The sequence below is a fragment of the Xylanimonas oleitrophica genome, assembly GCF_003244315.1.
Lineage (GTDB): Bacteria > Actinomycetota > Actinomycetes > Actinomycetales > Cellulomonadaceae > Xylanimonas_A > Xylanimonas_A oleitrophica.
In genome coordinates, this window is the sequence record NZ_QKWH01000018.1 from 1 (window position 1) to 46813 (window position 46813).

The window sequence follows — 46813 nt, forward strand, 5'->3', positions numbered from 1 at the left end:
CCCGTGCACCACGCCCAGGCGCAGCACCTCGACCGGCATGGTCGGCTGGCGCAGGAAGTCGACGGCGTTGAGGACGTCCTCGTCGGCCTCCTGGCAGATCACGATGAGGCGGGCGCCCTGGCCGGGCTGGGTGCGCTTGACCGGCACGGAGTCGTAGAACTCGGCCACGTCGCGCTGGAACGCGTGCGCGCCGCCGTGGTACCGGGCGGCGAGCTGCCCGCGCGTCATGCGCCCGGCAGCGCCGGCGTGGTCCAGCGCGCGCGACAGGGCGGCGTCGTCGAGCCGGGCGACGAGCTCCACCACCACCGGCGAGCCGGACGCGTCGAGCGCGAGCAGGTGCGGCTCGTCAGGCCCCTCGCCGGAGATGACCGGGAAGACCTGCTCGCCCAGGAGCCCGTCGATGTGGGACTCGACCACGCGGTGCGCGCTCGTACCCACGCCGGGGCGGGGCGGGCGCGGCCCCGGGACGATCTGAGGGCGGTCTCCCTCGACCTCGAACAGCGGCACCGGATCCACCTCCCGTCTCGTCGGGCGACGCTCGCGCGGTGGTGACCGCGCCGTGCGACCTTCTCCGCACGTCGCCCATACCTTACGCGGCTCAGCCGGAACTTCCGTGACACGTGCCACGTCCGACGAGGTGAAGGTTGTCAGGAGTGGCCGGACTCCTCGGCGTCGGCGGCCAGGCGCTCCTCGACGCGCGCGACCTTGGCGTCGAGCTGGCCGGTGAACCCCGGCCGGATGTCGGCCTTGAGCACCAGGGAGACGCGGTGCCCGCCCTGCCCGACGGCGTCGGTGGCCGCCTTGATGACGGGCATCACCTCGTCCCACTCGCCCTCGATCTCGGTGAACATGGCCGTGGTGCGGTTGGGCAGCCCCGACTCACGGACGATGCGGACGGCCTCGGCGACCTGGTCCGCGACGGACTCGCCCGCACCGAGCGGGGCGACGGAGAATGCGAAGACAGCCATAGGCCCATCATGCCGAGGAACCGCGCGTGCCAGAACCCGCACGCGGTGTCCCGTGCGCCGGTCCCGGCACCGGGGACGGGAGGCGGCAGGGCCTCGGCGTAGGCTCGGCGGCGCCTCGGCGTAGGCTCGGCGGCGTGAGCTCTCCCCGTGTCACGGTGCTCGCCGGAGGTGTCGGCGGCGCCCGCCTGGCCCACGGCTTCGCCCTCGCCCTGCCCCGGCCCTCGGACCTCGACGTCGTCGTCAACGTCGGTGACGACACCGAGCTGCACGGCCTGTGGATCTCCCCGGACCTGGACACGGTGCTGTACACCCTGGCAGGGCTGAACGACGAGGAGCGCGGCTGGGGGCTGCGCGGGGAGACGTACGCGACGCTCGAGCAGATGGCGCGCCTGGGCGAGGACACCTGGTTCACCCTCGGGGACAAGGACCTGGCCACCCACGTGGTGCGCACGGCCGCCCTGCGTTCCGGGCAGCCGCTCAGCACGGTCACCGCCCGCCTGGCCGCCTCGCTCGGCGTCGCCCCACGGCTGCTGCCCGTCACCGACGACCGGGTGGCCACGGTGCTCACCACGCCCTCGGGGCGCCTGGCGTTCCAGGAGTACTTCGTGCGCAGGCAGCACGCCGACGCCGTGCTCGACGTCGCCTACGAGGGCCTGGCCGACGCGCGCCCCGCCCCCGGCGTGCTCGACGCGGTCACGGGTGCCGACCTGCTCGTGGTGGCCCCCTCGAACCCGTTCCTGTCCGTGGAGCCGGTGCTCGGGGTGCCCGGCGTGCGGGACGCCGTGCGCGCCCGTGGCGAGGCGGGCGCCGGCCGCCGGGTGGCCGTCAGCCCGATCGTGGGCGGCCAGGCCGTCAAGGGGCCGGCCGCGCAGATCCTGGAGACGCTGGGCCACGAGGTCTCGGCCCTGGGCGTCGCGCGCCTGTACGCGGGTCTCGTGGACGTCATGGTGATCGACTCCGCCGACGCCCACCTCGAGACCGCCATCGGCGACCTCGGGCTCGACGTGCTGGCGACCGACACGATCATGGGCGGCCCCGCCGGCCGCGAGCGCCTGGCCCGCGAGCTGCTGTCCGCCGTCGGGCACGCGCTGCCGTGAGCGGCGGCTCCGGCCGGCCGGAGGTGGTCGCCGTCGTGCCGCTGCGCGACGGCGTCTCGGGCAAGTCGCGGCTCGCGGCCGCGCTGACGCCGGACGAGCGCCGCCGTCTGGTGGCGGCGCTGGCGCGGCACGTGGTGGGCACGCTCCGGGAGTCGGACGGCGTGGGGTGGGTGCTGGTGGTGACGGCGGACGTGGCCTTCGTGGAAGAGGTGCTGGCGGGGCTCGGCGGCCCCGGCCCCGCGGGCGGCGCGCACGAGGGGCACGGCGAGCACGGCGTGCGCCCGGCTTCCCTGGAGGTGCTGGCGCAGCCCGCGGACCGGCCCGGCCTCAACGCGGCGCTCGACGTCGCCCGGGAGCACGTGCGCGCCACCTCCCCCGACGCCGTGCTGCTGGTGGCCCACGCGGACCTGCCCGCGATCACGCCCGGCGACGTCACCGCCCTGCTCGGCGCCGCGCGGGAGGCCGACGTCGTCGTCGCCACCGACCGGCACGGCACCGGCACCAACCTGCTCGCCCTGCCCGCAGGCGCGGCCTACGACTTCCGCTTCGGCGCCGGCTCCCGCGGCGCGCACGAGGCCGAGGCGGCACGCCGGGGGCTGCGCGCCGTCGTCGTGCAGCATCCCGGGACGGCCGCCGACCTGGACACGATCGACGACTGGGACCAGCTGCCGGCTGCCGCGCGGGCCCGCCTCGCGGGCTGACACCCTCTCAGGCGCCGAACCGGCCCCGGTGCACCACCTCGTCCAGGGGTCGGCGCCGGCGCCGCGAGGGAGAGCCTGCCGCGCCCTCGCCCGGGTCGGCCCGGTGCCCGACGGCGATCGCCCCCGTGGGCTCCCACGCGGCGGGCACGCCGAACGCCTCGTGGAACGCCGGACGCTCGGCGGCGCCGATGCCGAAGAAGCACGCACCGAGCCCCAGGTCCACGGCGGTCTGCAGGATCAGCAGGGACGCCATCCCGGCGTCCACGTGCCAGTACGGCACCGGCCAGCGCGCCTCGTCCTCCGGGGTCCACGCGCCCGGGCTCGCCAGCCCGGCCCCGGCCTTGTCCGGCTCGGCGTACCGGCCCAGGTAGGCGGCCTTCGAGGCCATCGGCACCACGATCAGGGGCGCCCGGCCCATACCGGCCCGCCAGGCCGACATGTCACGTGACGACGACGCCGGCGAGGCCGCGGCCCAGAACCGCTCCCGGTCCTGCGGCGCTTCCAGCACGAGGAACGACCAGCCCTGGGTGAACCCGGCGCTCGGTGCCCGCACCGCGTTGCTCAGCAACCGGTCCACGTGCTCGGGCGCCACGGGCTCGTCGGTGAACGACCGCACCATGCGGCGGCGGCGGACGACGTCCTGGAACTCCATGGCGACATGGTGGCACTCACCACACGCCCCGGGGCGTGCAAGAGCCCTGGTGGTGGGGACATAGTGAGGGCATGAGCAAGTCTGGCCGCCTGCAGCGCGGCGACGTCACCGCGGGAGCGATCGCGGCCGCGGTGGTGGCCGTCCTCATCGCCGCGGCAGGGTTCCTCGCCGTGTGGACCGCCGGAGGCCAGGCGGGGGACGTGCGGGGCGTGGGCTCCGTCAGCGTCGAGAGCACGAGCAGCGCCGCGCGCTGACCACGCCGGCTGTCGCGCCCGAGGCCCTCGCGCGGACCGCGGCGGACCGCCCGCTCAGCGAGGCCCGGTGACCGGCGGCGCGGGCGGCAGCGGCAGGCGCATCTCCTCCACCACCACGCGGTAGCCCAGCGAGTCGTACAGCGACCGGGCCACCGTGTTGTGACCGAACACGTTCAGCCCCAGCACGTCGAGCCCGGCCTCGCGGCACCACGCCGCGGCGGCACGCATGGTGGCCCGCCCCAGGCCGCGGCCCCGGTGCTCGGGCCGCAGGTGCACGTCGTACACGAACGCGGCCGACGGCGGTCGCAGCCCCAGCCACAGCACGCCCGCCACCTCGCCGGTGGTGGCGTCCTGGACGTCGAACAGCAGCTGACCGTCCGACTCGAGACCCCGGGGCAGCAGCTCCTCGTACTCCTGGTGGGCGCGCGCCAGCGCGTCCTCGAACGTGCCGCCCGCCGAGTCGTGCAGCTCGTGGGCGTACTCCTCGACCGCCCCTGCGAGATAGGACTCGAAGGACTCCGGGGTCATGGGCACGAGCCGCACCACCGCCTGCCCCGGCTCGGCCTCGGGGTCGGTGTCCGGCTCGGCCTCGGCACCCGCCAGCCCGGCGAACCGGGTGACAGGCTGCCGCGCCGCGGGCCCGGCGTCCGGCGTGGCCCCGGCCCCGGTCAGCACGCCGACCGCCCCGGCCACAGCGGCCCCGTCCGCCCCGTCGACCGCAGCAGCCTCGTCGACCCCGTCGACCCCAGCGGTGCCCGCCGCACCGTCGCCGACCTCGCTCCGGGCAGCCTCAGGCCCGCCCGCTCCGGGGCCCGCCGCCGGGGCGGTCACGGTTCCCAGCTCGAGCACCATGTTGCTGGCCGTGGGCACGAACGCGCCCGCCGCCACGAGCGCCGTCGGGGTGGGAGCCCCGGCCATCCGGTCCACCAGCAGGAGCGTCGCGTCGCCGGCACGGGCGTGGGACTCCAGCAGGGCGAGCAGCTCGTCGGCCGGGGCGTCCACGTCGGCGTCCAGCACGAGGAGGTCGCCGGGGTGGCGGGCCAGCCACACCCAGCCCACCTCACGGTCGTCGTCGAGCACCCGGTGGAGCTGCGTGCCCGACAGGCCCTCAGCGGGCGCCAGGTGGTCCACGGCGGCGCGCGCCTTCGCGGCAGCGGTCTCGCCGTCGGCCCACAGCGGTGCGAACTGCCACCGGCGGCGGCGCTCGACCTGCTGGTCGCGCCAGGCGGCGTAGTCGGCCGCGGGGAACGGCAGGAGCTGGAGGGTCACGCCCGGCAGACTACGTGCCCGGAGCCACAGCCCGAAGTCGGCGGCCGCACCCTGGCGGTCACCCGGTCTCGACCTGACGAAGCCTGGGGGTACGCCTGGTCCGGCGAGGGCCGCATCCCTCGTCGAGACCAAGAGGACGCCTCAGAGCCGCTCGGCGATGAGCTCCACGAGCGCCTTGCCCTCCACGCCGGCGAGCTGCACGGCCTGGGTACGGCACGAGAACCCGTCGGCGAGGAACCCGGTGCCCTCCTCGGCGTCGCGCAGGGCGGGCAGGAGCGCGTTCTCGGCCACCTTGACCGAGACGTCGTAGTGGCCCTTCTGCATCCCGAAGTTGCCGGCCAGGCCGCAGCAGCCGGCCAGCACCTCGATCTGGGCGCCGGCGTCGCGCAGCAGCCTCTCGTCCGCCTGGTAGCCCATGACGGAGTGGTGGTGGCAGTGCGGCTGCACCACGGCCCTCACGTCCGAGAGGTCGGGCACCTGCCAGCCCGTCTCCTCGGCCGGTGCGGTGCCCGGCTCGGTGAGCAGCTCGGCCAGCGTGCGGGTGGCGGCCGCGACGGCGGCGGCGCGCGGGTCGTCCGGGAACAGGTCCAGCAGGTCGGAGCGCAGCACGGCGGTGCACGAGGGCTCCAGGCCGAGGATCGGGATGCCGTTGACCGCGTACGGGCCCAGCACGCCGAGCAGCTTCTCCAGCCGTCGGCGGGCGCCGTCGAGCTGGCCGGTGGAGATCCACGTCAGGCCGCAGCAGGCCTCCTGGTCGGGCACGACGACGTCGTAGCCGGCGGCCCGCAGCACCTTGACCGCCGCCTGGGGCACCGAGGGCGAGAGCGCGTCGCTGAACGAGTCCGTCCACAGCACCACGCGCGGGCGTCCGCCGCCGGGACGGCCCGGCGTCGCACCCCCGGACACCTCCGGCGGCACACCGCCGGTCGCGTACCCGCGCCGCCACCACGTGCGGAACGGCATCTCGGCGAAGCGCGGCACCTGGCGGCGGGTGTCCATGCCGCCCGCCCACAGCACGGCGCGGGCCAGCGGCCGCACGGACAGCACCTTGTTGACCGCCCCGGCGAACGGCCCCACGAGCCGGGCCCAGCGCGGCAGCCAGCCCAGCGCGTAGTGGTCCACCGGGCGCAGCCGCCCCTTGTACGTCCGGTGCAGCACCTCGGACTTGTACTGCGCCATGTCCACACCGGCCGGGCAGTCCGACGAGCACGCCTTGCAGCTCAGGCACAGGTCCAGCGACTCGTGCACCTCCGGCGCCGACAGGCCGCCCACGAGCGTGCCGTTCACGGCCTCCTGCAGCACGCGCGCCCGCCCGCGGGTCACGTCCTTCTCGTCCCCCGTGGCCTGGAAGCTGGGGCACATGAACCCGCCGGAGGCGTGGTTGTCGGCCCGGCACTTGCCCACGCCCACGCAGCGGTGCACGGCCGTGGCCATGTCGTGGTGGTCGTGCGCGAACGAGAAGCCGGCGTACCCGGTCTTGCGGGCCACCCCGCGCAGCGCCCCGTCACGGGCCCCGCCGCCGCGCGGGTCCACGGGCCGGCGCGAGAGCACCGGCAGCGCCTGGGGGCGCCGCAGGTCCGCGTCCAGCGCCGCCGGCCGCACCACCACCCCGGGGTTGAGGAGGTCCTGCGGGTCGAACAGCGCCTTGAACCGCTCCAGCAGCGCGATCGCCTCGGGGCTGTACATGACGGGCAGCAGCTCCGAGCGGGCGCGGCCGTCACCGTGCTCGCCGCTGAGCGACCCCCCGTGCCGGGCCACCAGGTCGGCCGCCTCCGTCATGAAGGTGCGCAGCACGGACCCGGACGCCTCGAGCGGGATGTCGATCCGCAGGTGCACGCAGCCGTCACCGAAGTGGCCGTACGGCAGACCGTCCACCCCGTAGCGGGCCATGAGGGCGTCGAGGTCGCGCAGGTAGGCACCCAGCCGCTCCGGCGGGACGGCGGAGTCCTCCCACCCGGGCCAGGCCTGCTCTCCCCCCGCGCTCCCCGCGCCGCCGGGCGTCCCCTCCGCCGCCGGTCGCGGCGGGGTCCGGCCGGCGAGGCCGGCGCCGTCGGCGCGGATCTGCCACATCGCGGTGGCGTCCGGGCCGGCGGGCAGCACCTGCGAGTCCAGCGCGGAGGACGCCGCGACGATCCGCCGCGCGTTCGCCAGCGCCTCCTCCTGCGTCTCGCCGGCCACCTCGATCATCAGCCAGCCCGCACCCTCCGGCAGGGGCGGCACACGCGTCTCCCCCTGCGCCCTGCGCACCACGTCCACCAGGCGGGCGTCGAGACCTTCGACGGCCAGGGGGGTGGCTCCGTCCCCGACGGCCAGGAGCGCCGGGACGTCGTCGGCCGCCGAGGGCATGTCCGGGTACCCGAGCACCACGAGGGTCGGCTTCTGCGGCACCGGCACCAGCCGCAGGGTCGCACCCAGCACCGTCACGCACGTGCCCTCGGTGCCCACCAGCGCCTTGGCGAGGTCCGAGCCGTTCTCCGGCAGCAGGTGCTCCAGCGAGTAGCCCGAGACCTGCCGGCCGAACCGCCCGAACTGGGTGCGGATCAGCGCCAGGTTCTCCCGCACGAGCTCCTTGAGCCCCGGCACCGCGGCGAACTCCGGGTCGCCCGCCCCGGCGGTGAACCGGCGGCCGCGCCCGTCGACGACGTCGAGCTCCAGCACGTTGTCGGCCGTGCGCCCGTAGGCGACGGCGTGCGGCCCGCACGCGTTGTTGCCGATCATGCCGCCGAGCGTGGCCCGGTTCTGGGTGGACGGGTCGGGCCCGAACCGCAGCCCGTGCCGGGCCGCGGCCTTCTGCAGGGTGGACATGACCGTGCCGGGCTGCACGACGGCGGTGCGGGCCTCGGCGTCGATGCTCACCACGTGCTTGAGGTGGGCGGAGAAGTCGAGCACCACGCCGGGGCCGACGGCGTTGCCCGCCACCGACGTGCCCGCCCCGCGGGCCGTGACCGGCACCTCCAGCTCGCGCAGCACGTCCAGCGCCGCCACGACGTCCTCGGTGCTGCGCGGGTAGACCACGGCGTCGGGCAGCACGCGGTAGTTGGACGCGTCGGTCGAGTACTCGGCGCGGCGGCGGGAGCTGGTGTCGACGTCGCCGGAGACGACGGCGCGCAACGCGTCGGCCACGGCCTCGCGCGCCACCGCCGCGGCACGCTCGGCCTCCCGCAGCTCGTCGGCCGTGCGGGACGGCGCCGCGGAGCGGCCCTGGGCCGTGGTCGCCGGGGAGGTCGCCGATGTCGTCGATGTCGTCGCAGCCGCCACGGGCCGATTGTCGCACTGCGTGCCCGGCGGTGACCCGGCCGACCACGCCGACCCCGCCGGCCCCCGGCCGGATGCCGCCCGGTGCCGGGGTCGCTAGGTTCGGCTGCAGGATCCGGCAGCAGGGTCCAGCAGCGAGATCCACCGGCACGAGGGAGCGGGCATGCGGGTCGTCGTCGTGGGGGCCACCGGGAACATCGGCACCGCGGTGCTGCGCGCCCTCGCGGCGGAGCCCGTCGTCAGCGAGCTCGTCGGGGTCGCCCGGCGGGTGCCCGCCCCGGGGGCCGGGCACCCCTACGACCGCGCGTCGTGGGTCCCGGTGGACCTGACCGGCCCGCCCGGACGGGTACGCGCCGGTCTGGACGAGGCCCTCGGCGGGGCGCACGCCGTCGTCCACCTCGCCTGGGCGGTGCAGCCCAGCCACGACAGGCACCGGCTCGAGCAGGTCAACGTGGGCGGGGCGCGCGCCGTCGTCGACGCCGTGCTGCGCAACCACGTGCCGCACCTGGTGGTGCTCTCCTCGTCCGGCGTCTACTCCCCCGGCCCCGCCGACGACCACGCCGTCGACGAGGACTGGGACCGCGACGGGATCGCGTCGTCGTCGTACTCCGTGGACAAGGTGGCCACCGAACGCCTCCTCGACGACGTCGAGGAGCACCACCCGCACCTGGCGGTGACCCGGTTCCGGCCCGCGCTGATGTTCCAGGCGGACGCCGGGCCCGAGGTGGGCCGCCTGTTCCTCGGCGCTGCCGGCGCCCGCGCCGTGCGCCTCCTCGGCCGGCCGGGTGCCGGGCCGCACGGCGGCCGCCCCCGGTTCCCCCTCCTGCCCTTCCCCGCCGGGTTCCGCCTGCAGGCCCTGCACGCCGACGACGCCGCGGCCGCCGTGCGCACCGCCGTCGTCGGGCGTCACCCCGGACCGTTCAACCTGACCACCGACGAGGTGCTCACCGGCCAGGACCTGGCCGACCTCCTCGCGGGCGGCCGGCTCGCACCGGTGCCGCCCCGCCTCGTACGGACCGGCCTCGCCCTCGCGTGGCGAGCCCGGGCCGTGCCCGTGGGCGAGGGCTGGTTCGACATGGCGGCCCGGGCCCCGCTGCTCGACGCCGCCCGCGCCCGCCGGGTGCTGCGCTGGACACCGCAGCACACCGCCCGCGCCGTCCTCGTCGAGGTGGTCGACGCCCTCCTGCGCGACCGACCCGCCGCCACCCCCGCGCTGTCGTCCCGGGAGCGGGGCTGAACCGGCGACGAGACGGCACCACGCCCAGACGCCCCAGACGGCACCGCCCCGGCCCGGAGGTGCTCCCTCCCAGGCCGGGGCGGTGCCGTCTCGCCGCCGCAGCGGCGACCTCGCGGATCAGCCCTCGAAGGTCACGTCCAGCGTGATCTCGCCGACGCCCGCGAGCGCCTTCGACACCGGGCAGCCCGCCTTGGCGCGCTCGGCGGCGGCCTTGAAGCCGTCCGCGTCGATGCCCGAGGCGTAACCGGTCACGGTGATCGCGATGGTGGGGATGCGGAACCCGCCGGCCGGGTCGGGCCCGAGCGAGACGTCGGCCGAGACCTCGATCTGCTCCGGGGTGGCGCCGGCGCCGCCCAGCTCGCCCGAGAACGCCATGGCGAAGCACGAGGCGTGCGCGGCGGCGATGAGCTCCTCCGGGCTGGTGACGCCCTCGGCGTCGTCGGCCGCGCGGCGGGGGAACGAGACGTCGAACGTCGCGGCACCGGAGCTCGTCAGCTCCACCTGGCCGGAGCCCTGCTCGAGGGTGCCGTTCCAGGCGGTGCGTGCGGTACGGGTGGGCATGGCCTCTCCTTCGGTACGGGGGCGTGCTGCCGTCGTGGGACGGCGTCGCCTCTGACGCTAGTCCTGCGCGCGGGTGCCTGCCGACCGTTCCGCCGGACGCGAAGCGGCGGGGCCGTGCCCCCGGTGGGTCAGCGCGGGGAGAAGTCCAGCCCGGCGTCGGCCACGGCCGTGACCGTCCAGGTGCTTCCCTCGGCGTCGCTGAGCTCGTAGGCGGGCAGGAACACCACCGAACCGTCGGGGAGCCACTGCTGGGACAGGCCCAGCCGCGCTCCGGTGATGGTCACGTCGGTGACGGGCCATGCCAGCGGTGCGCCCGGTGCGGGCGGGGTGGGCACCCCGGTGGGCCCCTGCTCCTCCCCGACGCGCAGCTCGGCGATGCCGGGCAGGGTGGTGGGCGTGCTCGCCCCGAACCTGGGGTCGCCCAGGCGGCGGACCGCCTCGGCCGGGCTCACCACGGGGTACTCGCCCAGCGGCACGGCGTCGGCCAGGCTGCCGTCCACCGCCACCACGCCGGCGTCGGTCACCGTGGCGCTCCAGGCGTCCTCCGTGGCGGTGCCGCCCACCACGCGCCGGGCGCTGACCCACCGCGAGGGGTCGTCCTCGCCCGCCGGGCGCACCTGCACCTCGTACCCTGCCGGGTCGACGCCGAGCCGGCGCATGACGTCCGCGAGCGCCGCGGCGGCCTCGTCGTCGGTGACGCCGGTGGGCTGCGGGGTGGGGCAGGAGCCGTCCGCCGCGGGAGCGGCGCACGTCCACGGGTCACGCCCCGGGTCGGTGTAGCCGAAGCTGCCGCGGCCGTCGCCGGCCACCCACACCTGGGCGCCGCTGCCGTCCTGCGACCCGACCGCCCAGGAGGGGGTGCCGCCCTCCTGCGTGCGCACCTCGCCCGGCACGCCCAGGGCGGCTGCGACGCGGGCGGCGGTGGCGGCGTCGGCCACGGGTCGCGGGTCGAGCGCGAACGCCTCGGCCGAGCCGGCGTCCTCCGACAGCCCCTGGGCGTGGAACACGGTGCGGCCCAGGCCCCACGGTCCGCCGGCCATGACGCGGGCACCGCTCACGTCGCCCGGTCCGACGGCGACCTCCGCCTCCGGCAGCGTGGTGACCTCGCCGCGACTCCCACCGGGTGCGGCGAGGGACACGGGGGGTGCGGCGTCGCCCGCCTCGGCGAAGCCGTCGGCCGCCATGTCGAACGAGGCGACGGCGAGGCCGGCGGTGGGGCCGCTCCTGGACTCCGTCCCCGCCAGGTAGCTCGCCCCGCCCACCGCGACCACGGTGGCGGCGGCAGCGGCGACCAGCCACGACGTGCGGGGCCGGCGGGCGCGCCGGGCCGCCAGCTCGTCGCCCGGCGCGGGGGCGGTGGGCGACGTGGTCGGGGCGGTGTCCTCCCCGTCGGCCGCGCTCTCGGCCGCCATCCCGGTGCCGGTGCCGGCGGCGGTCTCGGCGGCAGGGCCGGCCTGCCCGCCCGGGCCGGTGGCACCGAGGAGGTCGTCCACCTTGGCGCGCAGCACTCCCTCGCGCACGTCGAGGTCGGCGGCCGGGTCGGCGGCCGCGACGCGGTCGAGGACGCCGTCGTCCCAGTCGTCGGTGCCGGGGCTCCGCTGCTCGTCGTTCATGGTGGTCCTCCTCCTGCTGGCGGCCAGCGGTGTCGCGGCCGCACCCCCTCTGTGTCCCTGGTGCCGCCCGGCTTGCGCGGCGGCTCGTGCCCGCGCCGGCCCGGCGCGGCGGCGCGCCTCAGCGCGCCGAGCTGCCCTGCGTGCGCGCGTCGTCGCCGTCCGACGCCGACTCCTCCGTGTCCCAGGCGACGCGCAGGCGCGCCCGGGCACGGGACAGGGCGGCGTCGGCCCCGCCGCGGGAGATGCCCAGCACGGCGGCGAGGTCGTCGCCGCCGAGGCCGTCCCACGCCACGAGGAGCAGCAGCCTCCGGTCGCGCGGCGACAGGCGGCCCAGCACGCGCCGCACCCGGTCGTCGTCGATCGCCAGCGTCGCGGGGCCGACGTCGTCGGGCTCGTCGGGCACGACGGCGAGCGGCAGCGCCTGCGTCTTGCGCCGGTGGTTGGCCAGCACGAACCCCGCGGTGCGGTAGAGCCACGGCAGCTCGGCTCCCTCCGGGACGTCCTCCCGCCGGCGCCAGGCGGTGGCCAGCACCTCGGCCGCGAGATCCTCGGCGGCCTCGGCGCGCGACCCGGAGCCGGGCAGACGGCGCACGAAGTAGCGGTGCAGGCGGCCGGAGTGCTCGGTGAACAGCGCGTCGAACCACGCGTGGTCGCGCGCGCTCACCGGGCGCCTGCCGGGCTGGGAGCGCACGGCACGCGGCGGCGCGCGGTCGCACGGGACTGGTCCATGCCCCGAATCTGTCGCACGGGCAGGCAACCTTGCACGAGTCACCGAAGTTCTTCCGGACGACTCCCAGCCGCCGTCCGCGCTTTTCACCCGCCGGTGGGCGAAGACCGTTCCGCCCCGGCCTGCCTAGCGTGGACCTGTGCCGACCGAGCGCCGCGCGCCGCTGGTCCCCCGGTCCGAGGACGGGCCGGCAGGCGGTGCGCCCGCCGCGGCCGCCCCCGCCGCGTCTCCGGAGCACCCTCCCGGGCGTTCTCCTGCGTCTCCTCCTCCTCGCGCGCCACGACGGCGCCACCTGGGCCGCTGGGTGGCCGCCTGCATCGTGGCCGTGCTGCTCGTCCTGGCCGTGTGCGCGCTGCTCCTGGCCCGCGACGCCCGCGCCGCGAGCAGGGCGCTGACCTCGGCCGGGGACCGCATGCCCGCCCTCGAGGCCGCGGCGAGCGGTGACGGAGACCCGGCCGCCCTGTCCGCGCAGCTCGCCGCGCTCCAGCGCGACACCGGGGAGGCGCGGGCCGCGACAGGCGGCCCGCTGTGGGCGGCGGCGGCGCACCTGCCCGCCGTCGGGCCCACGCTCCACGCCGTGGCCGTCATCGCGGCCGCGCTCGACGACGTCGCGCACGACGTCGCCCCCGTGCTGGTGGACGCCCGCGAGACGGTGGCGCTCACCGCCCGCACACCCGACGGCGGCCTGGACCTGGACGCCCTGCGCGCCGTGGCCCCCCGCGTCCAGCAGGCCGACGCGACGCTCACCGACGTGCGCTCCCGGCTCGGTCAGATCGACGCCGACGAGGTCATGGACCCGCTCGCCCAGCCCATGGAGACCCTGCGCGGGCGCGTCGACGACCTCGCCTCCACCGTGGCCACGGCCGACCGTGCGGCGACGCTGCTGCCCGCCATGCTCGGCGCGGACGGGCCGCGCACCTACCTGCTGCTCGCGATGAACAACGCCGAGCTGCGCACCGCGGGAGGCATCCCGGGCGCCCTGGCCCTGCTGCGTGCCGACGGCGGGCGCATCGAGGTGGTCCGCCAGGTCTCCACCGGCGAGGTCGGCCCGTTCCCCACCCCGGTGCTGCCGCTCGACCCGCAGGCCGCCGCCGTCTTCACCGAGCGGCTCGGCACGCACGTGCAGGACCTCACGCTCACCCCCGAGTTCCCCACCACCGCCACCCTCGCCGCCGGCATGTGGGCCGCGTCGCAGGGCGAGGACGTCGACGGCGTGCTGGCCACCGACCCGGTCGCCCTGGCGCACCTGCTGCGCGTCACCGGCCCCGTCGAGGTGGCCGTCCCCCCTGACGCCGCCGCACGGTTCGGCAGCCCCACCGTCACCGTGGGGCCCGACGACGCGGTCGCGCTGCTGGAGAACCAGATCTACACCGTGCTCGAGCCGGAGCAGGCCGACGCCTTCTACGCGCAGGTCACCGCCGCCGTCCTCGGCCGGCTCGGGTCGCCCGACATCGCCCCGGCCGACGTGCTGCCCGCCCTGCGGCAGGCCGCGGCCGAGCGCCGCCTGCTCGTCTGGTCCGCCCGGCCGGACGAGCGGCAGCGCCTCGACGGCACGCTCCTGGCCGGCGCCTTCCTGTCCTCCCCGAGCGCCGCCGGAGCCCTGGGGGTGTTCCTCGACGACACGGTCGTGGGGAAGATGACCTGGTACCTGGACTCCTCCGTGCACCTGGTCTCCTCCCGCTGCACGGCGCAAGGGCGGCTCGACACGGTCGACGTCACCCTGGCCTCCACAGCCCCCGCCGACGCCGGCACCGTGCTGCCCCGGTACGTGGCGGGCCCGCCCGGCGGCGACGTCCCGCCCGGCACCGTGCGAGCCGTGCTGCGCGTGGCCGCGCCACGGGACGCGGACGCACCCCGGCTCCAGCGCGACCCGGGCGGTGCCGCCATCCCGCTCGGGGCGCAGACCGCCCGGCTCGACGGCCGCCACCTCGCCTCCACCACCGTGACGCTCGCGCCCGGGGACTCGACCACGGTGCGGGTCGAGAGCCTGCTGCCGCACGCCGCGACCGCAGCGCCGGGCGGGCACCCCACCACCCTCGACGTGTGGTCGACGCCGACCGCTCACGCCGGGGGGCTCCTGAGCGCACCGGTGCCCGCCTGCGGCTGAGGGGACGCCCCGGGTGAAAGGCGCCGACCGGGCCACCTTTCACCCGCCCCCGGGTGATTCGCTCCGGACGAGCACGTGCCTAGCGTGGAAGGCACAGGGGGCCGCCACCGACGAGGGACACGGCCATGAGCGCACACCGCCTTGCACGACCTCGCACCGCCCCGCCTCACCTCCTCGCCAGCGCCGCCGCCCGTGCGGCAGCGCTGGCGATCCTCCTCTCCGGAGCGATCCTGCTGGCCCCGCCCGCCTCGGCCGACGTCGGCCCCGCACCCGAGCCGCCGGGGTACGCCCCGCCGCCTCCCCCGACGCTCGACCTGACCGTGCTGGAACCGATCTGCGACGGCGACGTGCCCTACCTGCGCTACGCCGTGGACGTCACCGGCACCGAGGCCAGCAGCGTCACGATCACGTGGATCGACCCGGGCGGCGACGACGTCGTCCAGGCCGGCCTGCCGATGTCCGGTCGCGTGCTGTGGCCCGGCGCCGTCGTCGGCCCCGCGGGCGAGCCGCTCGACTGGCCCGGCTGGCGCCTCGAGGGCGACACCTGGGTGGAGGGCGACGAGTTCGACTGGGTACGCCCCTCGGTGGACGTGCTGTTCCAGGTCAACCCCGAGGCCACGGTGACGGTGGCCTATCCGCCGTCGTCGCCCGACTGCGCGACCAACCCGCCCGGGGCTCCGGCCGGGAACCCGCCGAGCGGTGCGACGTCCACGCCCGCGGCCGGAGCACCCGGTGGCGCAGGGGCCGGTCTACCGGGTGCTCGTGCGGCGCAGCCCGGGTCGGCCCCCGTGGTCCCGGGATCCTCGTGGCTGCCCACCACCGGCGCCCAGGTGGCCGGGACCGTCATCGGGGCGGCCGTGCTCCTCGCACTCGGCACGGCGGTCGTCGTGCTGGCCAGGCGTCGTCGCGCGTGAGGGACGGGCGCTGACGGCGACGGCGGCCCCGGTGGTGCGATCCGCCGGGGCCGCCGGTCCGCAGGCCCGCTCCGCGGTGCCGCCGTCTGTCCGTGCACGGCACCGGCCGCTGAGCGAGCCGCAGGTTCCGTCAGGCCTCGAGCAGGAGGGTCACGGGGCCGTCGTTGACCAGATCGACGGCCATGTCGGCACCGAACCGACCCGTGGCGACCTCGAGCCCTCGGGCGCGCAGCGACTCGACCACGGCGTCCACCAGGGGCTCGGCCACCGGTCCCGGCGCCGCAGCGCCCCAGCTCGGCCGACGGCCCTTGCGCGCGTCCCCGTAGAGGGTGAACTGGCTGACGACCAGCACGGGCGCACCCTCGTCGGTCACCGAACGCTCGTCACGCAGGATCCGCAGCTCCGCGACCTTGCGGGCCACGGTCTCCGCCTGCGCAGGCCCGTCGTCGTGCGTCACACCGACCAGCACCAGCAGGCCGGGCCGGTCGATCGCGCCGACCACCTCGCCGTCGACGGTGACGCTGGCACGGGTGACGCGCTGCACCACGGCTCTCATGCGCGCACCTCGGCGGCCCGGCCCGGCGCGACGGCGGCCGCGAAAGGCACGCGCACCTCGCCGACCGGCTCGCCGTGCCCCAGCACGGGCACGGTGCCGAGCGCGTCGAGCGCGCCGGCGTCCGCACCCGGCACGTCCAGCGCCCCGGCCGCGCGCAGCACCGCCGCGAGCAGCGCCGGACGCGGTCGGCCCGCGCCGTCGAGCACCTTGAACGCGAACGCGGCCCCGGACGGCAGGGCGCCGGCGTAGACGCCCTCGGCCCCGTCCTTGCAGAACAGGCCCGGCACGGCCCGCATCGCGTCCGTGACGTCCCGGCCGGTGCCGCCCACCATCTCCGGGTGCGCGGACATCGCAGCCGCCACCTGGGCCTCCGCCGACCCCTCGGGGGCCGTGGCCATGCGGGCGAACGCCCGGGCCAGACCCTCGAGCGTGGTCGACAGCAGCGGTGCGCCGCAGCCGTCCACCGTCACGTGCGGCGGGGCCTCGTCACCGGTCAGCTCGCGCACGACGTCGGCCACCGCCCGCTGGAGCGGGTGCCCCGGGTCGCGGTAGGTGGCCGTGTCCCAGCCGGCGGCCACGCAGGTGGCCAGCATCGCCGCGTGCTTGCCGGAGCAGTTCTGCGCCACCGGTTCCGGACCATGGCCCGCCTGCTGCCACGCCAGGGCCGACGGCGCGTGCAGCGGCAGGTCGGGGGTGTTCTGCAGCGCGTCCAGCCCCAGGCCGGCGGCATCGAGGATCTCGCGCGCGCCGTCGAGGTGCACCGGCTCGCCGTTGTGGCTCGCCGCGGCCAGCGCCAGCAGCCGGCCGGGCAGGTCCAGCCCTGAGCGCAGCATCGCCACGGCCTGCAACGGCTTGAGGGACGAGCGGGGGTAGACCACCGCGCCCGGGTCGCCCACCGTCAGCACCGGCTCGCCCGACGGTGCCAGCACCACCAGGTGACCCAGGTGCACCGACTCCACCAGCTCGCCGCGCACCACCTCGGCGAGCAGCCCCGCACCATCGGCCACGGACGCCGTGCCGGGCTGCGGGGCGGCGGCGCTCACCACTGCGGACCCCGGGGCCGCCGCGGACCGTTGCCGGTGCCGTACGGCTTGATCGCAGGGCGCACGTCCACCCAGTAGATGACTGCCGGGGCGAGCGAGATCAGGTTGAGGATCGGCGCCGTGACGTAGCTCGGCGGCAGGCCCAGCACACCGATGACCAGGGCGATGCCCAGGAACAGCAGCCACCGCTGCTTGGTCTGCTTGCCCTCGGCCGCGAACGCCCGCTGCGGGCGCCGCACGGCGTCCACGAGGGCCACGACCTGGAAGGCGACGATCCCGACCGCCAGCACGGCGATCAGCAACAGCTGGAAGCTCCCGATGATGGACACGGAGGGAGCCTACGGGAGCACGCCGCTCAGGGGAGCACCGTGAGGGCCCGTGCCCGGGCGGCACCCGCCACGTGCTCGTCCCACGCCGCCACCACCGTCTCCGGGTGCGCCACGGTCAGCGCGGAGGCCACGTGCATCGCGTCCCCCGCCCGCAACGGCACCGGGCTGGAGGCCACGAGGTCGGCCGCGGCACGCACCACCTGGTCGCCCATCTCCACCACGTGCATCGCCGGCCACAGGCGCTCCCACGCCGCGACGGCGTCCGCGTGCCCGGCGGCGTCGAGCAGCCCCGCCCGCTCCCCCGCCGCGAGCGCCGCCCGCACCTCGACGTCGGCGATGCGGCTGGTCACCGCGAGGTCGGCCCGGTTGAACAGCGCGGACGCCAGCGCCGACCCCGGCTCGGGGAGGCACAGCTTCACGAGCGCTGACGCGTCGAAGTACACGATCGCCATCTGTCTCCCTCTCCTCGGCCGCCGTCAGCGGCGGATGCGGCGCACCAGGCCGGACACGGCAGCCGCCCCGCGCGAGGCGCGCCCGGCGGCCACGGGGACCTCGCCCGACGGCGCCTGCGGGGCCGTGTGCGCCGGGCGCTCGACCTGCGCGGGGGTGAGCAGGCCGTCCCGCACCAGCCCCTGCACGAGGTCGGCGGCGTCGATGCCCGAGAGCCGGGCGACGGGCAGCCCGCGGTCGGTGATGACGACCTCCTCGCCGGCACGAGCCCTCTCGATCCACGACTTGAGCTCGGCGCGCAGCGCGCTCACGGCGACCTCCATGGGCGACGACGGTACCGGCGCGCCGTCGTCACGACCAGACCCCGTCCGCCGTGGGTGGCTCAGAGCTCGGTCAGCGCGGCCCGTGCCTCGTCGGGGTCCACGCCCGCGGCCTCCAGGGCGTCGACCACGGGCGAGCGCAGCAGCAGCACCAGCGCCTGCACGTTCCAGTCGTCGGCGGCGGCCCGCGGGTCGGCGTCGTGCGCGAGCTCGAGCAGGGTCTCGCGGGCGGTGGCCGGGTCCTGGCCGGTGGCGACGGCGGAGGTCAGCAGGCGCAGCCCCGCGGCGTAGCGGTCCAGCAGGTCGGCGAGCCGCGCGCGGTCCTGGGGGTCGGCGCGGCGCAGGCCCGACGGCGCCCTGCGGGCCAGCACGCGCACGCTGCGCATCGCCCGCTCCACCAGCACGGCCTGCTCCTCCAGCCGCACCAGCTCCTCGCGGTGCACCCGGTTGACGTTGACCCGGGCCTGGTCGGCGGCCGCGTGCGCGCGGTCGAGCCACTCCGTGAGCGCCGGGTCCGCCGCGCGCCCGCGGACCAGCGCGGCGTGCATGCCCTTCTCGTCGCCGTCGCGCACCGCCGTCGCGAGCATCTCCACGGTCGCGGCCAGCGCGTTGGTGGCGTTCGTCCCCAGGGTGCGCAGGCCGCGGCGCGGGTCGCCCGGGGTCAGGAGCGCCACGAGGAGGGCGACCAGACCGCCCACCAGGGCGTCGGTCCAGCGGCCGATCGCACCGTCCATGAGCGACGGCAGCCCCACGACCACGACGGCCTGGGTGCCCGCCTGGGTGGCCAGCACGGCCCCGCGGTCGATGAACCGGGCCAGGAGCGCGGAGACCAGCACCACGCTCACCAGCTGCCACCACCCGGACCCGATGAGGTGCACCACCAGGTCGCCCATGCCCACGCCGACGGCGACGCCGAGCGCCACCTCGGCGATCTTGCGCAGGTCACGCTCGAACGAGAACCCCAGGCAGACCCACGCGGCGATCGCGGCGAAGAACGGCTGCGCGTGCCCGAGCACGTAGTGGCCGATGCCGTAGGCCACGCCCGCGGCCAGGGACGCCTGCACGATCGGCCAGAACGAGGCCCGCACGCGCGCCCAGCCCTGCCGCGCCCGGGCCCGCAGCACGAGCGAGCGCACCACGGTGCCCGCCAGGCGGGCCGCCGGCCCGGCGCCGTCGTCGACGCTCACCGCCGCGCCCCCGAGAGGCTCCCGCGACCGGCCACCCGGCTCAGACCAGGCTCTGGTGGCCAGGCGCCGACAGACCTCGCGTCACGGGGCCGCGCGCCTCCGGCCGGTCGGCCGAGACCCCCTCGCCGGGCACCACCGTCTCCTGCGCCGCCGCGACCTCGACCCGCTCGCCGCCCGTACCGTCCGGCGACGCCCCGATGACGCCCACCACCAGCAGCTCGGCGTCCTCGGGCACGTTCCGCTTCACCACGGCCAGGCCCACGGGGCCGAGCTCGTGGTGCCGGGCCACCGACGTCAGCGTGCCCACCGCACGCCCGCCGTCCCCCAGCAGCACCTCGGCACCAGGATCGGGCAGCACGTGGCCCGACCCGTCCAGGTGGAGGAACACCATGCGGCGCGGCGGGCGGCCCAGGTTGTGCACGCGTGCCACCGTCTCCTGGCCGCGGTAGCAGCCCTTGTGCAGGTGGACGGCCGTGCGCAGCCAGTCGAGCTCGTGCGGGATCGAGCGGTGGTCCACCTCGCGCGCCAGGCGGGGGCGGAACGCCTCCACGCGCAGCGCCTCGGTGGCCCACGTGCCCGCCAGGCGCCAGCCGGCCGCCTCGCGCACCGCGACCTCGGCTGCCAGCCGCTCGCGCGGCACCAGCACCAGCCGCCACGGCCGCTGCATGCCCGGGTGCTCGCCCTCGGGCGGGCCGTAGCGGGTGCCACCGGCGGCCACGCGCGGCCACGAGTCCCACCAGGTCAGCGGCTCGTCCTCGGCCCCCTCGGCGGCGACCGGCTCCCCGAGGGCCGCCCACTCGCCGGTCACGTCCGCGACCTCGACCCGCAGCATGAACCGCATCCGGTCGAGCCAGGCCGCCAGCGGGGCCGCGTGGTCCGCCTCGGTGATCAGCCAGGTGGCCTCGCCGTCGTCCACCACGCTCGCCGCGTGCTCCACGTGGCCGTGCGGGCTGAGCACGAGCGTCTCGGTGGACGTGCGCGGCGCCAGCGCCGCCAGCTCCTGCGAGGTGATGTCGTTGAGCCACCGCAACCGGTCCGGGCCGGCCACCCGCACCACGCCCAGGTGCGACTGGTCGACGACGGCGCCCCCGCGCGCCAGGGCACGCTGCTCGGCCACGGGGTCGCCGTAGTGCCAGGCGACGCCGGCGTCCGGGCCGGTGGCCGCCACGGCACCGTGGCGGCCCAGCAGCGGGCTGGCATAGGCGGGCGCGGCGACGTCGTCGCCACGGGTGGTCTGGGGCGCCTCGGTCACGGCACACCTCCTGCGCCGGCAGGGCCGGCGGACGGGCTCAGACCCGGTCGAGCCGGGCCGACGCGTACGAACGGAGCGGGTGGCCGAACGCGGCGAGGTCCTCCACCCACATGAGCTGGCCCTCGACCAGCCCGTAGAGCCGCTTGGCGGCGGTGACCTCGGACGCCGTGGACGTGCGCGCCACGAAGTCCGTGGCCAGGTCCACGCGACCGTTGCCGACCATGCCGAGGAACAGGCTCATGCGGCCCGACGCGTCCGCGACCAGCACCTCGAGGGCGTGGCGGTCCTCCTCCATGCCGTCGGGGCGGTCGCTCGAGACGCGCCAGTAGCCCGTCTCCGTCGACCACACGGTGCCGGCCGTCTCCTCGGGGGCGGGCACGCCGGCCTCCGCGCTCTCCGGCACGGCGACGGGCTCGGGCCACTCACCCTCGGACGGCGGGAAGTCGGGGACCTCGTCGGCGGCGGCGCCCGCGGTCCCCGGCACCGCCGGGGGCGGCGTGTCGAGCACGCGGATCGTCGACTCGAAACGCAGGTACGGGCCGCCGTCGTGGTCGAACACGACGTCGTTGACGAACGCCCGCGACTCGATGCCCGGGTACTCCACCACGCCCTCGCCGCGCCAGCGGCCCACCAGCCAGGCCAGCGGGTACACCTCGGGCGCCAGGCCCTCGGGGAAGGCGAAGGGCATCAGCGCTGACCCTGGAACAGCTTGTAGACGACGTACCCCGCGAACCACGCGATGGCGACCGTGGTGATGCACAGGAGGACGATGAAGAAGACCTCGAGACCGTGGTACATGAGCCCGATCCTAACCGTCGGGACGGCCCGGCGCGGGCGCTCGCCCGACCCGGCCCCGCGAGGCGGGCCGCACGGGGTGCGACGAGCGGCACGGACCCGGGGCGTGGGTGATGACGTACGTCACGTGCGACGGCTGCGGGTGAAAAGCACCCCGCGACGGCTGCGATAGTTGAAGCACGAAACACGGGCGCTCCCGCCCCGCCGCACGCCCCGGGCCCGCCACAGCCCGAGCCGCCCCGCGGCCGGCCTCACGGCACGGCCGCCACGGTGCGGGCGCGGCGTCGCCGAGCACCGCGCCGACGTACGCAGCGCCGACGAGCACGACCGACGTGCCGCGCCGACGCCCCCCGCGCACACCGGTGCGGCGCACGAGGCACGGACCGCGCGGCCACGCCGCCCTCCGGACCGGGACGGGACCCCGTGGTGCACACGAACCCGACCCGAGGAGCTCCCGTGAACGACCTGCCCCTGCGGACGTGGAACGGCCTCGTCATCCCCGCCCGCGGCGCCTACCACCTCGACGCCGAGCACATGCGCGTAGGCTTCAGCGTCACCCACATGATGGTCGCGTCGGTGCGCGGCGAGTTCACCCAGGCGTCCGCCCACGCGTGGATCGCAGAGGACCCCCTCCAGTCCCAGGTGGCCGCCCAGATCCAGGTCGCCTCGCTCGACACCGACAACGCCGAGCGCGACGGGCACCTGCGCAGCGCCGACTTCTTCGACGCCGACAGCTACCCGGTCGTGTCGTTCCGCTCGACCGGCATCACGTGGCAGCCGCAGGCCGACCCGATCTTCTCGTGGGCGCGTCTCAAGGGGCACCACCCCGACCGGGCCACCGCCGTGCCCGCGAGCGCCACCGCGCCGTCCACCCGGCTCCAGCTCCACGGCGACCTGACGATCCGTGGCACCACCCGCCCCGTGACCCTCGACGCCGAGTTCGGCGGGGCCCGCCGCGACCCCTACGGCCGCGACATCTGGGGGTTCAGCGCGAGCGCCCAGGTGGACCGTGAGGAGTTCGGCCTGGTGTGGAACATGGCGCTGGAGACGGGCGGCGTGCTGGTGGGGCGCTCCGTGCGGCTCGAGCTGGCCGGCGAGTTCATCCGCTCGGACGGCGTCACGGGCCGCGGCTGAGGCCGCCGCTCAGCCCAGGAGCACGCGCCCGACGGCGAAGACGAGGATCCCGCCCAGGGTGACGGGCACCGCGGCGGCGGCCAGGCCGGCCCGGGGCCCGGAGAGGCTGCGCAGGCGCTCGAACAGCAGCCGCAGCGCGGCCACGCCGAGACCTCCGGCAAGGCCGGCCACCAGCCCCGTCAGCGGCTCGACCTCGGGCACCACGGCACCGGCGGCGGCGCCGGCCACGGCCGCGACGGCGACCGCGCCCAGCGCGCCGACCCAGCCGGCGGCCACGGGCAGCGCCGACAGGGCCGCCGCGACGGCGACGGCGAGCGCCGCCGTCACCACGAGCGCCGCGCCACCCGTCGAGCGGCCGGTCGCGATCCAGCCGGACGCGGCCACGGCGAGCACCGCCCCGGCCACCGTGCCGCTCACCGACTCCACCAGCCGGGGCCGCCCGTCGCGCCGCAGCATCTCGGCGAAGAACGCGAGCACCAGGGCCATGGCGACGACGATCGGCAGGTGCCGCAGCACCGGCTCGCCCTGCGTCGCCCACGCCACGCCCACGGCCGCCACGCCCGCCGCCGCGACCACGAACGTGGTGCCGCCCGGAGCCGGCACCCGCAGCAGCGGCGCCCAGCCGAGGGCCAGCAGCACCACCAGCACGGTCACCACGCCGGTCAGCCACAGGGTCCCGGCATAAGCCCCGGCCGCGACGGCAGCGGCGAGGACGGCGGTCGTCACGGCACGGGTGCTCAGGCTCACGGGGACGAGTATCCCGGACACCCGCCGCGCGCCGCGCCCGCGTCGCGTGTGACGGCCGTGCGACGAGCAGGCGACAGGCGTGCGACGGACCGGCGTCGGGCAGGGCCTGGACGGGGCAGCGAGGTGTCCGGGAAACGAGGACGTAATGTGGTCGTCACGTGACCCAGGGCATACTGCCCAGGATCACAGAGGTGTGTCGGAAGGGTGTGGGGCACCGTCGCAGGGCGGTACCTTGTCGGGCAGCACGGCCCCGAGGACGGGCTGCCGGGCCACGGCGACCGCTGTGGGCACCCGCCCCCGACGACACCGGGAGGAGGTGCGCCGATGGCCGAGCTGTTGATCCTGACGCCCGCGACAGGCGGGTCCGTCGAGGTGCTGCCCGCCCTGGGGCTGCTCTCCCACCGGGTGCGCGTGCTGCCCATGGAGCCGTCCGCCCTCGTGGACGCCCCGGACTCCGACGTCGTGCTGCTCGACGCCCGGCGCGACCTGGTCGCCGCCCGCACCACGTGCCGCCTCCTGCACGCCACCGGTCTGACGGTGCCGCTCGTGCTGATCCTCACCGAGGGCGGTCTCACCGTCGTCACCCACGAGTGGGGTGCCGACGACCTCCTGCTCGAGACGGCGTCTCCTGCCGAGGTCGAGGCACGCCTGCGCCTCGTCGCCGAGCGCACCTCGCGCGGCCCCGTCGAGGACTCCCCGCAGGAGATCTCCGCGGGCGACCTGGCCATCGACGCCGGCGGCTACACGGCCCGCCTGCGCGGCCGCCCCATCGACCTCACCTACAAGGAGTTCGAGCTGCTCAAGTACCTGGTGCAGCACCCCGGTCGCGTGTTCACCCGCGCCCAGCTGCTGCAGGAGGTGTGGGGCTACGACTACTACGGCGGCACTCGCACCGTCGACGTCCACGTGCGGCGCCTGCGCGCCAAGCTCGGCCCCGAGCACGAGCAGCTCATCGGCACCGTCCGCAACGTCGGCTACCGGTTCGACCCGCCCAAGGACCGCACGCCCGGCGATGCCGACGGCAGCCGGACCACGAGCACCGCGGCGGCCCCCGGCACCCGCCCCACCGACGGCAACGGCGGCACCCGGGCCGCCACCCCCGCGCGCCGCTGATGGGCGAGATCCCCCCGGCCTCGGACTACTCGTCCGCCCTCGTCGAGGGTCCCTGGCGCCACGAGCTCGTGCCCGCCAACGGCGCCCGCTTCCACGTCGCCCTCGCCGGCCCCGAGCGTGCCCGGGAACGCCCGTCCGGCCCGCCCCTGGTGGTGCTGCTGCACGGCTTCCCGCAGTTCTGGTGGGCGTGGCGGCACCAGGTCGAGGCCCTCGCCACCGCCGGCTACCGCGTCGCCGCGATGGACCTGCGCGGCACCGGGGCCTCCGACAAGCCCCCCACCGGGTACGACACCCCCACCCGCACCCGGGACGTGGCGGGCGTGGTGCGCTCCCTCGGGCACGACCGCGCCGTCGTGGTCGGCCACGGCACCGGTGGGGCCGTCGCCTGGGCCATGTCCACCCTCCAGCCCGCCGTGACCTGCGCCGTCGCCGCGCTGTCCAGCCCGCACCCCGCGCACGTGCACGCCACCGTGCGCCAGCTCCTGACGCCCCGCGCACTCCAGCTCCTCGCCTTCGCCCAGGTACCCACGTTCCCCGAGCGGGGCCTGCGCGACGGCGACCTCCTGGAGCGCGTGCTGGCCCTCGGGGCCGCCACCCCGTTCGCCTCCGACGACGTCGACCTCTACCGCACCGTCATGCGCATCCCGTTCGCCGCGCACACCGCCATGGAGTCGCTGCGCTGGACGGTGCGCTCCACCCCGCGGCCCGACGGGCGCCGCTACCTGGCGGCCGTGCGCCGGGCCGTGCCCGTCCCCGCCCTGCAGCTGCACGGCAGCGCCGACGGGCTCCTCCGCCGGGAGCGGGCCGACGTCGACGCGGCCGCGTTCGCGCGCGACCTCCGCTACGAGGTGGTCGACGGTGCCGGGCACTTCCTCCCCGAGGAGGCGCCGGACGACGTGAACCGGGTGCTGCTCGACTGGCTCGCGCGCGTCGCCCCGCTCTGACCCGGTGCCCTGCGCCCTCCGGCGGCGTGCCGCTGTCAGGCGGCCGGCGGCTGCGGCGTGCTCGGCGACGGCGTCGGGCCCGGCTTCACCAGCTTCTCCGCCGCGTCCGGGTCCGTCTCCCCGATGCCGAACGACGGGCACCACCGCGCCACCGGGCAGGCCCCGCACGCCGGGCGGCGCGAGTGGCACACCCGCCGCCCGTGCCACACCAGGTGGTGGCTGAGCATCGTCCAGTCCCTCTTCGGGATCAGCTCGCCCACCTCGTGCTCGACCTTGACCGGGTCCTCCGACGTCGTCCACCCGAACCGGCGGGCCAGCCGCCCGAAGTGCGTGTCCACCGTGATGCCCGGGACGCCGAACGCGTTGCCCAGCACCACGTTCGCCGTCTTGCGACCCACCCCCGGCAGCGTCACCAGGTCCTCCAGCCGCGCCGGCACCTCGCCGTCGTACCGCTCCACCAACGCCTGCCCCAGGCCGATCAGCGCCCGCGCCTTCGCACGGAAGAACCCCAGCGGCTTGAGGATCGGCTCCAGCTCCTCCGGGTCCGCCCCCGCGTACGCCGCCGCGTCCGGGTAGCGCGCGAACAGCGCAGGCGTCGTCGCGTTCACCCGCACGTCCGTGGTCTGTGCGCTCAGCACCGTCGCCACCAACAGCTCCAGCGGCGTCGTGAAGTCCAGCTCCGCGCGCGCGTCCGGGTACGTCCGCGCCAGCTCACGGTCGATCCGCCGGGCCCGGCGTACCAGCGCCAGGCGGGACTCGCCCGTCGGGGTCGCAGCGGGCTGCTCGGCGCCCGCGGCCGTCGTCGTCGGCACGAGAGCAGGGTAACCAGCGCCACCCACGCGCAGCGCGACCAGGCCTCCTGCGCCCACCTGACCCGCGAACGGGGCGATGTGAGGCAGACTTGAGAACCGGAACACACATCTGCAACCCGGACCGGGACGCCCGCGAGGCCGGCCTCCGGTCCCGAGAACGTGAGGAACCCCCGTGGACGACACCGTCGTGCTCTCCGCCCCGCTCTTCGCCGACATGGAGGAGGAGGAGACCCGCGCGCTCCTCGAGACCATGATCCCGGTCGAGCTGTCCCGTGGGGACGTGCTCTTCCGGGAGGGCGAGCCCGGCGACCGCCTGTACGTCATCGCGCAGGGCAAGATCAAGCTCGGCCGCCGCTCCAGCGACGGCCGCGAGAACCTCCTGTCCATCCTCGGCCCGGGCGAGATGTTCGGCGAGCTCTCCCTGTTCGACCCGGGCCCCCGCACCGCCACCGCGTCCTCGGTGTCCGACTCCCTCGTCTACGAGCTGCGCCACCAGGCCCTCGTCGCCTGGGTCAACGCCCACCCCAAGGTCGCCACCCAGCTCCTCGGCGCCCTGGCCCGCCGCCTGCGTCGCACCAACGAGACCCTCGCCGACCTCGTCTTCTCCGACGTGCCCGGCCGCGTCGCCAAGGCCCTGCTCGACCTCTCGACCCGCTTCGGCGAGCCGTCCGACGAGGGTGTCCGTGTGGCCCACGACCTCACCCAGGAGGAGCTGGCCCAGCTCGTCGGTGCCTCCCGCGAGACGGTCAACAAGGCCCTCGCGGACTTCGCCGGCCGCGGCTGGGTGCGGCGCGAGGGGCGCGCCGTCGTCCTGCTCGACATGGACCGCCTGGAGCGCCGCGCGCGCTGACAGGCGCTGCGGCAGCCCGTGGCGAAGGCCCGGTCCGGACGGACCGGGCCTTCGCCACGTCGGCGGCTCAGAGGCGTCCGGCGCCGCCGCCTCACCGGCTCACGAGCGGAGCTCGACCACCAGCTCGACCTCGACCGGGGAGTCCAGGGGCAGGACGGCGACGCCGACGGCGGAGCGGGCGTGCACGCCCGCGTCGCCGAAGACCTCACCCAGCACCGTCGAGGCGCCGTTGATGACGCCCGGCTGCCCCGTGAAGGACGGGTCGCTCGCGACGAAGCCGACCACCTTGACGATGCGGACGACGTCGTCGAGCGAGCCGGTCAGGGACTTCACCGCGGCCAGCGCGTTCAGGGCGCACGTGCGCGCGTAGTCGGCCGCGGTCTGCGGGTCCACCAGGCCCTCGCCCACACCCACCTTGCCCGTCTCCGGCAGCGCGCCGTCGACGAACGGCAGCTGCCCCGAGGTGTACACGTACGAGCCCGTGCGCACGGCCGGCACGTAGGTGGCCACCGGCGCCGCGACCTCGGGCAGCGTGATGCCCAGCTCCGCCAGACGAGCCTCCACGCCCGCCATCACTGGCCGCCCGTCGGGCGCTTGAGGTACGCCACCAGCCCGGTGCCGTCGGGGCCGGGCACCACCTGGACGAGCTCCCAGCCGTCAGCACCCCACTGGTCGAGGATCGCCTTGGTGTTGTGGATGAGGAGGGGGATCGTCGCGTACTCCCACGTCGTAGCCATGCGCACAGGCTAACCGTGCCGGGCCGCACGCAGCACGGGGCCGGGACCGGCGGACGACGTGGTGAGCAGCGCTTTGCACAGGACCTGCACACACACGTCCCACCCCGCCCGGCGCGCTGCCAGGGCGACCCCGTACCCTGGGAAACATGGCGAGTCGACGCACCGCGAGCCCCCACGAGCCCCGGCGGATCACCCGCACCATGCCCGCGACCCAGCTGGTCGCGCTGCTGCTCGCGTTCGTGCTCGCCGCAGGCACCGGCGGCATCCTCGCCGCCGGGCTCGTCATCCCCGTCGCGCTCGGCGCCAACGCCGCCACCGACAGCACCATCGAGCTGTTCGAGGAGGTGCCCGACGAGCTGCAGCCCGGGCCTCTCTCGCAGGCCTCGTTCGTGTACGCGGCGGACGGCACCCAGCTCGCCACGTTCTACGCGCAGAACCGCATCGTGGTGCCCCTCGACCAGGTCTCCGACGCGATGAAGCACGCGGTCATCGCCATCGAGGACGAGCGCTTCTACGAGCACGGGGGCATCGACCCCCGCGGCATCACGCGAGCGTTCGCGAACAACCTGGCCGGCCAGTCGACGCAGGGCGCCTCGACGCTCACCCAGCAGTACGTCAAGAACGTGCTCATCGACCAGGCGGAGCAGGAGGGCGACCCCTTCGGCATCCTCGAGGCCCGCGAGGACTCCGTGGAGCGCAAGCTGCGCGAGGCCAAGCTCGCCATCGCGCTCGAGAAGGAGATGAGCAAGGACGAGATCCTGCAGGGCTACCTCAACGTGGCCCAGTTCGGGATCACCACCTACGGCGTCGAGACCGCGTCCCGGTACTACTTCAACAAGTCCGCCGCCGACCTCACCCCCGTCGAGGCCGCCACGATCGCCGGCGTCACCAAGGCGCCCAGCCTCTTCGACCCCACGGCCAACCCCGAGCAGGCCGAGGCGCGCCGCAACATCGTGCTCAACAAGATGTACGGCCTCGGCTACATCACCGCCGACGAGTACAACGAGGCACGCACCACGCCGCTGGCCGACACGCTGCACATCACGCCCGTGCCGGTGGGCTGCCAGGCCGCCGGCGGGTCGGCGTTCTTCTGCGACTACGTCATCAAGGAGATCATGGGCAGCCCCGAGTTCGGGGAGACGACTGCGGAGCGCCGTGCGCTGCTCTACCGCGGCGGCCTGCAGATCACCACCACCCTCGACCTCGGCAAGCAGATCGCCGCCGAGGAGGAGATCACCGGCCGTGTGCCCGCCGAGAACAGCGCCGACCTCGAGGCCGCCATCGTCTCCGTGGAGCCCGGCACCGGCAAGATCCTCGCGATGGCCCAGAACGAGCCGTACGACCCCACGAGCAACCCGGCACCGGGCACCACGTCGGTGAACTACTCCGCCGACTTCGCCCGCGGCGGTTCCCGCGGCTTCCAGCCCGGGTCCACGTTCAAGCCGTTCGTGCTCGCCGAGTGGCTCAAGGCCGGCCACACCCTCAACGAGACGGTCAACGCGACCAAGGTGACCCGTACCAACCGGGACTTCACCAACTCGTGCGGCGGCGTGAACATCGCCCCGTGGAGCCCCGCCAACACCGAGGGCTCCATCGGTGGTCGCATGCCCGTGCTGCGCGCCACGTACCTGTCGATCAACACCGCCTACGTGGACATGGCCAGCAAGCTCGACCTGTGCAACATCGGTCGCACCGCGTGGGACATGGGCTTCCGCCCGACCCAGACCAACACCGGCCGCCCGGTGCACGACGCCACGTTCGAGGACATGTACATCACGCCCTCGATGGTCATCGGCACCCTCGAGACATCGCCCCTCCAGCTCGCCGCCGCCAGCGCCACGCTCGCGAGCAACGGCACCTACTGCGAGCCCGTGGCCATCACCAAGGTGGTCAAGCCCGACGGCGAGGAGCTCCCGGTGCCCTCGGCCAACTGCAACCCCAACGCCCTGCCCCCGAACGTGGCCGCGACGGTCACCCACGCGATGGAGAGCGTCATCACCGAGGGCACCGCCCGGGGCCGCGGCCTCGACGGCGGGCGCCCCGCCGCGGGCAAGACCGGAACCAACCAGCTCTCGGCGCAGACGTGGTTCATGGGCTTCACGCCGCAGCTGGCCACCACCGTGTGGGTGGGCGAGGCGTCCGGCAACACCTCGCACCTCAACATCTGGTTCGAGGGGCGCCACTACCGCCCGCTGTACGGCTCGCACGTGGCCGCGCCCACCTGGCAGGCGTACATGAACCGCGCCCTGGCCGGCGCCCCGGTGATCCCGTTCCCCGGCCCGGACCCCGCCCTCGTCGGCGCCGCTCCCCGGCCCACCAACACGGCGCCGCCGGCGTCCGGCGGCGACGGCGGCCAGCCGCAGCCTCAGGGCCCGGAGCAGCCGGCCGCCCCGGAGCAGCCGGCACCCCCCGCGCAGCAGGATCTCCAGGAGCAGATCCAGGAGTTCTTCAACGATGGCGGCGAAGGGGCCGGCAACTGAGCCGGACCGGCGCACGCCGGGCGCTCGGCACGCTCGGGGGCTTCGCCGCCCTCGGTGCCGCGGGGCTGGCGTACGCGCACGTCGAGACCAAGCTCTTCACCGTGCGGCACGTGACGGTGCCCGTGCTGCCCCCGGGCGAGCGAGACCTGCGGGTGCTGCACGTCAGCGACCTGCACCTGGTGCCCACGCAGCGGACCAAGCTCGCGTGGATCCGGTCGCTCGCGGAGCTCGAGCCCGACCTCGTGGTCGACACGGGCGACAACCTGGCGCACCGCGGAGCCGTGGGACCGCTGCTCGACGCGCTCGAGCCGCTGCTGTCGACCACCCCGGGCGTGTTCGTCATGGGGTCGAACGACTACTGGGCCCCGTCGTTCAAGAACCCCGCCCGGTACCTGTTCAAGGACTCCCGCGTCATCCACCGCGACCCGGAGCCCCTGCCCTGGGACCGCATGGTGGCGGCGTTCACCGAGGCCGGCTGGAAGGACCTCGACAACCGGCGCGACGTGGTGGTCGCCGGCGGGCGCACGCTCTCCTTCGTCGGGGTGGACGACGCCCACCTCGACCTCGACCGGCTGCCCGTGCGCCCCGCGGGAGCGGCGCCGTCGGGCCCTGTCGGTGCGGACGACGCCGTGCTGCACCTGGGTGTCACGCACGCCCCGTACGTACGGGTGCTGGACCAGATGCGGGCCGACGGCGCCGACATGGTCATCGCCGGGCACACGCACGGCGGGCAGCTGCGCGTGCCGTTCTACGGCGCGCTCGTGACCAACTGCGACATCGACCGCCGTCGGGCCTCCGGCCTGCACGGGTGGCCGGGTGCCCGCCCCGACCAGCCCGGCGGCGCGGACTCGACCTGGCTGCACGTCTCGGCCGGCGCCGGCACCTCGCCGTACGCGCCGGTCCGCTTCGCATGCCGCCCGGAAGCGACGCTGCTCACGTTCACCGCCAGGTAGCGGATCCCGTTTTCGTCCTGGCGGCATGCTCCGCTATGCTGGGCAGGCTTCACCGCGCGGTACGCGTCGGTGGGCATTCCCTCGGGGTGTGGCGCAGCTTGGTAGCGCGCTTCGTTCGGGACGAAGAGGTCGCAGGTTCAAATCCTGTCACCCCGACCAGCCGAAAGGCCCTCTGACCAGCGGAAACGCTGAGTGCGGAGGGCCTTTCGCTTTGCCCGGAAGGGCCAGAATCGGCGCTGGGGGCGCAACTGGGGGTTTATCGCTCTGAACGGAGGCGGATTCCGACGTCCTGCGGCGGACCCCTGACTCCTGCCGGAAGTCGCTCGCGCGCGGCTCCCGTCCAAACGGTGTCCAAGCAACGAGGGCCCGATCACCAGTGGCGATCGAGCCCTCAGAGTCGGGACTGGCGTCAGGCGCCCTCAGTGGGAGGTGCCTGCTGGCCGGCGCCGGGCATCTTGAACAGCGGGTCCATGTGCCAGTCGGGGCCGATGTCTTCGACGATCGCGAACCCGTTCATGAACGTTGCTCCGGTGTGGATCACCGGGCGGAGCTCGTGGCGGTAGATGCGCTCGGTCGTCGAGGTGTCCGAGTGCCCGACCACGTGAGCGATCTGCTCGACGGCCGCGCCGCCAGCCGACATCAACGACACGAACGAGTGCCGCAGCTCGCGTGGCGTCCAGTCGGCGGGGTCGACCGACGGCACCTGCTTGAGCGCCGAGCGGAAGGCTCGCCTGACGTTGGCAGCGTCGAGCCCTGTTCCGAGCGACGTCGTAAAGACCAGGCCAGTCTCCTTCCACTGGGAGCCTGCCCGCGCCCGGTCGCCCTCCTGCTCGCGTTGACGACGTCGCAGCGCCTGGACTGCGACGTCGGGAATCGCGAGTGTGCGGCGGGACTTCTTGGTCTTGGTGTCACCGGACTTCCGAACCGAGCGCCAGACCTCGATGACGGGTGGGACGGCGTCGAGGTCGACGTGGTCCCAGGTGAGGGCGCGCATCTCCTCGGTGCGGATGCCGACGAGCATCGACACCGCGATGTACGGGTACATCCAGTGGCCTTTGGTCAGCGAGAGAACGTCGAGCGCCTGCTTCTCGGTCAAGGACTTGGACTTGCGTCCCGCCTTTCCCCTCGGGGTGATGGCGAACTCGACGACGTTGCGGTCGACGATGTCTCGGGCCACTGCGCGCTTGACCGCGTTGCTGAGCACGGCCTTGGTATCGGCAAGGGTCCGGGTCGAGTGGGTCTTCGCGAGGCTCGCCAGGAACTTCTCGACGTGCTTGGCCGTGAGCTTGCGCAGCAGCACGTCGCCGATGTCAGCGACGATGTGGACGGAGAGGTGCTCACGGGTCTTCACCGTCTGGGAGTCGACCTGCCCTTGACCGTAGGTGAGCCAGTCGCGGACTGCGTCGGCCACCGTCGTCTTGTCGGCGCCCGCGGCCAGGCCCTTCTCGTAGTCGCGGATGCGGCGGTTCAGAGCGGTCAGTGCGGCCGACCTCGACGTGCCCGACCCCTTCCGCCGGATCTCACGGCCGCGGTCGTCGTACCCGACGATCCGAGTCGCGATGAACCGGCGACGCTTTTCGTCCCAGTAGACAGTGCCCTCGCCACGCAAGCGGCGCATCGGCTTCTTCGCCCCGGGCTCGCTCATGCTGCACCGCCCGAGAGGCTGTCGACGTACTCGCGCACCGCCTCGACGGGCACGAGGCGACGGGTACCGACCTTGACGGTGCGCAGCGCGCCGCAGCGGATCAGCTCGTAGACGGCAGTCCGGCCAAGGCGCAGGGCCTCGGCCGCCTCGTCGACCCGGTACAGGACCGGGACGACCCTCCCGGCGGCGATCGACTCATTGCTAGACATCTCTCCCCCAAGGGCTTGATGCCGGCACCGCGGTGCCGGCGAGGGAATCTCCCTCACGCCCTGGGAATGCCCCTCGAAGAGGCACGGAGTAACAGGTCAATCCGAGCTTCCTGGACCGACGACGAACTCAGACGCACACGAATGTGTCCGTGCAGCGTTACTCCGCACGCGGTTACCGAGCATTCCTCCATCGGGCGGGCACCTGCGTCCGCCCTGACCGAGGAAGGACCGCGACCATGTTCCACACCAACTGGCGCACCGGCACCACCCCCAGCCCCCGCTGCGACTCCTGCAACGACGTCGCCGTCGGCGCCGTGGTGTTCTTCGCCGCCGACGGACGCCACGAGTTCAACGCGTGCAACTCGTGCGCAACCGACGCCCTGACGAACTGCGCCCCGGGCGCGCGCATCCGCTACCGCTCCAGGGCCACACGCGCCGAGGTCTCCCGTGGGCTGCTCCGAGGCGATGCAGCATGAACGCCCTGGCCTTCCGCTCCGCCGACGTCCTCGCCGCCCTGGCGCAGATGGACAGCGACGAGCGCACCGAATGGGTCGCACTGGTGAAGCGTGCTGCTGCCAACCTGTCGAACGCCGAATACGCCTGGGCTGGCAACGCCCCCGACGCCCAGCCCGACCCCGACACGTGGGCAGCCAACTTCTTCTGGCTCGGCACCTACCAGCTCGCACACGCGCTCGAACAGGTCACGCAGGAGGCCTGACCCGTGCCAGCGCGACCGCCACGCAGGTCGCCGTCGAGGCATCTGTGGCACCTGCACAACTTCCGCCGGGTTACGGCTCGCTACCGGCCGGTCTCTCGGCGAGCCATGCCATGATCGCCTCGCGAGGGGCGAGTCGCAGCAGGTCCGTGACGGCGGAGAGCTCACAAACCGCGTGCTGACAGCTTCGGCAGACCTCGGTGTGCTGCTCGAAGCGCTTGTGCTCGGCGGCAGGTAGGGCGCCGAGAACATAGGCGGCGGCGTCGAGCATCAACGGGTCTCGTGGTGTGCTGCTCATACGCCGCTCTTCTCCCGGTGGGCGTCGGGAACCGGTGCAGTGCCGTCGGCGCCCGGCGCCCGGCGCGGGGCCAGGCCGCGAGCGATGAGAACGACGCCGAAGGTCAGGCTGAGGAGTGACCACAGCTGCGGCTGGGTGAGGCCGAAGAGGGACTGCTCGTTGATGCGGAAGAACTCGACACCGAGCCTTGCCAGCCCCGCCAGGACGAGGTAGCTGCCGAAGACCTGAAGCGGGGGACGCCGACGGCGTGCACGCGCCCAGAGCAGCAGGGCGATCACGGCTGCCGCCAGAGCCTCGTAGAGCGGCGTCGGGTGCACCCGGACGTCGGTCGGCACGAGCGCGTCGGGCAGGGCCATGCCCCATGGCAGGTCGGTCGGCCGACCGTAGGTGCCGTCGCCCGCCAACCAGCACCCCAGCCGGCCGATGCCGTAGGCCAGCGCGAGCGGCACCGCTGCGGCGTCGGCCACAGCCGCCGCCGGTAGGTGGCGGCGCCGGATGAACACCAGCGCGGTGGCGACGCCGGCAATGAGTCCGCCGTACCAGGTGAACCCGGCTCCGCCCAGGTGGTGCCAGCTCAGCTCATCAAGGTGCTCGAGCAGGAAGTACACCTTGCCGCCGGCGAAACCGAAGATCGTTGCCCACAGGACGAGCGAGTGCGCGTCGTCCTTGTCCAAGCCGAGACGGGAGAAGGCGCGACCGAGGAGCCAGGCGGCGACCAGGGCTGCCAGAGCCTTGCTCACGCCGTAGGACTGGACATCGACGCCCAGGAGGGAAGCTAGTACGGGTCGCATGTTGCTTGTCCGCCTCTCGGTGCCGGGCACCAGGTGCGGCCCGCCTGCTTGCCACGCTGCGCCCGCCATCCCGGAGGCGTCATTGCGGAGCGATCAAGTCTTGGTGAAGGCGTGCCTACATGGCCGGGAACCGACCGGAGGCGGCCGCGCTCATCCGCTTCACGCACCACCGGGCGTAGAGCCGCCCACCGAGACGTCCGAGCGCCGGGTGGGCGGAGGGCCACTGGTAGTCGATCCAGACTCGGAGCCGGCTGCCGCCACCCAAGGGCTCCACGTCGAAGCCCATGGTGTAGTCGCCGATGACGACCAGATCACTGTCGATCGTCTGCCAGGCTTTCGAGGTCGGCTGGGTCCGCCCGATGACCACCTCCTTGAGGTGGAGAGCGAGGCCGAAAGCCTTGCCGTCCATGCAGATGTGGGATCCGACGGCCCTCCCCTCACCGCCGTCCATCATGAGGGACCGGCGTCGAGCGATGTGGGCGCTGAGCGACCCGTTGGTCGTCGAGAAGCTCGAAACCTCGGGCGGTAGCACGGCGAGCTCGGTCACACGTTGCTGGCGCTGTGGCTGCCCCATCTCGATGACCTCCACGTCCGCTCCTCCGAGTTTCCTCTCGTCGTCCGTGTCGGGCGGCTCGCATTCATGACGGTGCGTGAAAAGTTCATTTCTCAAGAACCGGTGCGCAGCTGGCGGCCCTTCTGGGCACTGGCGCCCCGTAGAGCCCGCGAGCTGCGGGATCTCGCCCCCACGCCTCGTCGGGCGTCGCAGCCAGGCCATTGCCCTCGATGTTCTGGATCAGCCGGAGCTGTGCACGTTCACCGAGTGATCGCCAGCGGGTGGTGCGGGATGATCGCGCTCATGGACAGAGAGCCGCCCGGCGGCGGTTGCACTGTCCGGGACTGCACGGAGGCCGGCCCCACCCCGCCCGGTGGGGCCGGCCTCCGTGAGCGGAGTCCGAGGCCATCAGCCGATGCTGCGTTCGATGTTGCCCATCTCTGCGATCTCCTGGGTCTGGGCGTCGATGATCTGCCGGGCCAGGGCGGTCGCCTCCTCGTTCACGCCGTCCTCGATCTCCGCCTGAGCCATGTCGATGGCGCCCTCGTGGTGGGCGGTCATCGTCTGGAGGAACTGCTTGTCGAACTCGGCTCCCTCCAGGCCCTGCAGGTCGGCCATCGCTTGCTCCTGATCCATGCCGTTCATGTCCATCCCGGAGTGGTCCATGCCCTCCATGCCGTCCATGCTCGCGCTGGTCTCCTCACCCCAGTCCTCCAGCCAGCCGGTCATGAGGTCGATCTCCGGCTGTTGGGCCGCGGTGATGCGCCCGGCGAGGTCCTGGACCTCCGGCGTGGTCGCCTTCTCGGTGGCGAGCTGGGCCATCTCCAAAGCGCCCTGGTGGTGGACGATCATCATCTGTGCGAACTGGGTGTCGGCCTCGTTGTGCTCGGCCGCCACGGACGCCGTCGTCTCGGACGATGGCGTGGGCTCTTCGCCGCCTGCATCGTCATCGCTCTGGGAGCAGGCAGCGAGGGCCAGGCCGAGCGACAGGACGAAGGCGGTGGCTCGTGCGGCGCGGCGGACGGTCGTGGTCATGCGGTTTCCCTTCTCGGATGTCGCCCGGAGGACCGGGCGGCGGTGCGCACGCTGGGTGCGCGTCACAGTCGGCTCTTGACCTCTGAGTACAGGTCGTCTGGGGCGAGCCACATGGAGGGGTAGTCGCCCTTCCACAGTTGGGTGCCGTCCGGCCCGATCAGGACGAAGCCGTGGCCGGGAAGTCCTTCGTGCATGCCGGTGCCGAGGGTGCCGTACTCGGCCGAGACGGTGCCGTCGTCGATGAGGAAGGGCGTGCTGATGTCGAAGCGTTCCCGCTCGGGGTTGATCTGTTCAGCGGTATTCATGACGATCGGCAACACGGTGATGCCGGCGGCTGCGAAGTTGGGGTCCTTCTCGATCTCGGCCATCTGCTGGATGCAGGCGTCGCAGCCTGCGCCCTCGTTGAAGTACAGGACGACCGCCTTGCCGTGGTAGTCGGCCAGGCTCACTGTGGACCCGTCGGAGGCGGGCAGTGTGAACTCCGGTGCCGGGCGGCCGGCCTCCGTGGTCGCGGGGCGGGCGGACAGCAGGCCGAACGTCACCACGCCGGCCAGGACGAGGACCGCGACGGCCCACAGCAGGGTGCGCCGGGTGCGTGTGCGCCGAGCCTGGGCGGCCTGCTCGGCCTTGACCTGGGCTAGGGCGGCCTTGCGCTGCGCCTTGGTCGACCGGCCCATGCTTGCTGTGGTCATCGGGAGCTCCCGTGGTGATGCGGCTGGCCCGACGTGCCGGCGGGCTCGGACTTCTGGTGGTGCTCACATGCCGGTGCCGCCGGGGCGGCCGCCACGTGTGGCTCGCCGGGGGTGGGGCGGCGTTCGGTGAGCGTCGCCCACACGAACGCCCCGGCGACGGCGATCAGCGCGAGCCCGAGCACCGGCTCCGGGACGGGGGCAAGCCAGACCTGGACCTCGGAGAAGACCTCGGTGAGCGTGCTGCTGGCGGCGTCCTGGAAGGCGGAGCCGCCGGTCATGTCGCGGCTGCCCGCCAGCAGGATCACCACCACGCCCATGACGGCGAACCCGATCGCGACTGCGAGGTTGACCGTGTTCGTCACCAGCGTCCGACCCGCGACGCGGATCCGCACGACCTTGGCCTGCAGCCAGCGGCGCTCGCGCAGCCGCGCCTTGTCCCACACCAGCGCCATGACGAACAGGGGGAACACCATCCCGAACACGTAGGCAAGCCCCAGCGCCGTGCCACCCACGGCGGATCCGGACAGCACCGAGAGGGTCATCACGCCGGCAAGCACCGGCGCGCAGCAGGACGAGGCGATCCCGGAGAAGACGCCCAGGGCGAAGAAGCTCGCCGTGTCGCCGCGGGCGGTGTCCGGGGCGCGCACGAACGAGGGCAGCGACCACATGCGCCCGCTCAACGCCAGACCGGCCAGGGCCAGCATGAGCAGGCCACCGGCCCAGTACAGCGGGGCGTGGTACTTGGCGATCGCCCCGGCGATGAGCGTGACGCCGAGCGTGATGGGCACCAGCACGACGGCAAGCCCCGCGGCGAACACGAAGGTCAGGGGCAGCAGCCGCCAGCGGGCGTTCTTGGCGGCGCCCGCCAGGTAGGAGGGGGCCAGGAACACGATGCAGCAGGGCGCGAAGAGGGCGACACCACCGGCGAAGAAGGCGGCCAGGACCGAACCGGTGGCCAGCAGCTCGCTGCCCATCAGGGCCTCGCGACCGTCAGGCGGGCGGCCCCCAGGGCGCGGGCCAGCTTGTGCTTGGGCAGGCGTCCGGAGGAGAAGAACTCCCCGTCCAGCAGCACGAGCGGGGCCAGGGCCGGGCGATGGCGGGCGATGAGGTCGCGGCCATCGTCGGAGTCCGCGTCCACGACGACGAGGTTGATGGTGCGCGCTCGAAAGAGCGCACCGAGCGTCTCCTCGGCCTCGTGGCAGAAGTGACAGGCCGGGGTACGGACCATGACGACGGTGGGCGACGGGTCGACGGGCACAGGGATGCTCCTCCGGTGGTTCGGACTGCCCCCAGCCTCAGGCCCAGATCCGGAAGCACCGGTCGACGTTGGATCAAGAATCGATGAAGACCGCCCGGGCCGGGCCGGTCGGATGGGTTCCGCCCATACGTCCGGCGAAGATGGACCGGTGAACGCGATCTCACCTGCCCGCCGTGCCGTCGTGGTCGACGACGAGGTGCCGCTGGCCCGTCTCGTCGGCGGCTACTTCGAACGCGACGGCTACGAGGTGCACCTGGTCCACGACGGCGTCGCCGCGGTGGACGTGCTGCGCGGGGTCGACCCGGACGTCGTCGTGCTCGACCTGGGCCTGCCCGGGCTCGACGGCGTCGAGGTGTGCCGGCGGCTGCGCACGTTCTCCGACTGCTACGTGGTCATGCTCACCGCACGCGCCGAGGAGGTCGACACCCTGGTGGGGCTGTCGGTGGGCGCCGACGACTACGTCACCAAGCCGTTCCGGCCGCGCGAGCTGATGGCGCGAGTGCAGGCGATGCTCCGCAGGCCGCGACGCTCGAGCAGCTCCCAGGTGTTGCAGGCACGCCGACCTGAGGTGATCAGGATCGGACCGCTGAGCATCGACGTCGACGCCCGGGAGGTGACGCTCGACGATGATGCCGTGGAACTGACCCGCACAGAGTTTGACGTGCTGGCCGCGCTGGCGGCCCGCCCCGGACGGGTCTACTCGCGCCGGGCGCTGATTGAGGAGGTCTGGGGCCCGGACTGGTATGGGGACGACCACCTGGTCGACGTCCACGTGCTGCACGTGCGGCAGAAGCTCGGCGACAGCGCGGCCGAGCAGCGGTTCGTCCGCACCGTTCGAGGCGTGGGGTACCGCATCGGCACCGGGGACTGACCGGCCGCCGCACGCCTCAGTGGTGAGATTCATGATCGACCGACACCTCGGACCCCTCAGGGGTGGGCTCACCGCCTGGGTCACCGGCACCACTGATCACCGGACCGAGCACCGTCGTGGAGATGACGAACGCTGCCGCGAACACGCCGAGCGCAATCGCGGGCGCCCACCAGGAACCGAACCGTCGCCTCAGCCTGACAAGCATCGGGATCGATGCGGCCAGGCCCAGCAGACCGAACACGATCCTCCCGCCAGCGGCGGCGACCAGTGCCGTCCCCACGAGCGGACCGACGTGGTGCAGGACGTGCGGGGCCACTCCCATGACGGCCCCGGCCACCCCACTCACAGCGGTCCACGCCGCGCGCAGCCGACCCTGCGTGGCTGCGGTAGCCGCACCGGGCTCACCGCCCGGCGACTCTTCGCGGTCTGGACACTCGTGCACCACGCGACGCTCAGGTCTCACCATGCGGCCTACGTTGCCGCCCATTTCGTAGCGTGATCATCAAGGTGAGATGAAGGTCGGACGAAGCCGACGGCGCGGGCGTCATCTTCGCCCGATTGAACGCCTAACTAGTGGCCCTCGTGGGCAGGCATGCTGCGCCGCCTATTGGCTGCGGACGAGCCGCGAGATCGCCCCCATGGCCTCACGGACCTTGTCGTCATGAACCCCGCCACCGGTCTGCGCCGCTTCGGAAAGACAGTTCCGCAGGTGATCGTCGAGGAGGAGCATGAGGGCTGCAGACTGCAGTGCCCGGGAGGCGGCGGAGATCTGGGTGACGACGTCGATGCAATAAGCCTGCTGGTCAACCATGTGGGCGATGCCGCGCACCTGCCCTTCGACGCGGTGCAGCCGGGCGAGGACGGTGCTCGGATCGGCCGCGGCCACGGTTCTCGCCTCCACGCCCGGCTTGAGCACGACGTCAGGAACTGGCCACGGGGTGGCCGTAGCGGTGGGGGTCTGCGTCGAATGCCGCCGCGCAGCCTGCCGAGCAGAAGGCGAAGGTCACTCCGTCATGTTCCCGCCTGGCCGCGGCATTCTGGGGGTCTACGGTCATGCCGCAGACAGGGTCGGTCGACGATCCGGTTGCCGGGCCGCCGTGGTGGTCGTGGTGGTCGTGGTGCGTCATGGTGTTCTCTCCTTCGATATGGTCGCCGCCGATCTCGACGATGGGAGTGGTGGCCGCGGCGGGCTGGCCGATGCTCGGTACTGGCTTGGGGGCGAAGCGGCGCAGGCGGTTGGCGTTGGTGACGACCGACAGGGAGGACAGCGCCATCGCCAGCGCCGCGATGACCGGGCTGAGCAGGAGGCCGAACGCCGGGTACAGGACGCCCGCGGCGACAGGGATGCCGATGGCGTTGTAGCCGAACGCGAAGGCCAGGTTCTGCCGGATGTTGCGCATGGTGGCCCGGGACAGGTCGACAGCGGTCACCAGGCCGGACAGGTTGCCGGAGATGAGCGTGATGTCGGAGGACTCGATGGCCACGTCGGTGCCGGTCCCGATGGCGGAGCCGACGTCGGCCTGCGCCAGTGCGGGCGCGTCGTTGATGCCGTCGCCGGCCATTCCGACGACTCGGCCCTCGGCCTGCAGTCGCTTGACTTCCTGGGCCTTGTGCTCGGGCATCACCTCGGCCACGACCCGACCGATGCCGACCTGACGGGCGATCGCGGAGGCGGTGGCCCGGTTGTCGCCGGTCATCATGACCACGTCGATGCCGCGCGCCGCCAGGCCGGCGATCGCCGCGGCGGACCCGTCCTTGATCGTGTCGGCGACGGCGACCACGCCGGCGGGCCGTCCGTCCACGGCGGCGAGCATGGGCGTCTTGCCGTCTGCGGCGAGCTGGTCGACGACGGCGAGCAGGCCGGTGGCGTCGACTCCCGCCTCGGTGAGCAGGCGCCGGTTGCCGACGAGTACCTCGCGGCCGTCGACCCGCGCCCGCACGCCCTGTCCGGTGATCGACTCGAAGGAGTCCAGGTCCGCGACCGGCAGGCCGTGCTCGCGAGCGCCGGCGACGATCGCTGTGGCCAGCGGGTGCTCGGAGTCTCGTTCCGCGGCGGCCACAAGTCGCAAGAGCTCGTCGCCGTCGAAGTCCGCGGAAGGCAGGACATCGGTCAGGGCGGGGGCGCCCTGGGTGATCGTTCCGGTCTTGTCCAGGACCACGGTGTCGAGCCGGTGTGCGGTCTCCAGCGCCTCGGCGGAGCGGATGAGGATTCCCTGGGTGGCGCCCTTGCCCGTGCCGACGGTGATCGAGAGCGGGGTGGCCAGCCCGAGCGCGCAGGGGCACGCGATGATCAGGACGGCGACCGCCGCCACGAGGGCGAAGACACCGGCGGGCGGCGGTCCGACGAGCCACCAGATCACGAAGGTCCAGATCGCGACGGCGATCACGGCAGGCACGAAGTAGCTCGAGACCTTGTCGGCAAGCCGCTGGATGGGGGCCTTCGATCCCTGGGCCTGGCGCACCAGGGCGATGATCTGGGCGAGCATGCTCTCGGCGCCGACCTTGGTGGCGGTGTAGCGCAGCGAGCCCGTCTGGTTGATGGTTGCGCCGATCACCGTGTCGCCGGCCCGCTTCACCACCGGGATGGGTTCGCCGGTGACCATCGACTCGTCCACCGCGGACTCGCCCTGGACCACGTGCCCGTCGACCGGAAGCTTCTCGCCCGGTCGGATCACCACGGTGTCCCCGGCGACGACGTCGCCCACCTCGATCTCGATCTCTTCGCCGTCGCGGATCACGCGTGCGGTGCGTGGCTGCAGGCCGATGAGCGCGCGGATCGCCTCACCGGTGCCGGCCTTCGCCTTGGTCTCCAGGAGTCGGCCGAGCAGGATCAGGGTGAGGATCACCCCGACGGCCTCGTAGTACACCTCGCGTGAGTCCGCGGGCAGCAGTCCCGGCGCGAAGGTGGTCACCAGGCTGAACCCGAAGGCCGCGATCGTGCCGAGCGTGATCAGGGAGTTCATCTCCGCCGTGCGGTGGGACAGCGCCAGCCAGCCGGTGCGGTGGACGGGCCACCCGGTGTAGGCCATCACCGGAGCGATGAGCAGCAGCTGCAACCACGGCCGCAGCAGCAGGTCCGGTACCCAGGTGGCACCGAACAGCTCATGCGCCATGACAGCGACTAGGACCGGCGCGGTCAGCACCGCGCCGAAGATGACACGCCGACGCAGGTCCGTGATCTCCGCCGCCCGCTCTTCAGCCTCGGCGTCGGCGCCCTCGACAGCCTCCGACTCGAAGTCGGCGATCGTCACGGCATCGGCGTGCGCATGAGGGGCTTGCAGTTGGGCCTGCCCGGCCACGGCGGCGCCTACGCCCGCGCCGGCGGATGCCGGGACCACCTTCAAGGTCCCGTGCAGCATGTTCATCCCGCAGGCAAATCCGAACTCGCCGGTCTTGTCCGGCACCAGCTCGACGGCGGTTGTCGTGTGGGCCGCCAAGGTCTGGTTGATCTTGAAGTCGGGAAACACCACGCGGGATGAGCAGTCGCCCGCCTCCTGTCGGTCGAACAGCAGTCGCACAGGGGTGCCTTGCTCGACTTCGAGGATGTCGGGGCTGTAGCCGCCCTTGACGGCGATCGCCAGGACCTGGACACCACCGTCCAGGGTGGCCCGCCTGGAGGAACGCGGGCCGAAGAAGTACCAGGCGAGCAGTCCCGTCAGCAGCACTGCGATCGCCACGACCAGAACGTCCATGACCGTCGACCTTCTCCCTTGTGCTCACCAAACCGATGGCCCCCCAGAGGGCGATGCCGTTGTCGTCCGAGCGCTCCTGCACTGGTCCGCATACCCCCGGGGGGTACGTTGACTCTACGGCTCGTGGCTACTCGCGAGCCCTTCGCCGGATTGAGATTCGATGAAGGGTTGTCTTCTTGAGCACGCGCCACGCAGACGCGCCGCTCTGCCGAGGGCAGGGCGGCGCGTGCGTGTGACCGCGTCGGGTTCAGGGCAGACGCTCGTGGTTCTCCCGCGTGATCTCGCGACCCGGGCGTGCCCCGGGTGCGGGCGTCGTTGCCGCTGACTCCCCGCTGCCCTGGGCGGCGTGGTCGTGCCCTCCGTGCCGACTCATCATCCCCATCATCATGACCATGCCGATCGGGCATGCCAGGAGCAGCGCGTAGGGCAAGGCCTTGCCGAGGTCCACACCGAAGGCCAGCAACAGAACCAGGATCGCTCCGCCGGCGATCGCCATGTGCTTGAGGTGGTGTTTCATCGTTGTCCTTCCGCCCGGTGGGACTCGAGCCCGTCGAGCTCTGCGCGAAGCGAGCGGTAGGTCTCGGTATCGATCTCCCCCGAGGCCAGCCGCACGTCAAGGGCGGCCCGTGGGTCCCGGTCCTTTGCGGCGGGGAACAGCCGACACACCACCCAGACCACCAGGGACAGCACCGCCGCCCAGGTCGCCGCCATGACGATCCAGCCGCCGACGCCCATCGAGGTGCACCACAGGCCCATCTCGCCGCTCCGTCCCGTCCAACGGCACGGGTCGTACCGTCAGCAACTAGCCTTCCTGCGGCCGATCAAGATCGCGCGACGGAAACGATGAAGGCTCGATGAAGCCGTGCCCGGCCTAACGACGAAGCGCAGCCAGAGCCGGCGGCACGTCGATCACGAAGGACGTTCCGCCTCCCGGACCATCAGAACGGACCGACACGGTCCCGCCGTGGGCTGTGACCAGGGCGCGCACGATGGCCAGGCCCACCCCGGATCCTCCGTGGCCACGGTCCCTGGCGGTGTCCACGCGGTAGAAGCGCTCGAACACATGCGGCAGGTGCTCGGCGTCGATGCCCTCCCCCGTGTCGACGACGGCAAACCGCACCCCGCCATGGGCCCGGCTGACGATGATCTCGACGGTTCCGCCGCCGGGCGTGTGCCGCAGCGCGTTCTCCAGGAGGTTGCCGAGCACCTGCCCGAAGCGGTCTCGATCCGCAGCGATCGGTGGGAGCTGATCCTCAACCCGGCCGGCGAGCGCCACACCCTTGGACTCGTAACTTGGGCGGGCCGCGTCGACCGCTGCAGCGACGAGATCACCGGCGTCCGCCGATTCCAGAGCGAGCGGAAGAGCGCCGGACTCCGCGCGTGTGACGGCGGCGAGATCCGCGGCCAGGCGGGTCAGCCGCGAGGCCTGGCTACGTAGCACCTCGGCAGTGCTCGGCGTGAGCTGCTCGACTCCCTCCTCGATGGCATCGAGATATCCGGCGATCGTGGCGACCGGGGTACGCAGCTCGTGCGCGACATCGGCCATGAGCCGCCGGCGCATGGTCTCGTTCTGATCGAGGCGGGTGCCCATCTGGTTGAACGCCTCGGCCAGATCGTCGAACTCCGCGCCGATGCGGGGCGGGACGACACGGACGTCGAACCGACCGGCGGCCACCTGCGCCGCCACCGCAGACATGCTTCCCAACGAGGCTCCGATCCGGCGCGACAGGAACAGGCTCACAACCAACGACGTGGCGACCGATGCTCCCAGCGCGACGGCGAGCGTCACTGTGCTCGCAGAGACGAAGGCCTCCTCGGCATGGGCGGCCACGCTGCCCGGCGTCTGCTCCGCGTGCTCCATGTGCACACGAAAGACGCCCGGACCGACCGCCGACGCGACCAGCCATGCCGTCAAGCCGCCGGCAAGGACGACTAGCACCATCGCGACAATCAACCGCCCGGCGATCCCGGAGATGCGTGATGAACGCCGTGTCGCTGCCATCGTCGCTCCTTCCGTCGTGCCCTGTCACAGTCTCTTCGACGAGCAGCGCGCAGTGGACCTGGGGGCTCATCGGTTGAACGCGAGAAGCCGGTCCGCAACCACCTCACCGGCCCAGCACGATCATCGACCACCAGACGCCAGGACATCACCGCCATCAGACGACCGGCGAGCGCCTCGACGGCTCACGCCGACTGGGACGGCCCCTCAGGCACTGACTCCGTGCTGTGTTAGGTGCCGCTCGCAGCCGCCGCCTCGTCGCCTCCTTCATCAAACCTTCATCGGCGCGACGGACCGCCCCGGGTGCGTGCGCATGCCGGGCTCCATAGCGTCGCCAAGATCGCAGAACGCAGTCGAACGGCGCAGGTGCTGCCCACAGCAAGGCGGACCATCACGCCCTCACGAGTCTGGTCATCCGGCGTACCGGACCTGACACGTCGGCCCGCGCCAGCGGTACACCGCTGCCGCGTCATGCACCTGCCTCGGTGCGCCAGGAGACCTCAGGGTGGAACGGGCGCAGCCGGCTCGATGGCTGCACGGAGACAACAGGGAGGCTGAGATATGTCCGAGCACCACGCGCAGACGGGTGCGACGCACCGTGGGAACCAGCAGCACGAGGGCCGTGCGGAGCGACACGGCGAGGCGCAGGACCAAGGTCGCCAGCAGCACCACGATCACGAGCAGGGTCACGGCATGTCTCACGACCCCAAGAAGATGTACCTGCGGTTCGCGGCCATGATCTTGACGGGGATGGTCGTCATGTACTGGACGATGTTCGCCGGGGTCTGGGAGTGGAGCCACATCCGCTTCAGCGAGAGCCGTGTGTTCATGGCGCTCACCATGGGTGGTGCCATGGCACTGGTCATGCTGGCCTGGATGCTGGGCATGTACAGAAACGCCAAGGCGAACGTCGCCGTCGTCATGGCCGGCATCGTGCTGCTCGGTGGCGGGATCGCTCTGGACCGAAGCCAGATCACAGTGGACGACACCGCCTACATGCGCGCGATGATCCCGCACCACTCGCTCGCGATCACCCGGTCGGAGCGGGCCCAACTCGAGGACGTGCGGGTGTGCGAACTCGCCGTCGAGATCAGCGAGTCGCAGCGACGCGAGATCGGCGAGATGGACTGGCTGATCAAGGACATCGAGACTAACGGGCCCGCTACGACGGCGGAGCAGGCGCAAGACCGGCCTGTCCCTGACTTCCAGGAACCGGCAGAGCGCCAGTGCCCCTAGAGCTCGACACGAAGTCGTCGTTGCTCACCGCAACCGGCGCGACACCGCGCGCGGTCCGGCCCGAGCAAGCCCTGAAGGGAATCACGAGAGGGGAAGCTGATGCACAGACGTAGAGTGCTCACCTTCGCGCTGGCGTCCATGGTGGCGGTGACCGTGGCGGCCTGCGGCGCCAGAGGCGAGGAACCACAGGCTGAGGGCAGTCAGACCCCCGCCGGGTCCTCACCTACCGCTCAAACCGACGGTAGTGAACAGACGTCGCAGGTGGACGCGACGTTCGCGGCCACGATGATTCCCCATCACGAGATGGGGATCGAGATGACCAAGATGGCGCTGGAGAAGGCGGCGACTCCGGGAGTCAAGCAAGTCGCCGAGACGGCCCAGGCGTCCCAGCAGGAGCAGCTCCCCCAGCTGCGGGAGATTGCCGACGCCGCAGGCATGGAACCCATGTCGCCCGAGCCTCCGTTGCAGGAGCTGAACGACCAGCAGATGGCCGAGCTGCAGGCGCTGCAGGGCGAGGACTTCGACCGGAGATGGCTGGACGTGTTCCGCAGCCATCACATGGCCGCGATCATGATGGCTGACGTAGCGCTCGCCACCGACGACGACGGACCTGCCCAGGCCCTGGAGCAGACCATCCATGACGGTCAGCTCGACGACGTGGAGCAGATGAACGCGCTGCGGGCCGACCTCGGCTGATATGTAGGTGGTTCCTGTCAAGTGGCAGGTTGAAGCGCCCGCCCTGGGCCGTCGCTCGGGGCGGGC

At 73.6% G+C, this 46813-nt stretch carries 51 protein-coding genes, 1 tRNA gene and 1 pseudogene; 18 read left to right on the plus strand and 35 right to left on the minus strand.

Features of this window, described 5'->3' with window-relative positions; genetic code table 11:
* Both DNL40_RS15305 and DNL40_RS15310 read right to left on the minus strand, forming a co-directional pair.
* Positions 1-507: pseudogene (locus DNL40_RS15305) on the minus strand (hypothetical protein); the annotation flags it as partial.
* A gap of 140 nt (positions 508-647) precedes the next feature.
* Positions 648-968: an MTH1187 family thiamine-binding protein gene (locus DNL40_RS15310; RefSeq protein ID WP_111252134.1), complete on the minus strand. Its 321-nt coding sequence runs from the start codon at positions 966-968 to the stop codon at positions 648-650.
* Between the two features lie 134 nt (positions 969-1102).
* Between DNL40_RS15310 and cofD the strand changes: the two genes are divergently transcribed.
* Together cofD and cofC are read left to right on the plus strand one after the other, a co-directional pair.
* Positions 1103-2065, plus strand: a complete 963-nt coding sequence (gene cofD, locus DNL40_RS15315) for a 2-phospho-L-lactate transferase (RefSeq protein ID WP_111252135.1) — start codon at positions 1103-1105, stop codon at positions 2063-2065.
* Positions 2062-2766 (plus strand): 2-phospho-L-lactate guanylyltransferase, encoded by a 705-nt coding sequence (cofC, locus tag DNL40_RS15320; protein WP_245885984.1) that lies wholly within the window; start codon positions 2062-2064, stop codon positions 2764-2766. Before cofD ends, cofC begins: the two co-directional genes overlap by 4 nt.
* A 7-nt stretch (positions 2767-2773) precedes the next feature.
* Here cofC and DNL40_RS15325 read toward each other — a convergent pair whose 3' ends face one another.
* Positions 2774-3418, minus strand: coding sequence for a nitroreductase family protein (locus DNL40_RS15325; protein WP_111252136.1), 645 nt, complete (start codon positions 3416-3418; stop codon positions 2774-2776).
* A gap of 71 nt (positions 3419-3489) precedes the next feature.
* Here DNL40_RS15325 and DNL40_RS15330 point away from each other — a divergent pair, with 71 nt between their 5' ends.
* A complete protein-coding gene (locus DNL40_RS15330) occupies positions 3490-3672 on the plus strand; it encodes a hypothetical protein (protein ID WP_111252137.1) in 183 nt (60 codons plus the stop codon).
* A gap of 54 nt (positions 3673-3726) precedes the next feature.
* Here DNL40_RS15330 and DNL40_RS15335 read toward each other — a convergent pair whose 3' ends face one another.
* Both DNL40_RS15335 and DNL40_RS15340 read right to left on the minus strand, forming a co-directional pair.
* Entirely contained in the window at positions 3727-4941 is a 1215-nt protein-coding gene (locus tag DNL40_RS15335; protein ID WP_111252138.1) for a GNAT family N-acetyltransferase, read from the minus strand.
* Between the two features lie 141 nt (positions 4942-5082).
* Complete coding sequence (locus DNL40_RS15340; protein ID WP_111252175.1) at positions 5083-8106, minus strand: FAD-binding and (Fe-S)-binding domain-containing protein; 3024 nt, start codon at positions 8104-8106, stop codon at positions 5083-5085.
* A 253-nt stretch (positions 8107-8359) separates the two neighbouring features.
* On the opposite strand from DNL40_RS15340, the gene DNL40_RS15345 reads away from it, so the two are divergent.
* Entirely contained in the window at positions 8360-9433 is a 1074-nt protein-coding gene (locus tag DNL40_RS15345; protein ID WP_111252139.1) for an NAD-dependent epimerase/dehydratase family protein, read from the plus strand.
* Between the two features lie 117 nt (positions 9434-9550).
* Here DNL40_RS15345 and DNL40_RS15350 read toward each other — a convergent pair whose 3' ends face one another.
* From DNL40_RS15350 to DNL40_RS15360, 3 genes are all read right to left on the minus strand, one after another.
* A complete protein-coding gene (locus tag DNL40_RS15350) occupies positions 9551-9994 on the minus strand; it encodes an OsmC family peroxiredoxin (RefSeq protein ID WP_111252140.1) in 444 nt (147 codons plus the stop codon).
* Positions 9995-10122: 128 nt separating this feature from the next.
* On the minus strand, positions 10123-11607 hold the full coding sequence (locus DNL40_RS15355; protein WP_111252141.1) for a hypothetical protein: 1485 nt from the start codon (positions 11605-11607) through the stop codon (positions 10123-10125).
* A 118-nt stretch (positions 11608-11725) separates the two neighbouring features.
* A complete protein-coding gene (locus tag DNL40_RS15360) occupies positions 11726-12271 on the minus strand; it encodes an RNA polymerase sigma factor (protein WP_245885985.1) in 546 nt (181 codons plus the stop codon).
* A 388-nt stretch (positions 12272-12659) separates the two neighbouring features.
* On the opposite strand from DNL40_RS15360, the gene DNL40_RS15365 reads away from it, so the two are divergent.
* Positions 12660-14441: a DUF4012 domain-containing protein gene (locus DNL40_RS15365; RefSeq protein ID WP_146252118.1), complete on the plus strand. Its 1782-nt coding sequence runs from the start codon at positions 12660-12662 to the stop codon at positions 14439-14441.
* A 125-nt stretch (positions 14442-14566) separates the two neighbouring features.
* The gene (locus DNL40_RS15370) at positions 14567-15355 is read left to right on the plus strand and encodes an LPXTG cell wall anchor domain-containing protein (RefSeq protein WP_111252144.1); all 789 of its coding nucleotides are present in this window, start codon (positions 14567-14569) and stop codon (positions 15353-15355) included.
* 130 nt (positions 15356-15485) lie between these two features.
* On the opposite strand, the gene dtd is transcribed toward DNL40_RS15370, so the two are convergent.
* The 8 genes from dtd to DNL40_RS15410 are packed head-to-tail and all read right to left on the minus strand — an operon-like array spanning position 15486 to position 21180.
* Complete coding sequence (gene dtd / locus DNL40_RS15375) at positions 15486-15911, minus strand: D-aminoacyl-tRNA deacylase (RefSeq protein WP_111252145.1); 426 nt, start codon at positions 15909-15911, stop codon at positions 15486-15488.
* Entirely contained in the window at positions 15908-16957 is a 1050-nt protein-coding gene (locus tag DNL40_RS15380; RefSeq protein ID WP_425450792.1) for an asparaginase, read from the minus strand. The genes dtd and DNL40_RS15380 overlap by 4 nt, the downstream gene beginning before the upstream one ends.
* The gene (locus tag DNL40_RS15385; RefSeq protein WP_245885986.1) at positions 16951-17283 is read right to left on the minus strand and encodes a DUF2516 family protein; all 333 of its coding nucleotides are present in this window, start codon (positions 17281-17283) and stop codon (positions 16951-16953) included. The genes DNL40_RS15380 and DNL40_RS15385 overlap by 7 nt, the downstream gene beginning before the upstream one ends.
* A gap of 26 nt (positions 17284-17309) precedes the next feature.
* Entirely contained in the window at positions 17310-17735 is a 426-nt protein-coding gene (locus tag DNL40_RS15390; RefSeq protein ID WP_111252146.1) for a type II toxin-antitoxin system VapC family toxin, read from the minus strand.
* 24 nt (positions 17736-17759) lie between these two features.
* Positions 17760-18056 (minus strand): type II toxin-antitoxin system Phd/YefM family antitoxin, encoded by a 297-nt coding sequence (locus DNL40_RS15395; protein ID WP_111252147.1) that lies wholly within the window; start codon positions 18054-18056, stop codon positions 17760-17762.
* 59 nt (positions 18057-18115) lie between these two features.
* Positions 18116-19240 (minus strand): FUSC family protein, encoded by a 1125-nt coding sequence (locus DNL40_RS15400; protein ID WP_245885987.1) that lies wholly within the window; start codon positions 19238-19240, stop codon positions 18116-18118.
* Between the two features lie 40 nt (positions 19241-19280).
* Positions 19281-20492, minus strand: coding sequence for a CAF17-like 4Fe-4S cluster assembly/insertion protein YgfZ (gene ygfZ, locus DNL40_RS15405; RefSeq protein WP_245885988.1), 1212 nt, complete (start codon positions 20490-20492; stop codon positions 19281-19283).
* A 37-nt stretch (positions 20493-20529) separates the two neighbouring features.
* Entirely contained in the window at positions 20530-21180 is a 651-nt protein-coding gene (locus DNL40_RS15410) for a heme-binding beta-barrel domain-containing protein (protein WP_111252148.1), read from the minus strand.
* Between the two features lie 563 nt (positions 21181-21743).
* Here DNL40_RS15410 and DNL40_RS15415 point away from each other — a divergent pair.
* Entirely contained in the window at positions 21744-22421 is a 678-nt protein-coding gene (locus tag DNL40_RS15415) for a YceI family protein (RefSeq protein WP_111252149.1), read from the plus strand.
* Between the two features lie 9 nt (positions 22422-22430).
* Here the strand turns inward: DNL40_RS15415 and DNL40_RS15420 are convergent, their stop codons facing one another.
* The gene (locus DNL40_RS15420) at positions 22431-23168 is read right to left on the minus strand and encodes a hypothetical protein (RefSeq protein WP_111252150.1); all 738 of its coding nucleotides are present in this window, start codon (positions 23166-23168) and stop codon (positions 22431-22433) included.
* 324 nt (positions 23169-23492) lie between these two features.
* Here DNL40_RS15420 and DNL40_RS15425 point away from each other — a divergent pair, with 324 nt between their 5' ends.
* Together DNL40_RS15425 and DNL40_RS15430 are read left to right on the plus strand one after the other, a co-directional pair.
* A complete protein-coding gene (locus DNL40_RS15425; RefSeq protein ID WP_111252151.1) occupies positions 23493-24281 on the plus strand; it encodes a winged helix-turn-helix transcriptional regulator in 789 nt (262 codons plus the stop codon).
* On the plus strand, positions 24281-25225 hold the full coding sequence (locus tag DNL40_RS15430; protein WP_111252152.1) for an alpha/beta fold hydrolase: 945 nt from the start codon (positions 24281-24283) through the stop codon (positions 25223-25225). Before DNL40_RS15425 ends, DNL40_RS15430 begins: the two co-directional genes overlap by 1 nt.
* A 35-nt stretch (positions 25226-25260) precedes the next feature.
* Here the strand turns inward: DNL40_RS15430 and nth are convergent, their stop codons facing one another.
* Positions 25261-26037, minus strand: coding sequence for an endonuclease III (gene nth / locus DNL40_RS15435; protein WP_111252153.1), 777 nt, complete (start codon positions 26035-26037; stop codon positions 25261-25263).
* A 172-nt stretch (positions 26038-26209) separates the two neighbouring features.
* Between nth and DNL40_RS15440 the strand changes: the two genes are divergently transcribed.
* On the plus strand, positions 26210-26887 hold the full coding sequence (locus tag DNL40_RS15440) for a Crp/Fnr family transcriptional regulator (protein WP_111252154.1): 678 nt from the start codon (positions 26210-26212) through the stop codon (positions 26885-26887).
* Between the two features lie 99 nt (positions 26888-26986).
* Here DNL40_RS15440 and DNL40_RS15445 read toward each other — a convergent pair whose 3' ends face one another.
* Both DNL40_RS15445 and sp36 read right to left on the minus strand, forming a co-directional pair.
* Positions 26987-27460, minus strand: a complete 474-nt coding sequence (locus DNL40_RS15445) for a RidA family protein (protein WP_111252155.1) — start codon at positions 27458-27460, stop codon at positions 26987-26989.
* A complete protein-coding gene (gene sp36 / locus DNL40_RS15450) occupies positions 27460-27624 on the minus strand; it encodes a Sp36 family protein (protein WP_111252180.1) in 165 nt (54 codons plus the stop codon). The genes DNL40_RS15445 and sp36 overlap by 1 nt, the downstream gene beginning before the upstream one ends.
* 146 nt (positions 27625-27770) lie before the next feature.
* Between sp36 and DNL40_RS15455 the strand changes: the two genes are divergently transcribed.
* The 3 genes from DNL40_RS15455 (at position 27771) to DNL40_RS15465 (ending at position 31216) form a co-directional block, all read left to right on the plus strand.
* Positions 27771-30104, plus strand: a complete 2334-nt coding sequence (locus DNL40_RS15455) for a transglycosylase domain-containing protein (RefSeq protein ID WP_111252156.1) — start codon at positions 27771-27773, stop codon at positions 30102-30104.
* On the plus strand, positions 30101-31057 hold the full coding sequence (locus DNL40_RS15460; protein WP_111252181.1) for a metallophosphoesterase: 957 nt from the start codon (positions 30101-30103) through the stop codon (positions 31055-31057). Before DNL40_RS15455 ends, DNL40_RS15460 begins: the two co-directional genes overlap by 4 nt.
* A gap of 82 nt (positions 31058-31139) precedes the next feature.
* Positions 31140-31216: transfer RNA gene (locus DNL40_RS15465), tRNA-Pro, on the plus strand.
* Between the two features lie 250 nt (positions 31217-31466).
* On the opposite strand, the gene DNL40_RS15470 is transcribed toward DNL40_RS15465, so the two are convergent.
* Together DNL40_RS15470 and DNL40_RS15475 are read right to left on the minus strand one after the other, a co-directional pair.
* Positions 31467-32702: a site-specific integrase gene (locus DNL40_RS15470; RefSeq protein WP_218926085.1), complete on the minus strand. Its 1236-nt coding sequence runs from the start codon at positions 32700-32702 to the stop codon at positions 31467-31469.
* The gene (locus DNL40_RS15475; protein ID WP_111252157.1) at positions 32699-32911 is read right to left on the minus strand and encodes a helix-turn-helix domain-containing protein; all 213 of its coding nucleotides are present in this window, start codon (positions 32909-32911) and stop codon (positions 32699-32701) included. Before DNL40_RS15475 ends, DNL40_RS15470 begins: the two co-directional genes overlap by 4 nt.
* Before the next feature lie 236 nt (positions 32912-33147).
* On the opposite strand from DNL40_RS15475, the gene DNL40_RS15480 reads away from it, so the two are divergent.
* Entirely contained in the window at positions 33148-33387 is a 240-nt protein-coding gene (locus DNL40_RS15480; protein ID WP_111252158.1) for a hypothetical protein, read from the plus strand.
* Positions 33384-33629, plus strand: a complete 246-nt coding sequence (locus DNL40_RS15485) for a hypothetical protein (RefSeq protein WP_111252159.1) — start codon at positions 33384-33386, stop codon at positions 33627-33629. The genes DNL40_RS15480 and DNL40_RS15485 overlap by 4 nt, the downstream gene beginning before the upstream one ends.
* A gap of 70 nt (positions 33630-33699) precedes the next feature.
* On the opposite strand, the gene DNL40_RS15490 is transcribed toward DNL40_RS15485, so the two are convergent.
* The 7 genes from DNL40_RS15490 to DNL40_RS15520 all read right to left on the minus strand — a co-directional run bounded on the left by DNL40_RS15490 (position 33700) and on the right by DNL40_RS15520 (position 38253).
* Positions 33700-33897 (minus strand): zf-HC2 domain-containing protein, encoded by a 198-nt coding sequence (locus DNL40_RS15490; protein ID WP_179951104.1) that lies wholly within the window; start codon positions 33895-33897, stop codon positions 33700-33702.
* A 23-nt stretch (positions 33898-33920) separates the two neighbouring features.
* Entirely contained in the window at positions 33921-34715 is a 795-nt protein-coding gene (locus tag DNL40_RS15495) for a prolipoprotein diacylglyceryl transferase (RefSeq protein ID WP_111252161.1), read from the minus strand.
* A 115-nt stretch (positions 34716-34830) separates the two neighbouring features.
* The gene (locus DNL40_RS15500) at positions 34831-35304 is read right to left on the minus strand and encodes an SRPBCC family protein (RefSeq protein WP_111252162.1); all 474 of its coding nucleotides are present in this window, start codon (positions 35302-35304) and stop codon (positions 34831-34833) included.
* Positions 35305-35676: 372 nt separating this feature from the next.
* Positions 35677-36303, minus strand: coding sequence for a DUF305 domain-containing protein (locus DNL40_RS15505; RefSeq protein ID WP_111252163.1), 627 nt, complete (start codon positions 36301-36303; stop codon positions 35677-35679).
* A gap of 62 nt (positions 36304-36365) precedes the next feature.
* On the minus strand, positions 36366-36995 hold the full coding sequence (locus DNL40_RS15510; protein WP_111252164.1) for a peroxiredoxin family protein: 630 nt from the start codon (positions 36993-36995) through the stop codon (positions 36366-36368).
* A complete protein-coding gene (locus tag DNL40_RS15515; RefSeq protein WP_111252165.1) occupies positions 36992-37969 on the minus strand; it encodes a cytochrome c biogenesis CcdA family protein in 978 nt (325 codons plus the stop codon). Before DNL40_RS15515 ends, DNL40_RS15510 begins: the two co-directional genes overlap by 4 nt.
* On the minus strand, positions 37969-38253 hold the full coding sequence (locus tag DNL40_RS15520) for a glutaredoxin family protein (protein WP_245885990.1): 285 nt from the start codon (positions 38251-38253) through the stop codon (positions 37969-37971). The genes DNL40_RS15515 and DNL40_RS15520 overlap by 1 nt, the downstream gene beginning before the upstream one ends.
* 112 nt (positions 38254-38365) lie before the next feature.
* Here DNL40_RS15520 and DNL40_RS15525 point away from each other — a divergent pair, with 112 nt between their 5' ends.
* The gene (locus DNL40_RS15525) at positions 38366-39124 is read left to right on the plus strand and encodes a response regulator transcription factor (RefSeq protein WP_111252166.1); all 759 of its coding nucleotides are present in this window, start codon (positions 38366-38368) and stop codon (positions 39122-39124) included.
* A gap of 16 nt (positions 39125-39140) precedes the next feature.
* Here DNL40_RS15525 and DNL40_RS15530 read toward each other — a convergent pair whose 3' ends face one another.
* From DNL40_RS15530 to DNL40_RS15555, 6 genes are all read right to left on the minus strand, one after another.
* The gene (locus tag DNL40_RS15530) at positions 39141-39365 is read right to left on the minus strand and encodes a hypothetical protein (protein ID WP_146252119.1); all 225 of its coding nucleotides are present in this window, start codon (positions 39363-39365) and stop codon (positions 39141-39143) included.
* A gap of 363 nt (positions 39366-39728) precedes the next feature.
* Entirely contained in the window at positions 39729-40040 is a 312-nt protein-coding gene (locus DNL40_RS15535; protein ID WP_425450793.1) for a metal-sensitive transcriptional regulator, read from the minus strand.
* Positions 40041-40044: 4 nt separating this feature from the next.
* Positions 40045-42816, minus strand: coding sequence for a heavy metal translocating P-type ATPase (locus DNL40_RS15540; RefSeq protein ID WP_111252169.1), 2772 nt, complete (start codon positions 42814-42816; stop codon positions 40045-40047).
* Between the two features lie 247 nt (positions 42817-43063).
* Positions 43064-43333 carry a DUF2933 domain-containing protein gene (locus tag DNL40_RS15545; RefSeq protein ID WP_111252170.1) on the minus strand — a complete coding sequence of 90 codons (270 nt, stop codon included), beginning with the start codon at positions 43331-43333 and terminating at the stop codon, positions 43064-43066.
* Entirely contained in the window at positions 43330-43572 is a 243-nt protein-coding gene (locus tag DNL40_RS15550; RefSeq protein WP_111252171.1) for a hypothetical protein, read from the minus strand. The genes DNL40_RS15545 and DNL40_RS15550 overlap by 4 nt, the downstream gene beginning before the upstream one ends.
* Before the next feature lie 115 nt (positions 43573-43687).
* A complete protein-coding gene (locus tag DNL40_RS15555) occupies positions 43688-44818 on the minus strand; it encodes a sensor histidine kinase (protein WP_111252172.1) in 1131 nt (376 codons plus the stop codon).
* 558 nt (positions 44819-45376) lie between these two features.
* Here DNL40_RS15555 and DNL40_RS15560 point away from each other — a divergent pair.
* The gene (locus tag DNL40_RS15560) at positions 45377-46051 is read left to right on the plus strand and encodes a DUF305 domain-containing protein (protein WP_245885991.1); all 675 of its coding nucleotides are present in this window, start codon (positions 45377-45379) and stop codon (positions 46049-46051) included.
* A 138-nt stretch (positions 46052-46189) separates the two neighbouring features.
* Positions 46190-46747 carry a DUF305 domain-containing protein gene (locus tag DNL40_RS15565; protein ID WP_245885992.1) on the plus strand — a complete coding sequence of 186 codons (558 nt, stop codon included), beginning with the start codon at positions 46190-46192 and terminating at the stop codon, positions 46745-46747.
* Positions 46748-46813 lie beyond the last annotated feature (66 nt).

Excerpts from the sequence above, each read along its gene's own strand:
- DNL40_RS15495 (WP_111252161.1), bottom strand. The coding sequence starts at position 34,715 with ATGCGACCCGTACTAGCTTCCCTCCTGGGCGTCGATGTCCAGTCCTAC.
- DNL40_RS15525 (WP_111252166.1), top strand. The coding sequence starts at position 38,366 with ATGGGTTCCGCCCATACGTCCGGCGAAGATGGACCGGTGAACGCGATC.
- DNL40_RS15330 (WP_111252137.1), top strand. The coding sequence starts at position 3,490 with ATGAGCAAGTCTGGCCGCCTGCAGCGCGGCGACGTCACCGCGGGAGCG.
- sp36 (WP_111252180.1), bottom strand. The coding sequence starts at position 27,624 with ATGGCTACGACGTGGGAGTACGCGACGATCCCCCTCCTCATCCACAAC.
- DNL40_RS15395 (WP_111252147.1), bottom strand. The coding sequence starts at position 18,056 with ATGGAGGTCGCCGTGAGCGCGCTGCGCGCCGAGCTCAAGTCGTGGATC.
- DNL40_RS15390 (WP_111252146.1), bottom strand. The coding sequence starts at position 17,735 with ATGGCGATCGTGTACTTCGACGCGTCAGCGCTCGTGAAGCTGTGCCTC.
- DNL40_RS15475 (WP_111252157.1), bottom strand. The coding sequence starts at position 32,911 with ATGTCTAGCAATGAGTCGATCGCCGCCGGGAGGGTCGTCCCGGTCCTG.
- DNL40_RS15430 (WP_111252152.1), top strand. The coding sequence starts at position 24,281 with ATGGGCGAGATCCCCCCGGCCTCGGACTACTCGTCCGCCCTCGTCGAG.
- dtd (WP_111252145.1), bottom strand. The coding sequence starts at position 15,911 with ATGAGAGCCGTGGTGCAGCGCGTCACCCGTGCCAGCGTCACCGTCGAC.
- DNL40_RS15455 (WP_111252156.1), top strand. The coding sequence starts at position 27,771 with ATGGCGAGTCGACGCACCGCGAGCCCCCACGAGCCCCGGCGGATCACC.
- DNL40_RS15350 (WP_111252140.1), bottom strand. The coding sequence starts at position 9,994 with ATGCCCACCCGTACCGCACGCACCGCCTGGAACGGCACCCTCGAGCAG.
- DNL40_RS15470 (WP_218926085.1), bottom strand. The coding sequence starts at position 32,702 with ATGAGCGAGCCCGGGGCGAAGAAGCCGATGCGCCGCTTGCGTGGCGAG.
- DNL40_RS15545 (WP_111252170.1), bottom strand. The coding sequence starts at position 43,333 with ATGAAACACCACCTCAAGCACATGGCGATCGCCGGCGGAGCGATCCTG.
- DNL40_RS15540 (WP_111252169.1), bottom strand. The coding sequence starts at position 42,816 with ATGGACGTTCTGGTCGTGGCGATCGCAGTGCTGCTGACGGGACTGCTC.
- DNL40_RS15410 (WP_111252148.1), bottom strand. The coding sequence starts at position 21,180 with ATGCCCTTCGCCTTCCCCGAGGGCCTGGCGCCCGAGGTGTACCCGCTG.
- DNL40_RS15425 (WP_111252151.1), top strand. The coding sequence starts at position 23,493 with ATGGCCGAGCTGTTGATCCTGACGCCCGCGACAGGCGGGTCCGTCGAG.
- DNL40_RS15445 (WP_111252155.1), bottom strand. The coding sequence starts at position 27,460 with ATGGCGGGCGTGGAGGCTCGTCTGGCGGAGCTGGGCATCACGCTGCCC.
- DNL40_RS15310 (WP_111252134.1), bottom strand. The coding sequence starts at position 968 with ATGGCTGTCTTCGCATTCTCCGTCGCCCCGCTCGGTGCGGGCGAGTCC.
- DNL40_RS15560 (WP_245885991.1), top strand. The coding sequence starts at position 45,377 with ATGTCCGAGCACCACGCGCAGACGGGTGCGACGCACCGTGGGAACCAG.
- DNL40_RS15555 (WP_111252172.1), bottom strand. The coding sequence starts at position 44,818 with ATGGCAGCGACACGGCGTTCATCACGCATCTCCGGGATCGCCGGGCGG.
- DNL40_RS15515 (WP_111252165.1), bottom strand. The coding sequence starts at position 37,969 with ATGGGCAGCGAGCTGCTGGCCACCGGTTCGGTCCTGGCCGCCTTCTTC.
- DNL40_RS15490 (WP_179951104.1), bottom strand. The coding sequence starts at position 33,897 with ATGCTCGACGCCGCCGCCTATGTTCTCGGCGCCCTACCTGCCGCCGAG.
- DNL40_RS15325 (WP_111252136.1), bottom strand. The coding sequence starts at position 3,418 with ATGGAGTTCCAGGACGTCGTCCGCCGCCGCCGCATGGTGCGGTCGTTC.
- DNL40_RS15345 (WP_111252139.1), top strand. The coding sequence starts at position 8,360 with ATGCGGGTCGTCGTCGTGGGGGCCACCGGGAACATCGGCACCGCGGTG.
- DNL40_RS15505 (WP_111252163.1), bottom strand. The coding sequence starts at position 36,303 with ATGACCACGACCGTCCGCCGCGCCGCACGAGCCACCGCCTTCGTCCTG.
- DNL40_RS15485 (WP_111252159.1), top strand. The coding sequence starts at position 33,384 with ATGAACGCCCTGGCCTTCCGCTCCGCCGACGTCCTCGCCGCCCTGGCG.
- DNL40_RS15370 (WP_111252144.1), top strand. The coding sequence starts at position 14,567 with ATGAGCGCACACCGCCTTGCACGACCTCGCACCGCCCCGCCTCACCTC.
- DNL40_RS15510 (WP_111252164.1), bottom strand. The coding sequence starts at position 36,995 with ATGACCACAGCAAGCATGGGCCGGTCGACCAAGGCGCAGCGCAAGGCC.
- DNL40_RS15565 (WP_245885992.1), top strand. The coding sequence starts at position 46,190 with ATGGTGGCGGTGACCGTGGCGGCCTGCGGCGCCAGAGGCGAGGAACCA.
- DNL40_RS15550 (WP_111252171.1), bottom strand. The coding sequence starts at position 43,572 with ATGGGCCTGTGGTGCACCTCGATGGGCGTCGGCGGCTGGATCGTCATG.
- DNL40_RS15480 (WP_111252158.1), top strand. The coding sequence starts at position 33,148 with ATGTTCCACACCAACTGGCGCACCGGCACCACCCCCAGCCCCCGCTGC.
- DNL40_RS15355 (WP_111252141.1), bottom strand. The coding sequence starts at position 11,607 with ATGAACGACGAGCAGCGGAGCCCCGGCACCGACGACTGGGACGACGGC.